The sequence below is a fragment of the Capnocytophaga sp. ARDL2 genome (genome assembly GCF_041530365.1).
In the GTDB taxonomy this organism is placed as follows: domain Bacteria; phylum Bacteroidota; class Bacteroidia; order Flavobacteriales; family Flavobacteriaceae; genus Flavobacterium.
Map to the genome: position 1 here is coordinate 922,743 of NZ_CP168034.1, position 57,671 is coordinate 980,413.

Here is a 57,671-nt window from a genome sequence, read left to right on the forward strand (position 1 = left end):
AATCTGTTCAATAGAAGGTATTGTACAAAGTTTAGATATGACTCCAGCATCTGTTCACGATGTTCATTATTTAAAAGATGTTAGTTCTCAAATTCAAAATTGCGTTTTGATTGGTGATAGAGGTTATATATCGTCACAATATCAATTAGATTTGTTTAACACTGCTACTATTCAGTTAGATACACCTAAAAGAATAAATCAAAAAGATTACAAACCTCAATTTTATTTATTCAAAAAGAAGAGAAAAAGAATCGAAACTCTATTTTCTCAACTTTGTGATCAATTTATGATTAAAAGGAATTATGCTAAATCATTCAACGGTTTTAAAACACGAATTATCAGTAAAATAACTGCTTTAACCTTAATTCAATACATTAACAAATTTGTATTAAAAAAGGAAATAAATAAAATTAAAGCAAGTATAATTTAAAATGCACAACGGGTTTATATTTTTTAATAAAAAAGGAGAATTTTCTACTGAAACTTTATACAATAACAGTAATAAGGATTCTTCTTTTCTATTTTACTATTATACAAAAAATAACGTAGTTTATAAATATGCTCCAGGTAGTTTTAAAGAAAGTAGTCAAAAATTCAATTTTCCTTATCAAATAAATAATGATACATTAAAATTATTCTATTCAAATGAACCCAATATTTATTTAAGAGTTAATGAATAATTGTTGGCTTGATAAAGTAATTTAAAGGCTGTCCCAAACATTGGGCAGTCTTTTTTTATATGGATGTCATTTTATAATAAATGAAAAATTTCTTTTATTTTTTTTAATTATAAAAAAAAATGTAATTTTGTCGCCTAATAAAACAAACAAATTATAGAATGAAAAAAATCTTTGTAATGCTTACAGCAATTGTAGCATTTGCGTCTTGTGAAAAATCAGGATATGCCGTTACTGGTGATGTAGAAAACTTTGCGGAAGGAGCGAAAGTATATTTAGCTGCTACAAGTGACGAAGGGTTTACAAAAATCGATTCGACTACTATTCAAAACAAATCATTTACTTTTAAAGGTGAGTCTAAAGGAGTTGAATATTCTTTGATTCAAATCGAGGAAGAAGCTGGCACTGTTCCTTTCCAAATTCAAATGGTTTTGGAAAATGGTAAGATTAAAGTTACTGCTGATAAAAATGATATAGAAAAAACGGTGGTTTCTGGTACTAAAAACAATGACGATTTGCAACGTTTTAATGAGTCATTGGCAACTACAAGAAAGGAGATTGAAAAACAACAAGAGGAGTTGGGAGCTAACGACGAAAACGAACAAGATTTTGGTAAAATCATCGAATTCCAACAAACAGCCCAGAAAAAAATGTTTGATGCTATCAATTCATTTATAGATCAAAATAAAGATTCGTATGTATCTTTGTTCTTGTTGGCAAACCTTTCTCAAGCCATCTCTACTGAAGAATTGAAAGAAAAATACAATGCTTTGTCAACTGAGGTTAAAGAGACTCGTATGGGGAAAGAAGTGGCTGATAAATTGAAAAAAATCGAAGCTACTACAGTGGGACAAAAGCTCCTGATTTCAAAATCTTAGGAACTGACAGAAAAACTGAAGTTTCTCTTTATGAAAATTTAGGAAAAGTTACCATCATTGATTTTTGGGCTTCTTGGTGTAAACCTTGTAGAGTAGAAAATCCTAATATGGTAAAATTGTACGAAAAATACAAAGACAAAGGATTGAAAATCATCGGAGTTTCTTTAGATACTGATGAAGAAAGATGGAAAGAAGCTATCGAAAAAGACGGTTTACCTTGGATACACGTTGCTTCATTGGTAAAAGACGATCCAACAGCAGATATGTACAACGTAGAGTATATTCCTACGATTTACATACTAAACGAAAAAGGTATCATCTTGGCTAAAAACGTTTATGGTGAAGAATTGGACGAAAATATAGGGAAATTGTTGAACTAATTGATATAAAAACTCTTTTTACACATTGTAGAAAGAGTTTTTTATTTTATTTTCGTAACAGAATTTAATATTAAAGTGATGGGCAAAAAAAATATAGCAGTAGTCATGGGAGGCTACTCAGATGAATATAAAGTTTCGTTGAAAAGTGGCGAATTGATTTACACTTCACTCGATAGAGATTTGTACAATGTTTATAATGTGGTGGTTTTGGCAGACGAATGGTATTGCCAGTACAACGATGAAAAATTGTCAATCGACAAATCTGATTTTTCTACTACACTTCCTACAGGTGAAAAAGTGATTTTTGATGCCTGTTTCAATACCATTCACGGAAAACCTGGAGAAAATGGAGTGCTTCAAGCCTATTGGGACACGATTGGTATGAGATACACAGGTTGTGATTTTTATCAAAGTGCCTTGACTTTCAATAAAAAAGATACTTTGGCAGTATTGGCAAAGTACAATATACCATCGGCAGATAGTGTGTATTTGAGAAAAGGAGATATTATCAACAAAGAAGAAATTGTAGAAAGATTGGGAATTCCGTTGTTTGTAAAGCCCAATCAATCGGGGTCTTCGTTGGGAATTACGATGGTTCAAGACATTTCTCAATTCGACAAAGCGATCGAAGATGCCTATGCACAAGACGATGAAATTCTTATCGAAGAATATTTAAAAGGAACAGAAGTTTCGGTTGGAGTAATAGATTACAAAGGCGAAATTATCGTTTTGGGAATTACAGAGATTGTTTCATTAAACGCATTCTTTGATTACGAAGCCAAATACGGAGGGAAGTCTAAAGAAATCACTCCAGCAAGATTGGACGATGCTACAAGAAAAACAGTAGAAGAAATTGCTATTCGTGCCTACAAATCATTAGGAATGAGTGGTTTTTCTCGTTCGGAATACATCATTTGCGACGGTATCCCCTATATGTTGGAAATGAATACCAATCCAGGGTTTTCACCAGCATCGATTTTGCCACAACAAGCAGCTCATTATGGTATTTCTATTAAAGATTTATGTGGAAATGAAGTAGAAAAAGCATTGGCAAAACCATTGAAAAATGTAAGAGAAACCAATGACTAATCATAATAATTGAGAAAAAAACATGAAAATAGCCGTTTTTCCAGGTTCGTTTGATCCGATTACCTTGGGGCATTTAGACATTATTGCTCGAGGTTCTCAATTGTTTGATAAAGTGATTGTTGCCATAGGCCATAATCATCAAAAAAAGTATATGTTTTCGTTGGAACAACGTATGGATTTTATCAAAAAAGCCTGTGCCGAATTTTCCAATGTTGAAATAGATTTTTACGAAGGTTTGACCCTTGAATATTGCAAAAACAAAGGATCCGATTACATTTTGAGAGGTTTGCGAAATCCAGTAGATTTTGAATTTGAAAAAGCCATAGCTCACGCCAATCGTAAAGTTTCGGGAATAGAAACCGTATTTTTGCTCACTTCTATCGAAACCTCATTTATCAGTTCAACCATCGTGAGAGATATTATGATAAACAAAGGAGATTTTTCGAGCATGGTGCCAGATTCTGTACAATTGGTATAGTTTTTAGTATAAAAATAGTCATAAAAATATTTAGAAAATGAAACATTTTATCCTAACTCTGTTGTTGATTTTTGGGATGTCTTTCGCCCAAGCTCAGACTTCACAAGCAAAAAAAGCGACACAGACAGAACAAACAACGAAAGCAAAAGATACTAAAAAATCTACGGCTAACAAAAAGTCAGAGAAAAAACAAGAAGCAACGAAAACCAATTCATCAGGTCAAAAGTTGAAAAAAGACGGTACACCAGACAAGCGTTACAAGCAAAACAAAAAGTTGAAAAAAGACGGTACGCCAGACAAACGTTACAAAGAAAATAGATAATAACAACAAAACTGTCCTTGAAAGAGGGCAGTTTTTTTATCTTCACTATTTACTTCTTACTACTCACTCATTACTATTTTTTATTTCCCTATCTTTGCATAATTTATTATTTCATTTGATATGTCTGAGGAAAAAATTGAGGTTTTTGGAGCTCGTGCTCACAATTTGAAAAATATAGATGTGGTCATTCCACGCGAAAAATTGGTAGTAATCACAGGACTTTCTGGTTCGGGAAAATCGTCATTGGCATTTGATACCATTTATGCCGAGGGGCAACGCCGATATATTGAGACTTTTTCCTCTTATGCTCGTCAGTTTTTGGGTGGACTCGAACGCCCCGATGTGGACAAAATAGAGGGACTTTCCCCAGTAATTGCCATAGAGCAAAAAACCACCAACAAAAGTCCGCGTTCGACCGTGGGAACTATTACCGAAATCTACGATTTTTTACGACTATTATTCGCTCGTGCCTCAGATGCATATAGTTACGAAACCAACGAAAAAATGGTCAGCTATTCCGACCAACAAATTTTATCGTTGATTACCGAAAGTTATACCAACAAACGCATCAATATCCTCGCACCAGTGATTCGTTCTCGCAAAGGACATTACCGCGAATTGTTTGAACAAATTGCAAAAATGGGTTTTGTAAAAGTGCGTGTCGATGGCGAAATCCTTAATATTACTAAAGGAATGATGGTCGATCGTTACAAAACACACGATATAGAAATTGTGATAGACCGTTTGGCTGTCGATACCTCAGAAGCTACCCAAAAACGATTGATGGACAGCATACAAACTGCTATGCTTCACGGAGATGGAATCTTGATGGTAGTGCCACATTTGGAAGAAGGTGTGCGATTTTTTAGCCGTCATTTGATGTGTCCTACTTCGGGAGTTTCGTATCCACTGCCAGAACCCAATACTTTTTCGTTCAATTCTCCAAAAGGTGCGTGCGAACATTGTGCAGGATTGGGAACTGTGAATGAAATCAACTTGAAAAAAATCATTCCCGATGATAATTTGTCTATCAAAAAAGGAGGAATTGTTCCGATTGGAGAACAAAAAGCTACATGGATTTTCAAACAATTGGAAACCATTGGCTTGAAATACAATTTTTCGCTTGCTACATCTATAAAAGAAATTCCAAAAGAAGCGATGCAAATCATTTTGCACGGTGGAAAAGACAAATTTTCTATCAAACACGATACCTTGGGAATTACCAAGGATTATGAAATCAATTTTGAGGGAATATCTCAATTTATCAAAAATCAATACGACGATGCGGCTACCTCGAGTATCAAACGATGGGCTGCCGATTTTATGGACGAAATTTCGTGTCCTTGGTGTAAGGGTAGTCGATTGAAAAAGGAGTCTTTGTACTTTAGAATCAATGATAAAAACATAGGCGAACTCGCCGCAATGGACATACAAGAACTCAGCGAATGGTTTGTCGATTTGCCTAATCATTTGTCTGAAAAACAACAGACTATTGTCAAAGAAATTTTGAAGGAAATCAATGCACGATTGAGTTTTTTGCTCGATGTGGGGTTGAATTATTTGTCGTTGCATCGCAGTTCAAAATCGCTTTCGGGTGGTGAAGCTCAGCGTATCAGATTGGCTACACAAATCGGTTCACAGTTGGTAGGAGTGTTGTATATTTTAGACGAGCCAAGTATCGGTTTGCATCAACGCGACAACGAACGACTTATCAATTCGTTGAAACAATTACGAGATATTGGAAACTCGGTTTTGGTGGTAGAACACGATAAAGAAATGATAGAAGAGGCAGATTATGTACTTGATATTGGGGCAAAAGCAGGTGTCAATGGAGGGCAAGTCATCAATCAAGGAACGCCTAAAGAAATACTGAAAACACCGACACTTACCACACAATATTTGAAAGGCGAATTGCAAATTACCGTTCCCAACGAAAGAAGAAAAGGCAACGGAAAAACACTTTCGTTAAAAGGAGCAATGGGAAATAATTTGAAAAATGTTTCCATTGATTTGCCTTTGGGTACATTGATTTGTGTAACAGGAGTTTCGGGAAGTGGAAAATCTACTTTGATAAATGAAACTTTGTACCCAATTTTGAATCAACATTTTTTCAATGCTGTAAAAAATCCGATGCCTTATCAATCGATTAAAGGTTTGGAACATATAGACAAAGTGATTGGTATCGATCAATCGCCAATTGGTCGCACACCAAGGTCAAATCCAGCAACTTATACCGAAGTTTTTTCAGAAATTCGCAATTTGTTTACTAAAACACCAGAAGCGAGTATTCGTGGATACAAACCTGGAAGATTTAGTTTCAATGTAAAAGGAGGCCGTTGCGAAACCTGTGAAGGTGGAGGTTTGAAGGCGATTGATATGGGATTTTTACCAGATATTTATGTAGAATGTGAGGAATGTCAGGGGAAAAGATTCAACAGAGAAACCTTGGAAATTCGCTACAAAGGAAAATCAATTGCCGATGTATTGGCAATGACGATAGACGAAGCGGTTGAATTTTTTGAACCTATACCAAAGATTTATAAAAAAATCAAAACAATACAAGAAGTAGGTTTAGGATACATCACTTTGGGACAGCAAAGTACAACATTGTCAGGAGGTGAAGCTCAACGCATAAAATTGGCAGCCGAATTGTCTAAAAAAGACACAGGAAATACCTTTTATATATTAGACGAACCCACCACAGGATTGCATTTTGAAGACATACGAGTGTTGATGGATGTATTGCAAAAATTGGTGGATAAAGGAAACACTGTTTTGATTATCGAACATAATCTCGATGTCATCAAAACAGCAGATTACATTATAGACATAGGTCCAGAAGGTGGAAAAAGCGGCGGAACATTAGTCGTAAAAGGTACACCAGAGGAAGTAGCAGCATCCAAAAAATCAATAACAGGAAAGTTTTTGAAGAAGGAGTTGGAGTAGGGAGGATTAAATTTTAATAACTAAATTTAGTTTATTTTAAGAAATTCATAATATATTTGGGATTTGTAATACGAATTGCATGAAGAAAATCATTTGTCAATTTTTAGTTGTTGCTTTATGTGTAGGTACACAGCAGGTCTACTCACAAACATATAAAGAAAAAGATACTGGTAAGGAAAAAGCCAAAGGTTCAATAGTAGTAGATTTGGATTCTCAAGTTTTTTATACAGCAGATGGAAAAGTTTTAACACGCGAAATCGCAGAAGCTCGTGCTAAAGAGAAAAAAGAAATGGAAGTTGTCGCTGATCATTCAATCAATATGGAAGAATTGTCAGCTTTTGACAAAACTGCTTTATCTGTTTTTATGGATTTAGAACCAGCAAAATATACTAAACCTTCGTTTCAAGCCTATAAAACAGCTTTGAAGGGTTATAGCAAATTGCGTGAACAAGGAAAAATTAAAAGAGAAATTTTGACTATCATCGATTATACCTTGTCTTCTACTCAAAGAAGAATGTGGGTGATTGATATGAAAAATAATAAAGTGTTGTTTCAAACAGTTGTGGCTCACGGTAAAAACAGTGGATTGGAATATGCTACATCGTTTTCAAATACCCATGAATCTTTTAAGAGTAGTCTTGGATTTTTCAAAACTGCTGAAATTTATATAGGAGAAAACGGTTTGTCGTTGCGTTTGGATGGATTAGAACATGGAATTAACCACAATGCACGTGATCGTGCGATTGTTATGCATGGTTCAATCTATTGTAATGAAAAATCAGGTAAAAAACAAGGTTATTTGGGGAGAAGTTTAGGGTGTCCTGCTTTACCTATGGAGGTTTCAAAATCTGTTATTCACATGATAAAAAACGAATCTTGTCTTTTTATTTATTCAGAAAAGCAAAAAGATTATTTCAAAAAAAGCAAATTGGTTTAAAGTATAATCAAATGTTTTAGGTACAAAAAAAGAGGCTTTAGCCTCTTTTTTTTATTCTGTAATTACTTTGTGATTATAAGCACCTAAATCAGCAGGACTTGTTCTTGTATTTCCTTCTATATCAAACGGTACGAGATATTGCGGAGCGGCGTAACCGATGAGAGAACTTGCCTTCTGAGTGATTGCCATTTTGTTTTTATGTGTATTTTCAAAATGTGGAGCAAATTCGTTTTGTGTTCGTGCGATTAAGCATTGTGAAAATCGTTGATTGTTGTCAAAATTATAAGGATATTGATTGAAAACCCTGTTGAATGTATCCGTAAATTTGATTATGCAATGGTCAAAAATAAAATTGAAATTTTGTTGATTGTCCGATGCTCTCAACAACAACGATTCGGAAGTATTGCTGTAAATAATCGAATTGTAAAACCTTGCATTCAACGCAAATTCTGCACTACCATCGCCATTGTCCATTGCGACACTTGTATGTCCTGAACGTCCCCAAAAATTGGCAAAAGTACAATGTGTAAAGGTGTAATCTCCACCGTACGACAATGCCAATGCCGCTTGTCCCAAATTGTTGGTTACGATGTTTTTTCCATTAATTTTTGCTGCCTGACCTACCAATCCATAGGACGAACAATTGTAAATTTGTAAGTTTTCCAATTGTACTACATCGGTTTGAGTATTAGCAAACAAACCAATGTTGGCATTTTTGATTATTGCATTTTTGATAGTTCCTTTGCTGTTGGGAGCCAATAAAATAGTATTCCATTGACCAGGGATTTCTTTGTACGCAGGTTCCAATCTATCGCCTTGAAAAACCACAGGATTGGCAACTGTTCCATTGACTTCGATTTCTGATGTTGGAAATGCCAACAAGCCCGAATTGTTGTGAAAATGGATTTGAGTTCCTGCGTCTATCGTCAGTTGTTTTGCTGGGGGAATGGCAGCATATCCATAGACAACATACGGTTTTTCGTCAGTCCAGTGGAGTTCGTTTCCGTTGATAGCATCGTTTTCGTCGAGGAAAAAACCGTAGATTTCCTCATCGTTTACCGTGATGGTTTCGTATTGATTGATATTGTATTTTTGAGGGTACAAAAACACAGCATCTTTGATGAGCGAAACCAAATGTACTTCTTGTTGATTGCTTCCCGATTGAAATATCAATTCGTCGGTGTATAAAAATTCGTTGCCAGAAGTATGTTGATTGATATCTACCGTGGTTTCGATAAAGATAAACGCACTGTCTTTTGCCAGCAATTCAAAATTGTTGAACGATTTACCACTCAGTCCATCCAAACTGATTCTGTATTTTGAGGCAGCCCCTTTTTTGAGATAAACCGATGGAATAATGATATCTTTGTTGCTGTTGTTATAAACTTTTAGCGTGTAAGTGCTCGAACTCGTATTTGAAAAAATAGTGTCCATATACACCGTATCACGCGAAAAACGCAATTCTGTACCTTTTGAAATTTCCATGTCAAAATCTTCTCGACAGGAGAAAAAACAAATGGTCAATAATGAACAAAAAATAAAAAATAATTGTTTCATAGTTAGATGTTTAAAAGGGTTTTTAACCAGTTTTTAATATAATATTTTTCATACATTTCTATAGGTAAATCCTCATATGGTGTATCCAAAAACGACTCAAGAATACTAATATTATTTACATCGTTGATAATCAAAATATTGTTTGGGTTGTAAAATTCATAATTTGCAATATCTGGATTGGTAGTTATGATTTTTCGTTTGAGTCCTATAGCTTCATATACTCGCATCGATAGTCCTTTCTGGTTTTCATGATTGATTTCGAGTACAATTTTAGTATTCTCAGAAAATTTGTAACTTTCAAAAAATGGATATCCTATGTATTCTCTCTCGATATTTTGATGGGTTGATGATGATTTTTTTCCACCTATCAAAAGAGCTTTAACCTTCCATTTTTTTTCCGAAAGGTGTTGAATGATTTTTTCAACAATTGGCAATCTTTTATCAAATGCTCCAAAGAAAAATGCGTCGTATTCGGGGACTTTTTTACTTTCTTTTGCGATATAAAAATTTGAAATGTATTGCAATTCATATTGTTTACAATCGTTTTTTTCAAAAGAAAAATGTTGATTGAAATACGGAATAGTATCCTTAAATCCTTTTATTTTTTCAAAACTATCCCAATACAAGGTAGTTCTTTTAGGGATTTCATGTTGTATTTTTTTCAATAAACGATTGTCAATCAAGTCAGGTCTGATTATTAAGCATTCATCAAACGGTAGATTGTCATTAAATATTTTCAATTGTTTTTGATATACCCATTCATTTTTCAATTTTTTTTGGAGAAATAGTTTTCCAAAGAAATTAGCGATTTTTTCAAAGATATTTTTGTAGAAATGTCTTTGAGGTAGTGCAGTTATTTCATATTCGGGTAATTGTTCCAAATAATATTGAATCACCTTGTCTATCTCGTAATCAAAAGGTGCATAAAACAATAATTTTTTCTTTTTGATCATTCTAAATATTACAAATTAAAAATGTTTTTTGTCCACTGTGATAAGGTATATTTTTGATAAATCTCTTCTGGTAATTCTTCGTAGGGGGAAGATAGAAATTCTTCAGAAATCGCTATGTTGTTTTCATCTATTATGCAAATATTGTTTGGATTGTAAAAATCGTACAATTTTACAGACGGATTGTTTGTAATAATTTTTTTTCCAAGCGCCATTGCTTCAAACACTCGGAAACTCACACCTGTTTGATTGTTGTGTACTATATCAATGAGGATTTTAGCACGTTTCATTTTGTTAAAAACTTCATTGAGAGGGATATTGTGTTGTAAATAATTAAAATTAGGATGTTTTTTAGTTTGTTTGGAATTTACAACAACAAAATCGAAATTATTACATTTTTTTTGGATTAGTACATCAGCTAATTTATGTAAAATTTGCTCTCGAAAAGCATCTCCCAAAATTACGATAAAAGCATCCTTTTCATTAGAATAATTTTTATGTTTATCTAAATAATTAAAATTAGTTGTTGGATACAAAAACGAATGATTTTCAACGTCTTTAGGGTCAAACGAAAAGATTTTATCAAACAGCAGAATGATTTCTTTTACAATAGGCGAACGTTCTAAAGAATCATAATTTAAACAATAAAAATGATTTGTTTTTTTTCTTAAAACATTTATTACCTTAGTTGAAAAATGACTAGGATTGACAACTAAAATGTAATCTTGTAGGTCAAGTGAATGGCACTTTTTTAGAGTTTGATCATTTCTAAATGTTTTTTTTACATTCTTTTTCAAAAAAGTTTTTGAAAAAAAATTGTATATTTTATCCCAGATAGATTTATAATTATACGTAAAATCAACACTATTGATATATGTAGTTTCTATACCTTTTTTTTGTAAATCTTGAGAAATTTTTTCCACAAATCCCCACAAATCAAAGGCAATTACAGTAATTTTCATTTGATACTTTTATAAAATTGATAGTAATTTTCTTCTAAATTTTTCAAATCAAATTGCTTGTTTACCAATTCAAAACTCTTTTCTTGAAATTGACGTTTCAAATCATCATTATTTAGTATCGACAAGCAATGATTTGCCAATTGGTCAACAGCTTTTAGTGGTGTTACAAATCCGTTTTCGCCAGAGATGACTACTTCTGCAATCCCACCAGCGTTGGTAGAAACGATAGGAACTCTCGAGGCAAAGGCTTCGTAAATTACCAACGGCAAGCCCTCGCTGATAGAGGTCATCAACAATATATCGAACTCGTTTAGGTAATCGGCTACATTTTTTTTGAATCCTAAAAAAATAATGTATTCCGTAAGATTTTTTGATGCTACCAACGTTTTTAAATCGGCTTCCTTTTCGCCTTTTCCAATGATAACGAATCGAACATTATTTTCTTGTTCAACGATTTTTTCGGCAGTTTCTATAAAAGTAATCAAATCTTTTTGGTCGGTTAGAGAAGCCACATTTCCAATGATTTTTGTGGAAACATCCCATCCCATTTCTTTGTGAATCAGATGTGTTTTAGGGTTGTTGGCAAATTGTTTTACATCAATTGCGTCGTAAATCGTTTGTAATTTGCTATCGGGGGTATCGATGTCTCTATATATTTGTTCTACTGCTTTAGAAACTGAAACAATCTTATAAATCCAAGGACTATTGTATTTCCATTTTTTAGACAATCCGCTTTTTATAGGGTTATTTCGTTTACGGCTATATATGATTTTACAATTTTTTGGCAAAAATGGCTTGGCCAATAATGCTGCAGACAAGGCACTGGAATCGTGAATGTGTAAAACCGTAATGTTTAATGATTTTACCAATTCTATGATAGGTTTTACCAAAGAAAAAACTTTGTTTTTTCTTTGGTAACCTATTATATTCTCGCCTTCGTTAGTACCCTTTTCAAACAATACAGAACTGTTTGGACAAAGTATATATTGATTAAATTCAGGATATTTTTTCAGCAAATGATAGATGGTGTACATTTGAGCATCACCACCACGCCATTCTACGATTGAGGTTACATTTAGTATGTTCATATATATTTTTTCCAAAAAGTTTTTACTTGTTTTTTGTTAAATCCATGACAGGCAAAAGGTAATGTGCCATTTGTGAATTTCATTGCCATTTTTGGGTTGATGTCCCATGCAAAATAAACAGCTTCGGTATATTTAGGGATTTTTATATTGTGTTTTGTAGGAGTATACAACGACCAAAACACATCTTCGATATGATAATTGTCCTTGGTTTTATTTGTTTGGAAATCTTGTATTTGCTGTTGTTCTTTTTTGCAAATGTCTATAAAAGCTTGATTTTTTCTCAATGAAAAACCTCCATTTCCTACTTTGTTTATATGTGGATACAGTTTTTCTCTGCCTGTGATGAGTTTTTTTAGCGTATTAAAAAATCTTCTATAAGACAAATACAAAGGGTTGTAACTACTATCCAACCAAGGAGCTCCGATGTAATCATAGTTTTTTGTAGTCCAATGTTCCAATTGATTTTCGAAAACAAATACATCGGTCTGACAAATCAATGTATAAGTGTAATCTGCAAATCTTTGGTAAAAATCTGTTGAAAGCATCAATAAATTGTAATTATCGATAGATTTAAAAAAATGGTCGTCAAAACGTTCAATACTGTAGTTTGATATAAAATTGTATGATTGTAAAAAATCTGTATTCAACGATTGAGGCACTACAAAGGCTATAGGAAAACTGCCCAAATGTTTGAAAATGCTCTTTAGTGAAACAATTTCAAACGATTTGAATGTGTTTTTATACAACGGTATTGCAATAATTACATTTTTTGACGGTTGCATTTTTACTTGAAATTTAGTACAAATATACTATTTTTTCTAAGTTGAAGCCAATCCCTTTTCTACTTAAAATCATATTTTTAAAACAACAAAAAAAGTAGTCAATAACGACTACTTTTTTTTATAATTTGTACCAATACAAAACCTGAAATAACTCCGAGGCTATTTGCTATAATGTCATGCCATTCAAAGCTGCGGTATCCTGTGTATTGTTGAGCGATTTCTATTATTACACCAAATGCTATAGCGAAAAAAATAAACGCCCAATTTTTTGTTTTACCTGTATCTATTGCCATACGCCATAGAAATGCAAAAATCACATAGATTGTAAAGTGCATCCATTTGTCGATGTAGGGAATAGAGACTTTTGGAGTACGGCTCGCAATGACCGAAAGGTCTATCAAGCAAAAGACAATGATTGCAAAAGTCCAGAGTAGAGCAAGTATTGCAAAGGTTTTACGCACCGATCAATGCTTTATAATCCTCAGCAGACAACAAGTTGTCAAACTCAGATGGATTAGAAACTTTTACTTTTACCATCCATCCCGCTCCGTAAGGAGCTGTGTTTACCAATTCTGGTTCACTCTCTAATTCTTCGTTGAATTCGATGATTTCTCCAGACAAAGGCAAGAACAAATCAGATACTGTTTTTACAGCCTCTACTGTACCGAAAACTTCGTCTTGAGCCAACGTTTGATCTACTGTTTCTACTTCTACATAAACAATGTCTCCTAATTCTTTTTGAGCAAAATCAGTAATTCCTACTGTAGCTACATCTCCATCTACACTTACCCACTCGTGGTCTTTAGTGTATTTTAAATTTGCTGGTATGTTCATATTTTATATGTGTTTTTTAATTTTTTTACAAAGATAGAAATATAATGATAGGAATAAAATTTTTATTAAAGAATTTAAGGACTATGAATAAAAAACACCCCAGAAGAATTCGTCTTCGGGGTGTAGTTTAGTTTATATTTTCCCCTTTTGGGGTTAGGGGCTTTAATTCAAAGAATACCTCAATGTAAACCCTGAACGAATGTTGGTTACAGGGAACATCGTCGAAATCACTGCTTTTGAGAAATTGTGTTCGTAATAGAAAATTCCTGTAAAGTTTTTACTAAAACGATAATCTGCCATTGCATTGATTGTCCATATATCTTGTCCTGCTCCTACTTGATTGTTTTCATAATCCAAGAAGCGTATCAAAGTATGGTTGCGTTGCCAGTTTACTCCCAATTTTACATTGATATCACTCACGATGCGTCCGTTGTTGTCCACGCCTTCAAAGTCGGTCTGAATCGCTACATCTTTGATTCTAAATCCTACTTCAAAACGGTAGTCCATTCCGCTGGTTTCAGACAATAAATTGTTGTCAAAACTCATTGAAAGCATACGATGTTTGTTGAGTGTTGCTATGAATTTGAAATCATTTTTGGTTTCAAATTCCAACTTCATCAACGGATTGAATCGCTCTACCATATTGATATTGTTTACTACGATTTTTGAAGGGAAATTTCCCGAAGCATTGAGCTGGTTTGGATTTTCCAAAAAGTCGTAGTTGGTCTGATAGTTTCCAATTGTATAACTCGACATATATCCGTGTTGCAATGAAACGCGTTTGAAACGATTTCTAAAGAAAGCCAAATCGGTCAATCCTCTATAGTTGAGTGTCCATCCTGGTATTGGGATTTTTCTAAAGAATCCGTTGGGCGTTTTGTTTACATCTTGACCTTGGTAAGCTGCCAAAAACGCTGGAATCAACACTTCTTGACTGGTGCGTCCATATCCTATAGGATAGCCGTATTGGTCTCTGTTTGCAGGATTGTTGATATCGATTCCTGCTTCGGTTGCCAATCGTTCGGCTACTATCATACGGTTGTTTCTAAAGCGGTCAAACGCTACTGATGAATGTACATCACTTGGCAAAAATGCCGTGCGTAGCATATTAGTGCTGATTTCAAAATATCCGTATTCAAATGACGAACGCGAATTGTAAGCTCCATCAGTTACATCGTATTGTTCCGACATATTGTAGCTTTCCATTCTGTTGGCTCTAAAATCTACCGTTAGATTTTTGATAGGTTTGTAATCTGCGGTAAAATCCAATCGTTGGGTGTGAACTTGTTGATACACTTGGTTAAATTCTGGATAGGTAGTAAGCCATCCTCGTTTTGCCGCTTCGTATCGTATATCCCTTTGCTCTCCGAGTACAAATCCCAAGGTAGGTTTTGCTGAACCAAAAAATCCTAATCCTGGCAAAAATCCTGGTAAAACGGTTCCGTTGGTTTCGTTGTAGTTGATTCCTACATTCTTCACTCCGGTTACCACTTTAACTATTCCATCTACAAAAGGAGAATTTTCTTTTTCTTCTTTCTCTTTAGAATCTTTGTCAGATTTTTGGTTTTTGTTTTCAATTTTCTGACCTGGTTTTGGAGCCGTAGTTACAGTTTTCTTTTTAGGTTTATTGGTATTGGGTACCAATCCTAAGAAACTGTACAATTTGTCCATAGACAATGTGGTGTTCAATCTGTGGGTGTTTGCATTTTGAATGGTATTACCCAAGTTGTACGAAACTCCATTGTAATCGATTTCCGACATTGCCAATGAGGCTCTTGTCCAGCTGTAATCTCCAGTGTATGAATAGTTGGATTTGATAAATGCTAAGAACGGAAATTTGCTAAACGGCAATTCGTAATTTAGGGTAAATTGTTGCATGCGGTTGTTTGGATTTCCTATGTCGAAATATCCATCCCAAATACCCAATTCGTTGTTTACTCTTCCATCGTTTAGGAAATAGTTTCTTACTATATTTACATTCGAAACTCTATAATCCACTTTGATAGATTTGGTCAAATCCATATTGAATCCATACGCATAGTTAAAGAAATAATTTCGTCTAAACAACGGTTGAATTTCTATGCCTTGTACATCGACCATTCTATATTTTTGTTGATTGAATTGACGGATGATGTTTGTATTGAAATTTACTGCCGAAGGCAATGGATTTATGTTTACATCGGTCAACCATTTCAAATAACGATTGTTTGATACTTTTTTAAATGGTTCTACTGAAAACGGCTTAAAAGCAAACGCATAATCAACTGTAGTACGAGCTTGTTGGTCGAGATAACTTTCGATTTCAAAATTTCTTTGTTCTACTTGGTTGAAACTTTGAGATACGGTAAAGTTTTCTATGTCGTAAAATCTCGCTTTTTGTTCAGGTGCTCGATCTTTTCTTACACCGATAAAGTTGATTGATGAGCGTTTGGTATATTCGATAGCACGGTCTAAAATAGCATCTTTTTCGGCTTTAGTTCCTGCAAAATCTCTCACATCTTTCAATCGCAAATCAGGGTTGTTTGGATCGTATTCTGGAGTGATTTTTTCCTCCGAAACCGAATACGACATTGGGATGTTCAACCTCCAATTTTTAGGTAATAATTGATGTGTGTTTACAGCCGTAGTTACATTGTACGAAAAGACATCTTCACGACTTCTCTCTTGTGGCATTTGCTCGAGCGAACCAAAACCAATTGTCGATTTGTTTACACTAGCGGTTACTAAAGCAAAATCGGCAATTTGAGCATCCATTACTGCCTGTGCAGCCCATCCACCTTTTTCGTCCAAATCAGACATACGCAATTCGTTGAACCAAACTTCGCCTCGTATATCTCGTGGTTGCTGAGCCGTGTTTGCATACAATACATCGGTGTTGTTTTTTATACCCAACATTACGGTACGCACTCGTCCAAAATTTGGATTTCCTTTGATACCAATCGTCAATGGATTTAACGAAAGGGTAGAAGGGTCGAGTTCGGTTTCCGTTTTGAAATAAATTGCATTCGGATCTTGGTTTGGATCGGTATTTCTTTGCAATTTTATTTTGTTTAGCAATTCCAAACGTAATTCCATTTCATTGGCTTCTGGCCAAATCAAATCAGGTAAATTAGTTCCCCAATCAGTGGTTTTTAATGGATATTCAATTTGATAATAATTGCTTGTAAAGTCATTACCAAATCGTATAAACGCTACCATTTCATTGTCTTGCAATCTGTCGGAATGATTGACATCTTCCAAAGCTTCGGCGTGAACAAACATTCTCATTTTTTTGTATTCACGCATATCAAAATCAAAGTTTTTAAATACCGCACGAGAATCTCCCGGTTGTAAACCATTGTTTCCTCCAGCTGTTTCGCTTTGACGATATACTCTCAACGACAAGGCTTGTTCGTTTTGATTGATGAGCGTATTGTTTTGGTTGATTACTTCTCTTCTCAACCCTGGTGGCAATACATAAGGAATCGGTTGACGAGTGGCATTGTTGATAATGTTGAGCGTCGTAACATCAAACCCTGTATTGGTGTCAATTGGTTGATTGATTGGGTTGTCTGCCAATGATTGTGTATAGCGTCTCCAGTCACTTCGTATTAAATTTAACGATCCAAAACGCAAAGTCACTTCGTCAGAAAATCCAGTCAAAAACATACGCATAAAGCGTACAGATTGCAAGTCTGATATAGCACCCACGGCGTACTGACTTTCTGTAGAAATAGGAATTTTGTACTGAATCCATTTTACTGGTACTGTTTCTCCGGTGTTGAGAGTCTGCGTAGTAGTTTGAATATCTACTACATAGTTTTGACCTATAATCGGATTGCTGTGGATAGGCACCTCGTATTGAAAATACGCATTGATGGTATTCATCGTATTATCATTGTCAATGTCTTCAACATCTGGATAGGTGTTGTTTCCACGATTGGTATCAGAAAATTCGATTGGATTGTTTCCTTCCAATCCGTTGTAATTTTTATATCTGGTAACGATATCTCCCGAAGTATTCAAGAAATATTCGTAGTTGTCTGCGGCTGGGTCGCTCAAATGGGCGAATTCTGGAAATTTTGTTCCCTCTTCGTTGTCAAGGATTCCATCCAAACCTGCATCTTGAAATACACGATTGGCTCCGTCGTTGTCAAACGCATAAATCAAAGCAGTTGATGCCGGAACTTTCCCCCAAATAGTAGAAATAGTTGGACTGTTGGTATTTGCTCCTGGTAATCCGTTTTCGTATTGTTTGAAACCATCTTGTAAAATATCTTCAGAAATGTATCCCAAGTTGAAGAATAATTTACCTGTGTTGTTTGGCGAAATATGATCTCCTTCGTTTCCTGTATAAGGATCCATTAACCAAAATTCGATGTATTCTATATTGGCATTTTCAAAATTGGTCGTTGACACACTGCGCATAATACCTCCCCAATTGTTTTCAGGATTTGGTAATTCGTTGTTTGCCAAAAATGCTGGGTTGTAATTGTACATACCTCTTTCTTTTGGAAAATAAGATAAGTTGAGTGTATGTACTACCAAGCTTTCTCCTTGTGCCACATCCATATTTGGATACAGTTCGGATTTGTATATTCTACGCGTACGGTTTGATGCCAAATGTGTTTCATTGATTCCATTAGGTCTCAAAGTAGGTGAGTAAAATACATTGTCGATGCTGTACCATGCCAATTTTGCTCTTCTATATCCGGATTGGTTGGTAGAAAAATGTTCGCCATATCCTACAGGCACACTCGTATGTTTCCATGATAAAGGTGACAACATATCAATATTGACTTGAGTGGTTTCAAAATTGTCGATATAAACCGTTGGTTCGTTATTTAGTTGGTCATATTTTGAAGCACCAGGTTTCAAATAAGCAAATTCCCCTTTCAATGAAATACGCGAAGGAGCATCAGTGTCGATATTTGGTAATTTGTTTACCCAACGAGTCAAAAACGGAGCTTCTTTGCTAAAGTTGAAATTGAACCCATAAATCGAGTTGTTTACCGATGTTTGATCATACATTGATTTATTGGTAAAAGGAACTTCGTTTAATGTTAAATATGTTGCTCCAATGATAAAATCGTCAGAAAATTTATGATCGACATGTACTCCATAGAAATTGCGTCTTTGCATACTAAACGATTGGTTGCTTTCCACTGAAATTTCCACAGGAGTATCCGAATTTTGCAACGAAGGGTCAATAATTGTTACAAATCCTCGTTGATAATCCACAGTATAATCCATACCTTCTGCCAAAGTACGACCACCTGCTGTAACAATCACAGAGCCTGGTTGAAGATTGGAACTTCCTACATAGATTCCATCACCACGTGAACTTCTATATTTTCCTTTCAATTGGAATTTGTTTTTTTCTGTATCTTGAAGAGCTTTTGCATACGACTGACGGTACAAACTCTTGTAAACATATTTCAATTGGTTTTCGTTGTAGGTAGCTTCGCTTTCGTAATCTTCTGTACCATTTACAGACAATTTTTTAAACAAATATTCACCAAAAGGCTCAACAGTCGTAAAGATGATGCGACCGTTTTGTTCGTCGATAGTGATTCCTTCAAAACGGTTGTTGTTACGCTGTTGTTGATTGTCGAAATAGGCGTTTCCTTGTCCTTGATTGTTAAAGTTGTTGTCTAACCCTCCGTTTGTATTGGTTTGAGCATTGGCGATGTAGTCAAAATATCCATCACCATCAATTTGAGGGTCGTTGGTGTTGTTCAATCTATCCAAGTGAAACACTCGCAAAAGAGTTGTTTCTTTTACATCGTCAGGTAGTGGAGTACCACCCACTGGTTCAATATAATTCAGCGGTTGAGGATCGGTATAAAGGATGTTGAATCTAAATCCTTCTTGCGAAATTTGATTTCCATTGATTTTATAGATGTTTTTCATCATCAAATTCCACACGGGTTCCTCAGTTGCAGTAAGTGAACTCTTCAACATTTTCAATACCAAACCTTGCGTAGTAGGGATGTCCATATTGTTTTGATCCTGACCAACAACAGTAGCATCTACACCATCGGTACCAAATTCTCCGACTTTGTAGATTTTGTCTCCGATGGTATATTCAAAAGCCACGGCGAGTACTTCGTCGTTTGCCAATGGTTGTTGCAAAGAGATATATCCCAATTGCGGGTGAAATTTAAACTCAGATTCCGTCAATTTTCTCGCGTTTTCGAGTTTTGCAAAATCACGCCCTTCGGTTACAGGGATATTAAATCCTGCGATAGCACTGTTGATTTGACGCACCTGTTCGTTAAGGTAATTCGTCCCCATTTCTTCTGGGTTGAATTTATTGTTTGTGTTGTCCGCAGGAGCATCCAATGTCTTATTTACAAAGAAATCGGGATGATTGTTTAGGTCAACACCCACCAATTTTTCTGCATCGATGGTACTACTTCTACCTTCTCCCAAATCTTGGATTGCGATGATGTTTCGCATATTGTTGTTGGTCGTAGCGATGCGGTTTTGACGATTGGTCACCCAAACTTCCACACGGTTGATACGCACTCTACTGTCGATATATGGATAGCGACGCAATGCCTTGTCGTAATTATTTCTAAAGTATTGCGAAAGAAAGAAGTGGCGGTCTCGTTCGTAATCCAATGCAAATAATTCAAAGTTTTGCACCAATCCACCACCTTCGGTTACGATGGTATTTCTTTGTGATTGTTGTCGAGCCATAACTCCTGTAATGTGCGTACGACCAAACTGCAATTGAGATTTGATACCAAATAGATTTTGAGCACCTCGAACCAAAGAGTTGTTTACCGGCATACTCACATTACCCACTTCAAGGGCTTGTAAAATATCGTCTTCACCTGGTTTGTATTGCAATTTTGCCAACTGTTGTTGAAACCCAAACATAGCTTGTGTATCATAGTTGATATTTACATCCATATTGGTTCCAACTTTACCTTTCAACCCCATGCTGATACGAGGTTTGAAATCCAAAGCAAACACTCGTCGGTTACGAGGAGAAATAATCGGATTGTCTTGCTTGGTATAGCGAATACCCAAATCCGTTTCTACCTGTCCCATAGGTTTGATGTCTATGGTATTGCTACCAAAGATGGTTTCAAACAACTTGGAGTTTACATAATATTGAGGAAGTAAATCTTTTTGCTCTTCTTCACTGAGTTTTCCTTCTACGGCTGCAACTTTTTTGCTGTAATAATCACGCATAGTGATTTTTAGTAACAAGTCTTCGTATTCTTTTCGCGTAAGAACCAGAGGATGTTGCATATCAAATTCGTCGATTTGAACCGTATAGATATAACGGTCAGTTTCGGCATCATAGCGATACAATTTGATGATTTTGTCAATATCATCAAGCTGTAAGTTTCCCTTTTTTACCCATTGAACCGAATCTTGAACGGTTTCTTGAGCAAATGAATGCTGACTCACAAAAAATAGGAAAGCATTGAGTAGGATTATAAGTTGTATTGAAAAGTTATTCTTTTTCATTAAATATTTTTCAAAGACCATTTAATAATTTCTTCTACAGTAGCTTCAGGGTTTTGTTTTAGTGCGTTTTTCACAGCACTTTCAGCTGCTTTTCTAGCAAAACCTAAAACTTCGAGTGCAGCAATTGCTTCTTCCGATTGATGAGCAACGGAAGGAGTAGAACTTTCCTGAATATCGTACATTTTCAGTACCTTTTCTTTTAGTTCGATGACCATTCGTTGAGCCGTTTTCAAACCAATGCCTTTGATTGCTTGAATAGTTTTTGTCTCTTCATTGGCGATGGCATTCAATAAATCTTTTGGATGAATGTACGATAAAATATTTCGAGCGGTGTTTGCACCAATACCCGAAACGGACATTAGTAATTTAAAGATTTCTCGTTCCAATTTGTCTTTAAAGCCAAATAGAATATGAGCATCTTCTCTCACATGCAAATAAGTATAGAGTGAAATATTCTCTTCATTTCCGATTTGAGAATAGGTATGTAGTGATATATGTAGTTGATAGCCAATGCCATTTATATCAATGATGAGTTCGGTAGGCGATTTTTCTATCAATCTTCCTTTTATAAAAGCAATCATTTCAAAATTTTTTTCAAAAGTATGAAAAAAAAATGGAAAGTTGAGGACGTTTATACCTTTTGAATATTCATCCTACTATAGTTTAATTTTTTTTCTAAGGTATTAATTCTCTATCTTTGCGAAAATTTTTTTATGAAAACTATCGTAATCACAGGTACAAGTAGAGGAATTGGGGCTGAATTGACTTTACAATTGGCAAAAGAAGGTCATACCGTTATTGCTCTTTCGAGAAAAAACAATCCAGATTTTGATGCATTTAAAAATATTCATTTTTTGTCGGTAGATTTGTCTGAGGTTCAATCAATAGAACAATTAAAAAACAATATTCAATCGATAACTACTTCTGTAGATGTAATTATTCACAATGCGGGTGCAATTGTAAATAGACCATTTGAAGAGATTACAAACGAAGATTTTCTATTCTTATATCGTGTAAATGTAATCGGTGTGGCTCAACTCAATCAAGTCGTCTTGCCGATGATGAATGCAGGTGGTCATGTGGTAACCATCAGTAGTATGGGAGGAGTTCATGGTACAATGAAATTTCCAGGATTAGCAGCATATAGTTCTAGTAAAGCCGCTGCAATTACCCTTTCGGAATTGTTGGCAGAGGAATATAAAGAACAAAAGATTTCTTTTAATGTTTTGGCATTAGGTGCAGTGCAAACTGAAATGTTAGAAGAGGCGTTTCCTGGGTATCAAGCACCGATTCAGCCTTATGAAATGGCTGTTTATATCAAAGATTTTGCGTTGACTGCAAACAAGTATTTTAACGGAAAAGTATTGCAAGTTTCTTCGACTACACCATAATAAATGAAGTCTATTTTAGAAAAATATCTCCCCGAAGCTGCTGTTGATCGTGTTTTTACATTGATTCAGATCTATCATGTGCATTTGAAAATTGTAAACGAACGCAAAACACGCCACGGAGATTATCAAAAGGTGGCTAATAGATTTCATCAAATTACTATAAATGCAAATCTGAATAAATATAAATTTTTAATTACCACTATTCATGAAATCGCTCATTTGGTGGCTTTTGAAAAATATGGCAGAAACATCAAACCACATGGAGTAGAGTGGAAACTCACTTTTCAACATTTGATGTTGCCTTTTATCAATCCCATAGTTTTTCCGAATGAGTTGTTGCCTTTATTGGCAAATCATTTTAAAAATCCATCTGCAAGTAGTGATACAGATGCAATCTTGTCTATGGCATTGAAAAAATACGATGCTGTTTCTTCGAAAGTTTTTGTAGATGAATTGCCTATCGGAACTTATTTTCACATTGGTGATGGGAGAGTGTTTAAAAAAGGAAAATTGAGAGTAAAACTCTTTGAATGTGTAGAAATAAAAACTAGAAAAACATATTTATTTCGTCCTAATTCTCAAGTTGAATTGATATAAAAAAGACTGTCTATAAATGACAGTCTTTTTTATGTAGACTATTTCTTCAACCAGTTGCTCGAAAACTCACAGTTTTTGTAGTCGTCCACGATATAGATATAGGTGTCTTCTACTTTTTCGTTGATCCATTTTTGGATTTGTTTCTGTTGTTTTGCAAGCAAAGCTTGTTCTTTTATTTCCATATAGTCGGTAGAAAAATCGGCGGTATGGCGAGGAATTTTTCGTGTCATTTCGATGATTTTATAAACCTTTTCTTGGCGCCCCAATTCCGAAGCATAGTACGGCTGTGAGATTTCTTTTTCTTGCAATTTGTTTACCGCATAAAACAAATTTGAGTCTTCTACCAAGGCTTGTGCAGGAATACGCGTTTCACCTTCTGCTGAAAAACTAATCAATCCACCGCTGGATTTAGTATCTTTTGATTCTGAATACATACGAGCAGCATCCGAAAAAGTGATTTCTTTGTTGAGGATACGCACACGCAAATCTTCTATTTTCTTCTGAGCTTCAGTTATGGCTTCTTCTGTTGGTTTCGGAGAAATCAAAATGTGTCTGATGTCCAAATCTCCACCATCGATTTTCTCCAAATAGATGATATGATATCCATATTCTGTAAGGAATGGGTCGGAAATTTCTCCTTCTTTTAGTGAAAATGCCACATCTTTAAATTCTTTTACAAATGGTGTTTTTTTGTTCATTTTGTAAAATCCACCTGTACGAATAGACCCAGGATCTTCTGTGTAAAGCGTCGCCTGCATCTGAAAGCTATAGCCGTCCAATACTCTTTGTTTGATTTCATTCAATTGGTCGATAACTTTTTGTTTTTCCTCTTGAGATACGACTGGTTTAATTACAATTTCAGACAATTCGTAAGCCTCTTCTATTATCGGTAATTTGTCAGCAGGAAACGAATTGAAATACTGTCTTACTTCCTCTGGTGTGATTTGTACTTTATCTACAATGGCATATTGTTTTGCAGATGCCAATCGATTGGTTTTTACGATGTCGTGTAATGCTGTTTTAATCTCTTCGAAGTTTTTCTTCTTTTGCATTTTTACTGCATTCTCTACTGAACCGTAGTACTCTATCATTCTATCCAATTGATTGTCAACAATGCTATTGATTTCGGCGTCAGATACAACTATAGAATCTTGCACCGCATGATGGGCAAACATTTTGTTTTCGAGTAAACTACCCAAAACTTGGCAACGAGTAAAATTACTCATATCTGATTGTTTTACCTCGGCTTCGAGAAACATTTTATCGATGTCTGACTCTAAAATTACATGACTTCCCACTACTGCAACGACACCGTCAATCGTTTTTTTCGATGGTTGTGCAAAGACAAAAATGTTTCCTAAAACGAAACTACAAAGTAAAAATAATATGTTTGATTTTTTCATTTTCTAAAAAATTTGCTACAAAGGTAATTTCTACAATTTTGTTTATGAAATATTTTGATGATTAATTGTTTTTATATTTTGAATATTTTTCATCCAAAAGCGTTCGTTCTTCTGTTGAATATTGAATTTTAGCTTTTTGTTTTAAATTTTCCAAATATTCTTTTTCAAATTGAATGGCATATTCCTCTTGGATTTTTGATTTCAATTCTTCAAAAGGCGGAAAAGTTTCCCAAGTGGTTTCATTTTGAAAAACATAATAGTTTCCATTTTTAGAAATGATACCTTTTTGAATGTCATCTATTGTCAGCTGATTAGGCAATTTTTGATGATTTATGCCAAATGTTCCTTTGTAAATACTTATGTCTTTTTCAGAGAAACGATTTGTTTTCAAAAATTTAGAAGCTGATTTTTTGTTGTTGAATTTGTAAATTTCTCCTTTGTAAATTTTATTGGGTTTAAAAGATTTTTTCTCCTTTTCATATATTTCCAAAAGAGCTTGTTCGTTGTTTCGTGCTTTTTCCCAAACTTCGCTTTGCATCAAATCAAAAAGTAAAATCCCTTCTTTGTATTCGTTGAGAACATACACATATTCTGGATGTTTTAAAGGTAATTGCTTTTCGTGGTATTCCTTCAAAACATGTAGTGTATAGGCTTCGATGGCTTTTTGGGCGATGGTATCGTCCTCGTCATACATATCAAACGAATATTTATTGTCGTACACCCATTTTAGCATCTGTTCGTTGGTTTGCGACCATTTGCCGTTTTCTATGGTAAAGGCGTTGTTTTGATAGATTTTACCTTTTAGTGGTTTGTATGAAGGTTGCTGTAAAAAAGCTAAATTGATTTTGCTTTTTACCTCTTGAAAACTGGGTTTGAAATGGTATTCTTTTGTGAGAAATTCTACCAAATCATCTTCCAAAACCTTTGCTCGTTGGTCATTTTTTACCTTTCTTTCCATGATAAAAAAGGCTTCATCATCGCTGATATACGGATGAATTTTTTCTACTTTAAAAAGATGGTATCCAAAATCGCTTTTTATCGGTTGAGAAAATTCTTGTTCTTGCAAGTCATACACCGTTTCGCCTACATGTGGAATATTGAAATTTTTCTCCACAAATCGCCCAAAATATCCTCTTTGCTGTCTTCCAGCCCAATCGTCGCTATCTGTGGATGCCAATTCTGCAAAATCTGCTCCCAATTGCAGTTGATTGTACAAAGTATAGGCTTTTGTTTGGGCATTTTCAAATGAATTATCTTCTGATTTTTTGACAAAAATGTGCGAAATTTCTCTTACTTGAGGTTTGCGTTTTTTGTCGGTAACATACACCAAATGATACCCAAATTCCGAACGAATAGGTAGTGAAACTTCGCCAACCGGCGTGTTGTAAGCCGCACTTTCAAACGGGTATACCATTTTCAAAACACTGAAATACCCCAAATCGCCTTTGTTTTTTTGAGCCGAAGGGTCTTCGGAATAAGCAAGAACTGCCTCTGAAAAATCCATGCCGTTGATGATTTTTTCTCTGATTTCCAACGCTTTGTTGTAGGCTTTTTGATTTTCTTGGGGTGATTTTATCAAGATATGCGAGGCTCTTACTTCGTATTTGTCTCGTTCTACCGCCTCTTTTACTAAGTCGTGCAATACCTTTTCATTGATAAAAAACTTTTCTTTCAACTGTTCTTGAAAGATACTTACCTCGTCTTTGTACGATTCTTTTTCATGCAATCCCAAACGATAAGCCTCTTGCAATTTTAGTTTGTAAAGCACATACAAATCAAAGTATTTGTTTACATCTTTTTGATGGACATCTGCCACCATATCGAGGTTTTTGGTATATAATCGTTCAAAATCTTGCTTGTAATAGATTGAATCATTGATTGTAAGGAACGGAGTTTTATCATTCGAATTTTGAGCTGTTGTCAGCTGAAAAAACGAAAGACCTATTCCTAAATATAACCATTTTTTTATCATTTTCAATTTTTTTTATTTTACCACATTGACACAAAGGTTCTTCACGGCGGAGAATCAGAGATGCTTCGCTTTTAGAGAAAACATAGTTTTTATTTTGGTAATTTTCTACTGCCAACTTGCGTATAAAACATAATTATTGCTGATGCGTTCGATTTCGCCTGCAAAATCCGATGCGTTGAGTTCTTTAACTCTTTTTGCAGGGATACCCGCATAAATACCATTAGGTAACAATTTCATATTTTGAGTTACCACCGCACCAGCTGCAATGATCACATTGCTATGTACCACCACATTGTCCATCACAATAGCTCCCATTCCTACCAATACATTGTCGTGAATAGTGCATCCGTGTACAATGGCATTATGACCAATCGATACATTGTTTCCGATTTTTGTTGGGTGTTTTTTGTAGGTGCAATGTACCACGGCATTGTCTTGCACATTTACTCTATTTCCCATTTCGATAGAGTGTACATCTCCACGCAACACAGCGTTGTACCAAATACTACATTCAGTTCCCATAGTTACATCACCAACAATCGTTGCGTTTTCGGCAACGAAACAATTGTTGGGAATTATAGGGCTTTTTCCGTTTATTTCTTTTATCAGTGGCATTTTTAGTCAGTTTAAAACAAAATTTCTCAAAAATACGCATTTCATAGTAAGTATAGGGAAAATAAATGTAAAAATTGGGTTAAAATAAAACGACTGCAAGAAAACTTCTCACAGTCGCATACAGGTTTATTATTTTTCTTTCACTACCAATCTAAATCCTTCTCCGTGTACATTCAAGATTTCTACATTCGGATCAAGTTTTAGATATTTTCTCAATTTTGCGATGTAAACATCCATACTACGAGAAGTAAAATAGTTGTCATCTCTCCAGATTTTTGTCAATGCCAATTCTCTCGGCATCAAATCATTTTCGTGAAGAATCAACATTTTCAACAACTCGTTTTCTTTTGGTGATAATTTGATAGGTTCTTCACCTTCGATTGTCAAGAATCTCAATTTGGAATTCAAATGGAATTTACCAATTTGGAATTCAAATTTTGTTGATTCGTTGTTGTTTTCAAAATGCTTTCTTTGGATAATCGCTTTTACCTTTAGCATCAATACTTCCGAATCAAACGGTTTGTTTAGGTAGTCGTCAGCACCTACTTTATACCCTTTCAACACATCTTCTCTCATGTTTTTTGCCGTAAGGAAAATAATAGGCACTTGCTTGTTTTTTTCGCGTATTTCTTTTGCTAATGTAAATCCGTCTTTGTAAGGCATCATTACATCAAGAATACAAAGGTCGAAATTTTCTTTTCTAAATTTCTCAAAACCTTCCATTCCGTTTTTTGCCAATACGACATCAAAATCACCCATTAAAAGGTAGTCTCTCAAAATAGCTCCAAAATTTGGATCGTCTTCTACTAATAAAATTTTCTTTTTTGTTATCTCTTCCATGATATTTAATTGGTTTTTAAATTATTAATTATTCGTTTTATCGGGCAAATATTTTAATTTTATTGGGCAAATAGCTATTCGCCCCTACGGAACGCAACGAATTAATTTATCAATGGCAATTTGATAAAAAATGTGGTTCCTTTGCCTTTTTCACTTTCTACAAATACCTGACCATTGTGGTCTTCGATGATTTGTTTTAAATAGGACAATCCCAATCCGTGTCCTTTTACATTGTGCAAATCTCCTGTGTTTTCGCGATAGAATTTTTCAAATATTCGCTTTTGTGCTTGTTTTGAAATACCTTGTCCGTAATCTTTTATTTTTATTAAAATAAAATCTTTGATGTTTTCCGTACTCATTTCGATTTTCAATTCGTCCGGTGAATATTTTATGGCGTTGTCTAACACATTTGTTATAACATTGGTAAAATGTGTTGGATTTACCAAAACGGTATCTCTACTTGCATTAAACTCAAAGGACAAATCTCCGTTTCTGTCTTCGATTTGCAGGGCAACTCTCGCCATAGCATCTTCGATCAACTCGTGAATTTCCATCTTTTCTTTCGGAATGTCCAATTCTTTTCGCTCGAGTTTAGACATACGCAAAATGTTTTCAATCTGTGCGTGCATGCGTTTGTTTTCTTCCTTGATCATTGCCGCATATTTTAGAATTTTTTCTTGATCGGTGATGATTTTCGGATTTTTTATTGCATCCAATGCCAAGTTGATTGTAGCAATTGGTGTTTTGAATTCGTGCGTCATATTGTTGATGAAATCGTTTTTTATTTCAGAAACCTGACGCAAATTGTTGAGTTGTGAAATTGCTGAATAATAAGCAACCATAATCACAGCGATAAACAACATCGATATCAAGACAAAAGGCAACAAATCTGCATATAAATAGGTAGATTTGTTTGGAAAACTTACAAACAATTTATGTTTTGAAAAATTGTCCATATCGGGAAATAGCAATACCGAATAGGTGTTTTTTTCGTTATAAGCATAATTTTTAGAGGCGATAGAGGTAGAAAGTCCATTGCTAAAAATAGCAAATTCGTATGGTGTTTCAATTCCTTGTTGTTTCAATTCTATTTGCAATGCCTCGTTTAAATCGTGTGTATTGATACGCTTTTCGATAGGATAAACGCCTACGACATCATAATACGCCAATTCCAATCCGATATCTAAATCGGTTTCTTTTTCTATGACTTCATCGGGAATTTTTCTCGAGGAAATTGTTGTTCCTTGATCGAGTTTTTGGTCTTCTTTATACACCTCAGTACGACTATGCGAACTGTAATTGCTTACTTTACTCGAGCGGTTGTTGTCTATGAACGGCTGGTTAATTTCGTAGTTTTCGAGCGAAATTTTGTTTGAATAAATTATTTGGTCATTGGTTATCAAATCTCGTTCGATGTAAAAAATCTCCTTTATATCGGTTTTGTTTGGAGTTTTTCCTGTCGCTTTTTTATAGGCTTCGATGTTTTTGTAAAAATCGTATTTTTCCTTTGCTTGCGACTTTTTGGATAGGTTGTTTAGCACTTGACTAATCGTATATTGAAACTGTTTTTCCTTGTTTACATACGAAGTTTTAATCCAAAAAGCCTGTACTAAAATGATTCCTAAAAAGGAAATACTCATCAGTAGTACCAGTGATTGATATCTATATTTATTCATAAATCCTTACAAATTTAATTATTTACTATTGAAATTACTTTATGTTTAGTGAAAATTTAACATAAATAATTACATACTTTTCAAAATTTTTAAAATTTCTTCGATTTGTTTGAAAGTTTCGGATTTTTCTTGATTAACAATTTCAAAATCAATAAATTTTCTTTTTTCTTCATCTGAAAGTTGATTGGCAATTCGTTTTTCAATTTCTTTTTTAGACAAGGAATCGCGTTGCATCACTCGTTGAATGCGTGTTTCTAAAGGAGCTGTAACCAGAATTACTTTATCAAACTGTTGATAATTTCCTGTTTCAATCATCAAGGCACTTTCGTAAAACACAAAGTCTTTATCCTGATGTGTTTGACAAAATTCCATAAAATCTCGTTCAACCGCTGGATGTACAATGTTATTGAGTTGTTGTAATTTTTCTGGATTTTGAAATACTATCGAAGCAATTTTTTTTCGGTCTAATTGATGGTTTTCAATTACATTTTCATCAAATATTTGTTGAATTTCTTGAATAATAGTTGGTTGTAGCATCAATTCTTTGGCTCTTATGTCACTACAATACACGGGATACCCTTGCGATGAAATATAATCCATCACAGTCGATTTTCCACTTCCGATGCCTCCTGTAATTCCTATTTTTTTCATGTCTTTTGATTATTCAAATTCAAAGATACTACAATTGAAATAGAAAATGAATTGAATATTAAAATTCGAATGAGTTTATCTTATAATTTTGTATAGAAAAAATAAGAAAGCGTTAATTTTTAGTAAAAATAAATAGGAAATGGAAAAATTAAATAGTTATTCTTAGAATTTTTGATATAAAAATCTTTATTTTGCATAAAGAAGAATGTTTAACTAATATAAAAAAATAATAGATTTATGAAAAAGATTGTTTTGTCATTGACTGCATTAGCTACTATATCATTTACATCATGTAAAAAAGAAGTGACAGCTCAAGAACAAGTTGAAAATTTGACTCAAGATGTACAAGAGGTTGCAAATGATGTTGTAGAACAAGTACAAGAAACTACTGAGTCATTGGAAGCTAAAATCAAAGAAGCAGAACAAGAGTTGAGAAATGCAAAAACAGAAGAGGCAAAAAATGCAGCTACTGAGAAGTTGAACAACGCTAAAGCTGTTTTGCAAACTTTGAATGGTAATGTAGTTGAGACTGTAGAAGAAGTTAAAGCAGAAACGAAAGAGGCTGTAAACAATGTAGCTGCAGCAGCAAAATCTACAGCTACTAAAACTGTAGAAAAAACTAAAGCAGTAGCAAACGAAACAGCAAAAAAGGCTGAAGAAGTAAAGACTGACGCTCAGTTGAAAGTAGAATCTGTTGCAAATTCAGCTAAAAAAAAATTAGAAAATGTAACAATCAAAACAGAGAAAACGATTGATAAGGCTTCTGATAAAGCTTTAGAAAAAGTTAATTCTGGTTTAAGACTTAACAACGACTAAACTTAAAAATGCTGTCCGTTAGGACAGCTTTTTTATTCTATTGTCAATTCTCCACAAACTGCTGTTTCGAAGGCTTGTTGAAATTCGATATTAGAAAGATTTTGTGGTAAAAGCACCATCAATTTGGTTATGGCGGCTTCGGTCGTGATGTCGTGTCCTGAAACTACGCCAATTTTTTGTAGCGTTGTTCCTGTTTCGTATTTACCCATATCTACGCTACCTCCCCAACACTGTGTTACATTGACTACTTTTACTCCTCTCTTGATAGCGTTTTCTAAAGTGTCTAAAAACCAAGGCTCTGTAGGTGCATTGCCAGATCCAAATGTTTCTAAGACGATACCTCTTAGATTAGGCATTTCCAATATATTCTTCAATATTTCAGGATTGATTCCAGGAAAAATTTTCAATACAAATACTCTTGTATCTAATTCTTCTACAATTTCAAGTGGTAATTTGTTTTTTGGCAACAACAAATGATTTTCTATTTTCAAATGCACCCCCGATTCTGCCAAATGTGGTAAATTGGGTGAAGTAAACGCATTGAAATGTTCTGCACTGATTTTTGTACAACGGTTTCCACGATACAATTTATATTCAAAATACAATCCTACTTCTTGGATTACTGGTTGATTTTGTTTGTCTTGCAGTGCGGCAATCTGAATTGCTGTAATCAAATTTTCTTTTGCATCGGTACGCAAATCACCAATAGGCAATTGCGAACCTGTAAAAATCACTGGCTTAGACAAGTTTTTTAGCATAAAACTCAGCGCAGACGAACTATACGCCATAGTATCCGAACCGTGCAGTACTACAAATCCGTCATAGGTTTCATAATTTTCTTGAATCACTTGGGTAATGCTTTTCCAATGTGTTGGATTCATATCCGAAGAATCTATCGGATTTTCAAATGAATATGTATTGATTTTACAATCCAATAGATGCAATTCGGGAATTCGTTCCAAGAGCTGGTCAAAATTGAACGGTTTTAAAGCACCTGTTTCAAAATCTTTTACCATTCCGATGGTTCCACCAGTGTAAATCAGTAATATATTTGGTTTCATAAGGCGTTTTTATTGATTACAGGATTTGCATACATTTCCAAAAATTTCTGAACAATCAACGGATTGGATTTATCTACACGCATTTCCAATCGACGCAAAAACAATTGTTTTTCTTGTTCGTCGTATTGATTTTGATAGGTTTTGGTGTTGTGTAACAAATCATGGGCGATATAATTGGTAGGCCATAATTTGTAATTTGCTATAATCTGTTTATCGATACATTTTGTGATTAATTGGATTTGCTTGGTTGTATTATCAGTTTCCTGAGCTACTTCGTCAAATTCTGTATCGAGTGGCGTACCAATGTGTATGTGAATGCGTTTTTTTTGACCAATCACACCACTCATCAAATTGATAAAATCCTCGTTTTTCTCTTTAATGTATTCCAAATCTTGCATTTGTGCCAACAATTGAGGCATCTTCAATTTGTCGGTTGGGTCGTATTCATAAGACATCGATACAGGCACTATGCGAAGATTTTTCAAATGGGCAATCATTTCGTTTTTAGGAGCTGCCATAGCAATCATTTTCAACACTCCCGAATGTGTAGCATCGTTTCCGTCTTTGGTGCGACCTTCTCTTTGTGCAATCCACACCGAGCGATTTTCTTTTTGTATCAAATCGGAAATGTATTCAGATAGCAACTGAGAATTGAGTAACAATTCTCTCGGTGATGCTTTTCTTTTTACGATAAAATTTCGGTTGAGTTTTGCCAAATCCATCAAAAACGACTTTTGTACTAAATTGTCTCCAATGGCTGAAGCCGTCATGATTTGCCCGTGTTTCATTAGATTGACATTGAGTAAAGACGAATCTAATAAAATATCGCGATGATTGGATATATAAAGATAAGATTTTGAGTTGTCTAAATGTTCAAATCCCAAAAGACTCACCCCATCTGAAGTAGTAGCAACTATGCGTTCCATTGTTTTGGTGATGAATTTTTCGTGAAATTCTTGAATAGAATGTATGGAAGACAACAATTGTTTTGTTTCTTCTTCGGTGATTTCAGGAAAAGTGAATCGTAACAAAGATTTAAACATCGGATGAGGTGCAATGTTTTGTATTTGAGCGTTGACCTCTTCGTCGTTGAAAAATCTTATGGAATCGTATTTAGACATCATTTTTTCTTTCGAGTGTTTTTTTTATTTTTCACAAATCTCAGGCAATTGATACACCTCGGCTGCATTTTTTGTGGTTTGTAGAGCAATGGCTTCCAGTGAAATACCGTAAATTTCACTCAATTTTTCAGCTACCAAACGCAAGAATGCTGGTTCGTTTCGTTTGCCTCGATGAGGAGCAGGTGCCAAATAAGGACCGTCGGTTTCTAAAACAATGTGTTCCAACGGAATGTCCTTTAAAAATTGATCAATTTTTCCATTCTTAAAAGTAGCTACACCTCCAATTCCTAATTTCAATCCTAAATCAATGGCTCTTTGAGCATTTTCTTTTGTGCCTGTGAAACAATGAAAAATCCCAGAAATCGGTCGGTTGAAACTTTCCAATACTTCAAATACTTCATTGAAAGCATCTCTGCAATGTATATTTATCGGCAATTGAAATTCCTCCGCCCAACGGATTTGCTGTGCAAAGGCTTCTTGTTGGATAGCCAAAGTGGTTTTGTCCCAATAGAGGTCAATACCGATTTCGCCTACGGCTACATATTTTTTGCTTTGCAATAGCTGATAGACAAAAGCCAATTCTTCTTTATAAGATTCTGGTTTTACATAACAAGGATGCAATCCCATCATCATTGAACTTTCCTGTGGGAATCGGTCGTTTACTTTGTGCATTTTTTCAAAGTACGAACGATCAATTGCTGGTAAAAAGAAATGAGAAACTTGAGCTTCTTTGGCTTTTTTTACCAATTCGTCTAGATCTTCGGCAAATTGTGAACTGTATAAATGTAAATGTGTATCGACTAATTGCATTTTTATTATTTTTTTGATTGTTTGCTCCATTCCGTTGCAACGGTTTCCAATTCCGAGTACCAATCCTCTCCGTATTTTCTAATCAGTGGAGCTTTTAGAAACTTATAAACAGGTACTTGCAATTCTTTACCCAACGAACACGCATCTTCGCAAATATGCCATTTGTGGTAATTTACCGCCGAAAATTGCGAATATTCCTTGATGCGAATCGGATACAAATGACATGAAATTGGTTTTTTATATTCCAATTTTCCTTCATTGTATGCTTGTTCTATGGCACAAAGAGCCGTTTTACCATCAAAAATCACATACGCACATTCGCTGCCGTTGATGAGAGGAGTTTCGTATTCGCCATCGGTACCTACTACCCATTTCCCTAGATTTTCGATTGCATCAATACCTTCTGGTCTCAAATAAGGTTTTACTGTATCGTAGATTTCGTCCAAAATAGCAATTTCCTCTTCAAGTAAAGGAGCACCAGCATCGCCATCAATGCAACATTGTCCTTTACAAGCCGACAAATTGCATACAAATTCGTTTTCTAAAATTTCGTCCGAAACAATCGTATTTTCTATTTGAAACATAATCAATCAAAATTAATTTGCAAAGGTAATAATAAATATAGTAGAGTGAAAGGTGTAAAGCTAAAAATACTTACAATAAATAAGAAAATCTTAGTATTTTTGCGGTTTATTTATAGGAAAAATGAAACAAATAATTAGGTTAAACGAATTAGCCGTTTTACTGTACAGAATCCTATTGGTTTATGTGTTTTATCAAATAGCCAGAGGATTGTTTTGGAGGTATAATAGAGAGTTATTGGATGTAGCCGATTTTTCAGAATATTTGCATTTAGCTTATCGAGGATTTGCGTTTGATACTACAGCTATTTTATATGTAAATGGATTGTTTATTTTGTTGAGCCTACTCCCGTTAGTTGTCAATACTCGTCTTTTTTTTCAAAAAATATTGTTTTGGATTTATTTTATTTTCAACGGAATAGCTTTTAGTTTAAACTTTGGGGATTTTATATATTTTCCTTTTTCGCAATCTCGTCTTACTACTGCTGCTTGGGCAGTTGCAGGAAATGAAAACAATTTAGGTAAAGTTGCTTTTGTTTCGCTGAAAGAACATCCGATGGTGCTGATTTCTTTTGTGTTATTGATGAGTTTGTGGGTGTTTTTATACAAAAAAGTAAAAGTTGAACAGCAAATTCCAAAGGTCAATTTTGTATATTTTTTGAGTTCGATTTTACTTTTGGGAATGGTAGCAACATTGGCAGTAGGAGGTATTCGTGGTGATTTTAAACACAGTACTCGACCGATAAATATCGTAGATGCCAACAAACATGTGCGTTTGCCAATTCAGGGAAATTTGGTATTGAACAGTCCCTTTTCATTGATTCGAACTTTTGGGAAAAATCATTTCAAAGAAGTACATTTTGTTGATGAGGATTTTATAGCTCAGCAGTTGCAACCGATTAAACAATATCAAAAAACGTCCGAACATCAACCCAATATTGTGATTTTGATTGTAGAATCGTTTGGTAGAGAATATTCTGGAGCGTTTAATCAATACACAAATATTCCTCAATACGAAAGTTTTACGCCATTTATCGATAGTTTAGCAACACAGAGTTTGATTTTTCCAAATTCGTTTGCTAATGGACGCCAATCGATACATGCGATGAGTAGTATATTGGCAGGAATTCCATCGTTGAAAGCCGCATTTACGAGTTCGCCGTATGCCAATCAAAACATTCAATCCTTAGTGTCGATTGCCAACGAATTGGGATATGATACTTCCTTTTATCACGGAGCTCCGAACGGTTCGATGGGGTTTCAAGGATTTGGAAATATTTTAGGTTTTCAGCATTATTTTGGAAAAGATGAATATAACAACGATGCAGATTTTGATGGAATGTGGGCAATTTGGGACGAACCATTTTTACAGTATTTTGCTAAAAATATAGGACAACAACAACCGTTTTTTACCACGATGTTTACCGCATCGTCGCATCATCCGTATGTGATTCCAAACGAATATGAAGGCAAATTTAAAAAGGGATACAATGATATGCATGAACCGATACAATACACGGATTTGGCGTTGAAAAAATTTTTTGAAACAGCCAAAAAACAATCGTGGTATAAAAATACCATTTTTGTAATTACAGGCGATCATACCAACAAGTCTCATTTTGATTACTACAATCAAACGGTCAATCATTTTGCTGTGCCTATTTTGTTTTATTCACCCAATCCTGACTATCAATTGCAAGGGATAGACGAAAGATGGGCTCAACAAATGGATATTTATCCTACAGTTGCCTCTTTGATGAATTACGAAAAACCTATCCGAAGTTGGGGGGTGAATTTATTGAGCCAAGAGTCAAATGCACCCCATTATATTGTCAATTCGGACGGTATTACCATTCGATTTGCCTATAAAAATTACATTTATACCTTTGATGGAAATGAAATAATAGGATGGTATGAAAAAACTGATTATGCTATGGAACACAATCTGATTTCTAAGGAAAAAACAGCCGAAATTATCGAAGGAGAAAAATTGTGCAAAGCATGGTATCAAGATTTTATGGATAGAATAATTAATAAGAAATTGTAACTTTTATGTTGGAAATATTTAGAAATAAAGTGAAATTATTTGCCCTACTGTTAATTGTAAGTTGCAAAACTGTTGATAGTGTTTCAGTAGAAAAGAATTCGTATAGTGTAAAAGAAGAAGATGTAATAGAAACATTGCGATATCTCAGTTCGGATGAATTGCAAGGGCGTGATACTGGAACAGAAGGAATAGAAAAAGCAGCTGTTTTTCTCGAAAATCATTTGAAAAACAATAGTATTGCTCCTTATTTTGTGACATATAGAGATACATTGAGCAATTATAACCCTACAGCTTATAATATTGTAGGTTTAATAGAAGGGAAAGATTCTGAATTAAAACACGAAATAGTCATTTTAGGAGCTCATTATGATCATATTGGAATGAATGAAAATCTCAAAGGAGATAAAATCTACAATGGAGCAAATGACAATGCCTCAAGTGTAACCATAGTTTCAGAAATTGCAAAATATTTGGCGACACAAGAAAATAAACGCTCGGTTTTGATTTGCTATTTTTCAGCCGAAGAAAAAGGTTTGTTGGGAGCAAAACATTTGGCTACAAAACTCAAAGAACAAGGAATAAATCTGTATGTGATGCTCAATTTTGAAATGATGGGAGTACCTATGCAAAATCGAAATTTTGATATGTTTATTACTGGGCCAAAAATTTCAAATTTGTGGAAAAAAATGAATGAATATGCCGCAAGTAATTTAGTAGGCGAAATACCTCATTTTGCACAATTTTTTAAAGCATCGGATAATTATCCTTTTTATACAGAATTTAAAGTGCCATCTCATACAGTTTGTACATTTGATTTTGAGAATTTTCAATATTATCATCAACCACAAGATGAATTTGAATTGATGGATACACGTTTTATGACTCAGACTACTCAAAAATTACTGCCAGTAATTTCAAAAATTGTAAATTCTGATAAGGGGGAAATTAGATGTAATTGAAAGGGTTATATTGCTGATAATTAAATGAGAAAAGATCAAGATGAATTTAAGGATAAAAAAAACCGCCCCAAAAGGCAGTTTGATATAAAAGAATTAAAACCCTCTTTTCTTTGATTGGTTGTACCACATAGGTACTTTTTGACCTTTCATTTGTTTCATCTGAGCTTTCATCATATTGATTTGCTCTTTTAGCATACCTTTGCTGTCGAGTCGTTCTGCTTCTTCCAACAATTTTTTAGCTTCCAACGGACGATTTTTTGAAAGGGTAATTCCACTCATTTGCAATTTTGCAACTGCTAAATCCTCTTTTTGGTTCAATCCCAATTCGATGGCTTTTTTCATAAATTGCTCACCACCTTTGATGTCGTTTAATTGCAAAGAAACAATTCCTTTCAAATAGTGATAATACCCTTGTTGGTTAGGTACCAAATGAGTAATTGGGTTGATTTTGTCCAAAGTTTTATTTGCTGCTTCAAAGTCTTGTTTTCTAAATTTAAACAAGGTAACAATCAACATTTCGTTTTTGAAATAAAACAAAACGATAATTGCAACTAACAATAAAAGGAAAATACCATTTCCGATATAGTTTTCAGTAAATTGCCAAATGGCTACTGCAAAAAGCACTACGGCTAAAGCTAATTTGATGTTTTTATTGATCATAATTGTTTAGTTTTTTATTTTGTTGTACGCAGATTTTTAGATTAACCTCGTTGTGTTTATTTTATTCAAGTAGATAACGCAGATATTATAGACTGTGTTACTATTTTTTTGATTTATCAAAAAAATATCTGCGAAAATCAACAATTAAGAATTAAAATCTGTTATAATCAGCGTGAGAAAAAAAATGTTTTAGTTACTATTTTTAGTATAATCAGTTATACTATACAAATCCCATATTTTTTCGCTCTGCAAAGGTAGTAAAATAAAAGAAAGAACGAAAAGAATAAAAAAAAACATTTTTCATTATTGCGAAATAAAAAAAGGTTTGTATATTTGCACTCGGTTTTGAAGCGAAGGATTCAAAGCTGAAAAATTAGAGTAACAAAATATTTTTGATTTTTAAAGATAAAAGCAATGAGTAAAAGAACGTTTCAACCATCAAAAAGAAAAAGAAGAAACAAGCACGGTTTCATGGAAAGAATGGCTTCTGCTAACGGAAGAAAAGTATTGGCTCGTAGAAGAGCAAAAGGTCGTCATAAATTGACTGTATCTAGCGAACCAAGACATAAAAAATAATCAAATAATAAAGGTGTTACTTTAAGTGTAACGCCTTTTTTTTAGGTAAAAATTAAACATCCTAAAAATAAAATATTTTTTGTAATTTCACCAAGTTATCATATCTTTAAAAAATATAGACCATCATGCCTAAAGATTCATCAATAAAAACGGTTTTGATTATTGGTTCTGGGCCAATAATCATCGGTCAGGCTTGTGAATTTGACTATTCAGGTTCGCAATCTGCACGCTCACTTAGAGAAGAAGGTATCAAAGTGATTTTGATCAATTCAAATCCTGCTACCATCATGACAGATCCTTCAATGGCCGATCATGTGTATCTAAAACCGTTGACTACAAAATCAATCATCGAAATTCTAAAAGAACATCCTGAAATCGACGCTGTATTGCCTACTATGGGAGGTCAGACAGCTCTAAACCTCTGTTTGGAGGCTGACGAAAAAGGTATCTGGCAAGACTTTGGAGTAAAATTAATAGGTGTAGATATCAATGCTATCAATATTACGGAAGACCGTGAGCAATTCAAACAATTGTTGAACAAAATCAATGTGCCGTATGCTCCTGCCAAAACAGCTACTTCTTTCCTCGAAGGTAAAGAAATTGCTCAGGAATTTGGTTTTCCATTGGTGATTCGTCCTTCGTTTACTTTGGGAGGTACAGGTGCTGCTTTCGTACACAAAGAAGAGGATTTCGACGCTTTATTGACAAGAGGTTTGGAAGCTTCGCCTATTCACGAAGTCTTGATTGACAAGGCTCTTTTGGGATGGAAAGAATACGAATTGGAGTTGTTGCGTGACAAAAACGACAATGTTGTAATCATCTGTACTATCGAAAATATGGATCCTATGGGTATCCATACGGGAGATTCTATTACAGTAGCACCCGCAATGACGCTTTCTGACCGTACTTTTCAAAAAATGAGAGATATGGCGATTTTGATGATGCGTTCTATCGGAAACTTTGCTGGTGGATGTAATGTGCAGTTTGCCGTTTCACCTGATGATAAAGAAGATATCGTGGCTATCGAAATCAATCCACGTGTTTCTCGTTCGTCTGCTTTGGCATCAAAAGCAACGGGGTATCCAATTGCGAAAATTGCTACAAAATTGGCTTTGGGATACACTTTGGACGAATTGCAAAACCAAATTACCAAATCTACCTCGGCTTTGTTTGAGCCTACCTTGGATTATGTAATCGTAAAAATCCCTCGATGGAACTTCGATAAATTTGAAGGTGCTGAACGAACTTTAGGTTTGCAAATGAAATCGGTAGGAGAGGTAATGGGTATTGGTCGTTCTTTCCAAGAAGCCTTACAAAAAGCAACACAATCGTTGGAAATCAAACGCAACGGAATTGGAGCAGACGGAAAAGGATATACCAATTACGAGCAAATCATCGACAAATTGAAAAATCCTTCGTGGGATCGCGTATTTGTAATTTACGATGCCATTGCATTGGGAATTCCATTGAGTACTATCCATGAAATCACGAAAATAGATATGTGGTTCTTGAAACAATATGAAGAAATGTATGCTTTGGAACAAGAAGTACGTAAATACAACTTGAACTCTCTTCCAAAAGAATTGTTGTTGGAAACCAAACAAAGAGGTTTTGCCGACAGACAAATCGCTCACATGTTGGGTTGTTTGGAAAGCGAAGTGTATAAATTACGCCAAACGATGAATATCAATCGTGTATATAAATTGGTTGATACATGTGCGGCTGAATTCGTAGCTCAAACCCCTTATTATTATTCAACATTCGAAGCTGATATTCAAAAAGCAGACGGAACAGTATATTCAGCCAACGAATCGGTACGTTCGGATAAAAAGAAAATTATCGTTTTGGGGTCTGGTCCAAACCGTATCGGACAAGGTATCGAGTTTGATTACTCTTGTGTACACGGTGTATTGGCTGCAGCAGAATGTGGTTATGAAACTATTATGATCAACTGTAATCCAGAAACAGTTTCTACAGATTTTGATACGGCAGATAAATTGTATTTCGAGCCAGTATATTGGGAACATATTTACGATATTATCCAACACGAAAAACCAGAAGGAGTTATCGTACAGTTGGGAGGTCAGACTGCATTGAAATTGGCTGAAAAATTAGACAAATACGGTGTAAATATCATAGGAACGAGCTATGAGGCCTTGGATTTGGCAGAAGACCGTGGTCGTTTCTCAGATTTATTGACAGAGTTGAACATTCCATTCCCTAAATTTGGTGTAGCAACTACCGCAGAAGAAGCGAGTAAATTGGCAGACGAGTTAGATTTCCCATTGTTGGTAAGACCATCGTATGTATTGGGAGGACAAGGAATGAAAATTGTAATCAACAAGAAAGAATTGGAAAGTCATGTTATCGATTTATTGAAGTCAATTCCAGGAAATAAATTGTTGCTCGATCATTATTTAGCAGGTGCTATCGAAGCTGAAGCTGATGCAATTTGCGATGGAGAAAATGTATATATTATCGGAATTATGGAGCATATTGAGCCATGTGGAGTTCACTCAGGAGATTCGAATGCAACATTACCACCGTTTAACCTTGGTGAATATGTGATGCAACAAATCAAAGATCACACGAAAAAAATCGCTGTGGCATTGAAAACAAAAGGTTTGATCAATATTCAGTTTGCAGTAAAAGACGATACAGTATATATCATCGAGGCAAATCCAAGAGCGTCGCGTACGGTACCTTTTATCGCAAAAGCTTACGGAGAGCCGTATGTAAACTATGCAACCAAAGTGATGTTGGGAGACAAAAAAGTAACAGATTTTGATTTTAACCCACAATTGAACGGATACGCAATCAAACAACCTGTATTCTCATTCAATAAATTCCCTAAAGTAAACAAAGCCTTAGGTCCAGAAATGAAATCAACAGGAGAAAGTATCTTGTTTATCGAAAACTTGAAAGACGATACATTCTACGACTTGTATGCAAGAAGAAAAATGTATTTGAGTAAGTAATAGATAGTAAATAGTTACATATTACAAGTTTTTATTACGAAATATATAAAAGCCAGTCGAAAGATTGGCTTTTTTTTACATACTATAGTGGAAAAATGGATGACAAAAATAAAAGGTTGCCCTTTTTGGGCAACCTCTACTTTTATGTTATGTATAAGCTCTAATTATTTTTTTACTAATACATAAGCTGCAGCATTTTCACCTTCAGCTTCTTTTCCATCAGCATCTAACATAGTGATTTTGTTTTCTCCAATTTTGTATTTAACCTCTCCCAAAGTTACGATTACTTTGTCATCAGACCATACGATTTCTCCTTTAGATTCTTTTTTAGAATTTTCAGTTTGCTCTAAATATTCTTCGTCGATTTCGTAAGTATTGTCAGCATTCAATTTTACTTCAGTTTTGATACCTGGACAAGAAGCACATGGAACAGTCCCTTCGTACTCACCAACCCAAGTTGCTACTGTTACATCATTTTGCTCAACAGTTACTTCTTCAACTGGAGTTTCTGTAGTAGTTTTAGGCTTGTTATCACATGATACTAAGAATGCTGCTACTGCTGCAAACGCTGCTGTGTTTCTCAAAATTTGTTTCATTTTTAAATTTAATTTATTAAGTTATTAATTTGATTTTTTCACTATTCACCAAACTACTGCTTCTTTAACAATCTTTTTGCACAATCTACGGCTACAATCCATCCGCCTCCCATCATGATGATATCTTTTAGTACCAATCTTCCTGCTCCTGAAAGGTAAGGAAATCCATAATTTGGCGTAGGTAAATCTCCACCTAAATTGGGTACCCATGTTTCGGGAGTGGTAATTAAGAATGATAGAGTTACAATAGCCATGCCGAAAGTAAGGATTCCACCAATGAGTCCGATTTTTGGTGACCAAATTCCGGCTAATGTCAAGGTTCCTATGATACAAATCACTGCTCCTAATCCGTATGAAAATGGATACGTACCATTTTCTTTATGCCAGTCGATGTTTTTTTGCACCATTTTTCCTTCTGGGTTTTTGTGCAGGGTGTATTCTGCTACTTCTTTTCCGTTTTCGTTCAAGGCTGTTTTTCCTGAATTATTGTAGAAAAAATTCATAAACGGACTGTTAGTTACAAAGGGTACGATACCGTCTGCCTCGTATTGGAATACTTTTAACCCTCCAATCCATGCCATTACTATAAAGATGGCAATTCTTATGAAATTTAGGGCGTTTTTTTGTGTGTTTGCAATTGTTTCAATCATTGTTTATGTAAAAAATTAATTATACTATGGTTACCTTTCTTGGAGTAAAGTACTCGTCTTTTTCTTTTGCTTGAGCGGTTTTCCACTGTTGTTGTATTTCTTTCTCTTTCTTTTTCTTTTCTTCGATGATTGCATCTGGATTTGAAACAGGTTTATCGCCTTTTTGAAACGGTTGCGTAGGAATCAAACCTAAAATATCAAACATTTCTTTATCTTCGTTAAACTCTGGATTGGGCGTTGTCAATAATTTATCTCCTGCAAAAATTGAGCCAGCACCTGCCATAAAACACAAGGCTTGTGCTTCCAAATTCATTTTGCTACGACCTGCCGACAGTCTTACTACCGATTGAGGGAATACAATTCTCGTAGTCGCTACCATACGGATCAATTCCCATTGTTCGATTGGTTTTTGCTCTGCCAATGGTGTTCCTTCGACTGCTACTAAGGCATTGATTGGTATAGATTCAGGCGGATTCTCCATATTCATATAGCTCATCAACAAGCCGATACGGTCCTCTACGGCTTCTCCCATACCAATAATTCCCCCCGAGCAAACAGAAATTCCAGCTTTACGAGCATTTTCTATGGTATTTAAACGATCTTCGTATTCGCGAGTAGAAATTACATCTCCGTAAAATTCTGGCGAAGTATCCAAATTGTGGTTGTAGGCAAACAAACCTGCATTTTTCAATCTTCGTGCTTGTTCTTCGTTCATCATTCCCAAGGTACAGCAAACTTCCATATCGAGTTTGTTTACTTCTTGTACCATTTCGATTACTTTGTCAAAATCTCGGTTGTCGCGAACTTCTCTCCATGCTGCTCCCATACATAAACGAGATGAACCGTTGGCTTTGGCGTTTTTTGCCTGTTCTACTACCGATTCTACAGTCATTAATTTGTGAGGTTCTACCGTAGTGTGATAGCGAGCTGCTTGAGGGCAATAGCCACAATCTTCGGCACATCCCCCCGTTTTGATACTCAATAATGATGACATTTGTACCTCTCGCGGATTGTGGTATTGACGGTGTATAGTTGCAGCTTCAAAAATTAATTCCAACAAAGGTTTGTTGTACAATTCTAATAATTGCTCCTTGGTTGTATAATTAGGATTTACTTTCATAAACTATAGTGTTTATATTTTTTATGAAACGCAAAGATAATTGAAATAAATTAAAAGAGAAGATAAATTTTTGAGAAAAGGCAATTTGTTTTTCAGCATCTCACAACTCTTAAATTCAACTTTACATAAACTCAAAACTAAACTTTTAGAGAGTAATAAAAAGGCTATTTTTTTTAAAAAAAACTCTACTTGTAGCATTATCATTTATTTTATATATTTGTAACACTTTTTAAAACTACAAAAAAAAATGAAAGAAAATTTGTGTAATTTACTGATTTTTCGTATCTTTGATGAACTGATAGCGTTCAGCGTTCAGCGTTCAGCGTTCAGCGTTCAGCGTTCAGCGTTCAGCGTAATTTAATCATAAATTTTCGAAAATTTCAAATCCCTTTTGGAAAGGCTTTGCCTTTCCAAAAGGGATTTTTTGTGCCTTGTTCTCACCTAAAACTTGTGCATTATGAGTAGTCAGCAGGTGAAATCTAAACAAAGAGTGGCTGACCACGGCGAAGTCTTTACCAACGAACGCGAAGTAAAGGCAATGGTAGATTTGGTATGGGAAAACTTTACCAACGATGCACAGAAAATTGAAGCCACATTCCTCGAACCCGCTTGTGGTTCGGGTAACTTTCTCGTGGAAATACTCAACAGAAAACTCGCCTTTGTAAAAAAAGAAAAAAGCCGTATAGAATACGAAAAAAGCTTGATAAAAGCCGTGTGTTCTATCTATGGCGTAGAACTTTTGGAAGACAACGCCCAAGAATGCCGTGAGCGTTTGTTTCAACTCATCAAAAAAGCCTATCTCAAAAAATACCAAGACGAAGACCGATACCCCAAAATGCTCCAAAGCATGCAATACATTCTGCACACCAATATCATCTGCGGAAATGCTATGGACTATACCACCACAGATGGCGAAGCCATAGAATTTACCGATTGGAAACTACAATCCGATGGTATGGTCATCAGAAATTTCTTTGATTTCCGAAAACTCAATAATAAAAAAGGCGGTATGGAATCCCTTTTCAGCGAATTGATGAAACCCGACCCACCACCACCGATGCATTATTTAGAAATAGGTGTGACCGCACCGTAGGGGCAAATCGCAATTTGCCCAAAATAGCAAAATAATATTGCCATAAAAATGAAAAACAGGCGAATTTCAATTCGCCCCTACAAATAAAATAACCCTTATGAACACCACCCACAACCCCGATGTACTCTCGTGTTTGGCAAATCTCAGTAACGATGAGGTATTTACGCCGCCGCACATAGCCAATAAAATGTTGGACACGCTACCTGACACGCTTTGGAGCAATCCCAACGCAAAATTTTTAGACCCATTTTCAAAATCTGGCGTCTTCCTACGAGAGATAGCCAAGCGTTTGCTCAAAGGATTAAAAAACCAAATCCCCGATTTACAAACCCGTATCGATCATATAATGAAAGAGCAACTCTATGGCATAGGCATTACCGAGCTCACCGCCTTGCTCACCCGCCGTACGCTCTATTGCACCAAAACCGCCAATGGCGAGTATAGTGTAGCCAAAATATTTGATACCCCAGACGGCAACATCTATTTCAAAGAAACAGCCCACAGTTGGAAAAACGGCAAATGCACCTATTGCGGAGCCAGCGAAAACGAGTTAGGCGATGACCAACGCACAGGACTCTCACAACACGCCTACGCATTTATTCACAACAAAAACCCTTTTGAAAATATGAAATTTGATGTAATCATCGGAAATCCACCCTATCAGTTGAGTGATGGTGGTGCAGGAGCAAGTGCAAAACCAATTTATCATAAATTTATAGAACAAGCAAAGAAATTAGAGCCTAATTATTTGAGTATGATTGTCCCGAGCCGTTGGTTTGCTGGAGGGAAAGGTTTAGATATTTTTAGAGAAAATATGCTGAATGATAACAGATTAAAAGAAATTCACGATTTTCCAAATGCTTCTGATGTTTTCCCTGGGGTTGAAATAAAAGGTGGAGTTAATTATTTTTTATGGGAAAATAAATACAAAGGGGATTGTTTGATAAAAACTTATGAAGAAGGACAGATAATTTCTGAAATGAAAAGACCTTTAAAAGAAGAAGGAATGGATATTTTTATCAGAAATAATGAAGGAATTTCTATTTTGAGAAAAGTTCTATCATTTAAAGAAGATTCTTTTTCAAATATTATAAGTTCAAGAAAACCTTTCGGATTAGCAACAACTGTCAAAGGGAAATTAACACCTTATGATAAAGAAGATAATGTGTTTTTATTTCAAACTAAGGGAACGGCTTATTATAAAAGAAGTGAAATCACATTAAATCAGTCTTGGATTGATGCTCATAAAATATTTGTCCCTAAAGCAATTGGTTCTGGAGAAATTGGAGAAGATAAAATTAATCCTATCTATGCAAAACCGAAATCTGCCTGTACAGAGACTTATTTGGTCATCGGTCCTTTCAGAGATAAACAAAGATGTGAAAATGTAATGTCGTATATAAATACCAAATTTTTTCATTTCATTTTTGGATTGAAGAAAATTACTCAAGATGCAACTAAAAAAGTTTATGAATTTGTTCCAATGCAAGATTTTTCAAAACCTTGGACAGACGCAGAGCTATACCAAAAGTATAACCTAACCGAAGAAGAAATCACTTATATAGAAAATAGGGTTAGACCAATGGAGTAAGTCCTACTGCAAAGCACTTTGTCAAAGTCTCAAAACTTTGACAAAGTACCAAAGGATAAAAAATACTATTGTCACCTGACAAAACCCAAAAACGAGTACCAAAAATCCAAAAAGCACTTGACGAAACGCAAAAATGAATGAAAAAAAACCAAAAAGCACCTGACAAAACCCAAAAACGAGTACCCAAAAACCAAAAAACACCTGACGAAATGCGAAAATGAGTAGAAGAAAACAAAAACAAGTAAAACCAAATCAATAATCATTTAAAATATATCAATTATGGCAAAAAGACTCTATTTCACCAACGAAGAAATACTTCAAAACAGCAAAGTATTGTTCGAAACATTAGAAAAACACCAGCAAATCGCTGAAAAATTACAAGACTACGGCTACGGCTCAGAAGAAATCCAAAAAGGAAAACAACTCTACGCCCAAGCAAGAAAAAGCTATACGACCAACAAGCAAGAAACAGAAGATGAAAAAATAGCCTATGCTACCTTCAAAGCCCTGATGGATACCGCTACAGAAGCCTATCGTACCCATCGAGGCAAAGCCAAACTCATCTTCAAAAACAACCCTACAGCACAGATCAGTCTGGCACTCAAAGGAAGCCCAGCCGTAGCCATATTGCTACTCATAGAGGAGATGTACAGCTTTTATACCAAGCTAAAAGCAGACACCAACCTCCTCACCCCACTGGCAAGACTAAAAATCGCAACAGACGATGTAGAAAAACAACTCAGCAATATCGCTCAAATACGCGATGCCTATGCCAACTATTCGCAAGAAAAAAACGAAAACCAACAAGCCACCAAAGACAAAAACAAAGCCTTTGACGCCCTCCAAGAGTGGATGAGAGACCTATACGGCTACGCCAAATACGCCCTCGAAGAAGAAGAACAATTCTTGCAAATATTTGGAAAAATCATCCGATAAGGCCCCTCCCTTAGTCAATACCGAAACAATACCTAATGAAAAGTCATTAGGTATTGTTTCGGTATTGCAAATCTGGCTCTTTTCATCAAAGGAAAAGAACCAAGAGAAAACCAAGAGAAAAAAAAGTTAGTTTATGTTTAAAACCAAAAATACGCCCAAAATCTACGCCTACACCGATACTCGTTTTCCGGGGTATATCAAGGTGGGCTATACTACCAAAGACACAGCCGAGCAACGAGTAAGGCAGCAAATGGAAAATGTGAAATTGCCCAAACAATCGTGGGAAATTATCTTGGAAGAAATCGCCATTAGAGAAGATGGCTCTTTCTTTACCGATGGTGCTGTGCATCGCCAACTTCAAAAAATGGGCATCATCAACAAAAAAGAAGAAGGCGAATGGTTTCAATGTACGCTCAACGAGGTAAAAGCTGCTATCCTTGCCGAAAAAAGACAAGAATTCAACAAAGAAAAACGCTCCTTGGACTTCGGTATGCGACCAGAACAACAGGAAGCTGTAACCAAAACCGCCAAATATTTCCGCTCTTTTGAAAAGGAAAAAGGCATCATTCCGCACTTTCTTTGGAATGCCAAAATGCGTTTTGGAAAAACCTTTGCCAGTTATCAGTTGGCTCTGGAAATGGGTTGGACAAAAATCTTGGTACTCACCTTCAAACCTGCCGTACTTTCGGCTTGGCGTGAAGACCTTTTGAGTCATATAGACTTTAAAAATTGGCAATTTGTTTCCAAAAAAGAAGAGGATATTTCCGAAGATGAAATCAATCACAATCAGCCTTTTGTGTATTTTGCTTCCTTGCAAGATGTTTTGGGTAGGGACAAAAAATCGGGCGGTATCAAAATTTCTAACGAATGGGTGCATAACACCGATTGGGATTGCGTAATCTTTGACGAATACCACTTTGGAGCATGGCAAGACAACACCAAAGACCTTTTTGACGCCAAAAAAAACAAGGAGGAAAAAGAAGAATACGAACAAACCTTGAAAGAACAAAAAGAGATAGAAACAGAAAACGATGGCAAAGCATTGGATTTTCAGTTTGAAGAAGATGAATTGCCTATCACCACCAAGCATTATCTCTACCTTTCGGGTACGCCATTCCGTGCCATTGCCAATGGTGAATTTATTGAAGAACAAATATTTAACTGGACTTATACCGACGAGCAAAAAGCCAAAACTGAATGGAACGAGAAAAACGGAGCCAATCCTTATGCTTCGTTGCCAAGATTGGTCATGCTCACTTATCAGTTGCCCGAAGATATACGAAATATTGCCCTAAAAGGCGAGTTCAACGAGTTTGATTTGAATGAATTTTTCTCAACCACAGACACAGGCAAAAATGCAACATTCAAATACGAAGAAGAAGTGCAAAATTGGTTGGAATTTGTGCGTGGTCAGTACAAAGAAAAAAACGAAGATGCCCTAAAAGACCCTAAAAACAAAGCACCAATGCCCTTTAAAGATGTGCGATTGAAAGATGCTTTGCAACATTCGTTTTGGTTTTTGCCCAATGTAGCTTCGTGTTTTGCAATGGCTAATTTGCTAAAAAAAGCTACCAACAAGTTTTTCCACGATTACGAAGTGGTAGTCTGTGCCGGTACTCAAGCAGGAATAGGTGTAGAAGCCCTAAAACCTCTTGAAGCCGCTATGACGCGTGAGCCACTCAAGACCAAAACCATTACATTGTCGTGCGGAAAACTGACGACGGGTGTTTCTGTAAAACCTTGGACTGGAATTTTTATATTGAGAAATACCCAAAGTCCTGAGACTTATTTTCAAACCGTATTTCGAGTGCAAACTCCGTGGGTGCTGAAAAATCCAGATAAAAACAGCCCCAATCGTGAAGAAATCATCAAACACGAATGTTATGTCTTTGACTTTGCCCCAAATAGAGCGTTGAGTCAGATTGTATCGTATAGCAACAGACTTAATGTAGATTCAAATGAAAGCCCAGAGAAAAAAGTAGCCGATTTGTTGAGTTTCTTGCCAGTATTGTCGTACGATGGCAGTGTGATGAAGGAAATCAATGCATCGGAATTGTTGGACATTGCCACGAGCGGAACTACGGGAACGCTTTTGGCTCGTAGGTGGGAATCTGCCTTGTTGGTGAATGTAGATAACATCACTTTGCAACGACTTTTAAACAACGAAGAAGCGATGAAAGCCCTGATGAGTATAGAAGGATTTCGTTCGCTGAATCAAGACATTGAGTCGATAGTTAATAAATCGGAAGAAATCAAGCAAACCAAAAAAGAAGCGGCTGAAAAAGACGAAGAATTGAGCAAAACCGAGAAAAAAGAACTCACCGACAAAGAAAAAGAGGTAAAGAGTATGCGAAAGCAAATTCAAGAAAAACTCATCAAATTTGCCACGAGACTACCTGTTTTCATGTATCTATCTGAGTTAAGAGAGCATACCCTAAAAGATGTGATTCAGTACATTGAACCTGAATTATTCAAAAAAGTAACGGGACTTTCCATTGAAGATTTTTCGTTGTTGGAAAGTTTGGGCGTATTCAACGGTGAACTGATGAACGATGCAGTTTTCAAATTCAAACGCTACGAAGATTCCAGCCTTGAATACACGGGTATCAATAAACATAGCGAAGATGCCTACATCGGTGGTTATGACACCGTTACCCAAAATAGAGTGATCGGAGCGGTGGAGTAGATTAACTATTTTCAACCCTCTGCCAAAGTTTTACCAATAAAACTTTGGCGGAGGGTTTTTGTTTTTTTGATTATCGTATGGGTACAATAGAATATATTATAGAGGAGTAATAAGAAGAGGCTGTTCAAATAAATGTACAGCCTTTGTTTTTTTATTATATGTATTCTTTCTTCAAAACTTCAAACCTCAAACATTTTAAACTTCAAACAAAAAAACTATCTTTGCAAATTGAAAAAACAACAAAATGGCATTGACACCACTATTTACAGAATTCAAAACCATAACCAAGGCTCGTTTGGCAATGAGTGTAGTGTTTTCTACATTGGCGGGCTATATGTTGGCAATCGACAGTTGGTCGGATTTGGATTATAAAATCATATTATTGGCAATCGGAGGGTATTGTATGGTAGGAGCATCGAATGCTTTCAATCAAATCATCGAAAAAGATACCGATTTGTTGATGAAACGCACCGCGAATAGACCAATAGCAGCAGGACGAGTTTCCAAACAACAAGCCTTTGCTTTGGCGTCGCTACTCACGATAGCAGGTATAGTGATTTTGTACATCATCAGTCCCAAAACAGCAATGTTTGGTGCAATATCGATTTTTTTATATACGAGTGTTTACACACCATTAAAACCCATCACCCCTTTGTCGGTATTTGTTGGAGCCTTTCCTGGAGCCATTCCGTTTATGTTGGGGTGGGTAGCTCATACCAACGAATTTGGAATCGAAGCGGGGACATTGTTTTTGATACAATTTTTCTGGCAGTTTCCACATTTTTGGGCGTTGGGTTGGTTTTTACATGACGATTATCAAAAAGGAGGATTTGCTATGTTGCCCTCGGGTAAAAAAGATAAAAAGACTTCGATGCAAATCATTATGTACACTTTTTGGTTGATATTGGTGTCGATTATACCTTATTTTGGAGTAACAGGTCAGTTGAAATTGAGTTTGGTTGCAACAATTTTGGTATTTGTAAGTGGGTTATGGATGTTGTGGGCAGCTTTTCAATTGCACAAAACACAAACGGATAACGCAGCGAGAAGTTTGATGTTGGTGAGTGTAACATACATCAGTTTGATACAAATACTATTTGTAGTGGATAAATTTTTAAGATAGTAAAATGGAATCATCTATTCGTTTTTTTACGCTGATGAGAATAGATTTTTTTTGATTTTCTTTCTTTTAATTCGATTATCACAGATATTTTTTTGATTTATTAAAAAAATAATCAACGCAATCAATATATCTGCACATAAAGTTAGCGAAACGATGGTTAAATAAAAAATCTGCGTTAAACCCACTTCGTTCCGATAATTATTGGGATTCGAGCCAAGGGAAATGCGAGAAAAATAAATAAAAAAATATAATAAAAAATGGAACAAATAACTTTAACAGAAGAACAACAAAGGAGTAACAAGGCAAAAAAGACCATGTTGTACTTGGCAATGGCGAGTTTTACAATGATGTTTGCCGGATTGACCAGTGCGTATGTGGTGAGTGAAAGTCGTCCGGATTGGTTGAGAGATTTTACATTGCCATCGGCATTTACGATTTCTACAGTAATCATTTTATTGTCGAGTGTTTCGTTTCATTTGGCATTGAAAGCTATTAAAAATAATGAACGCTCAAAGACCACTTCGTTATTGTTGGTAACATTGGCATTGGGAATCGCCTTTATCGTATGTCAATTTGTAGGCTTTGGACAGATTATCGATCAGGGATATTACTTTACAGGAAGTGAAAGTACCATTACGACCTCTTTCCTATATGTAGTAGTAATTGTACACATCGGACACTTGATTGGAGGTTTGATAGCATTGTTAACAGTAATTTATAACCATTTCAAACAGAAATATTTCAAAGGTCAAACGTTTGGAATTGAGTTAGCTACGATTTTTTGGCATTTCTTAGATTTCTTATGGTTGTATCTGTTTTTGTTTTTTACATTTTATAAATAAGAAAATACTTTTTGAAAAGCGAAAAAAGTATTAATTTTGAAAACTTTTTTAACATTAAATCTTTATATGGGAGCGACAGTTAACACAGCAGCGACTAAAGAACAAGTATGGAGTGGAGGAGAAGACATCCAACCATTAGGAGCAAGTTATGGAAAGATGATGATGTGGTTTTTCATCTTATCAGATTCTTTAACATTTGCAGGATTTCTTGCAGCGTATGGTTTCACGAGATTCAAATTTATGGATTCATGGCCAATTGCTGATGAGGTATTCAACCACTTTCCATTCCTACACGGAGTAGAAGCTCCGATGTACTATGTTGCATTGATGACTTTTATTTTGATTTTCTCTTCAGTAACAATGGTATTGGCAGTAGATGCTGGACACCAAATGAAGCAGAAAAAAGTAGCTACTTACTTATTTTTGACAATTGTAGGTGGTTTTGTATTCTTAGGTTCACAAGCGTGGGAGTGGAAAAACTTCATCAACGGAACTTACGGAGCAATCGAAACTAAAGGTGGAGAAATTTTACAATTCGTTGACAAAGACGGAAAGCGTGTAGCTTTGGCAGACTTTGCTGATACTACCGTTGCAAGAGAAGATCTACAGTTTTCTCGTAGCCGTGGTACTTGGTTTATGAGTGGAGATGCTCAGACATCTGTATCTTTGGAGCAAGTAAAAGCTGGATTGGAAAAAAATCAAGACATCTTGGTTCGTACACAATTTACAAACCCTGAAAACAAACACGAAAAAATCGTTTTATCTCGTGAGGAATCATTAAACAGAATCAATGATTTCAACATTGTAGTAGAAGGTGCAAACCTTGTACGCAACGAATACGGACATAAAACATTTGGAGATTTGTTCTTCTTTATCACAGGTTTCCACGGATTCCACGTTACAGCTGGGGTGATTTTGAATATCATCATCTTCTTCAATGTGTTGTTGGGAACTTACGAAAAGAGACGCTCTTATGAAATGGTAGAAAAAGTAGGATTGTACTGGCACTTTGTAGATTTGGTATGGGTGTTTGTATTTACATTCTTCTATTTGGTATAATTATAATAAAATATTTTTAGTAAAATGGGAGCACACGCATCTAATACAAAAAGAATTTGGCAGGTATTTGCTTACCTGTCTATATTGACAATCATCGAAGTTGTTTTAGGTATCTTCAAACCAGATTCATTATTCCACAATGGAGTATTTGGTTTGTCTTTCCTAAACTGGATTTTCATCTTGATGACTATATGGAAAGCCTACTACATCATGTGGGCATTTATGCACCTTGAAGGTGAAAAAGCATCTTTTAGATGGTCTATCGTAGCACCAATGTTCTTCTTGATTATTTACATCACTTGTTTGGTGTTGATCGAAGGAGATTATGTGTATGAAGTATTCCAACACAGCACAATGAAATGGATATTCTAATTGAATTTCATTCATACTTATTAAAATTACAATTCAACTTGGCTTAAAGGTTTCACAATTTGTGAAGCCTTTTTGTTTTGATTATATTTGTAGGAGGAAAAAAAGATAGAATTGTGGGTCAGAAAAGTAAGAATGAGAAAAAAATGATGAAACAAAAAATCTATTGCATACCTGGGTTGGGAGCCAAAGCTCAAATTTTTGATTATTTACAACTTGATGAAAACAAATATGAATTAGTAAAAATAGACTGGATAGAGCCCAAAAAAGACGAACCTTTAGAAAAATATATTCAACGATTGATTCAGCCTATTCAAGAGGAACAGCCTATTTTGATGGGCGTTTCTTTTGGTGGAATTGTTGTACAGGAAATTGCTAAGCAATTGCCGTGTAAAAAAGTTTTTGTAGTGTCGAGTATTAAATCAAAAGAAGAGTTTCCCAATGCATTGAGATACATTTATCAATGGAATTTATACAAAGCCTTTCCATCCAATTATTTAAAAACTATGATGGATTGGGCAGATAAATATTTGTTTGTCGATGCTGCGAAAAAGAAAGTGAAATTGTATAGAAAATATTTGGTCAAATTGAGTCCGTATTATTTCGATTGGAGTATTCGTCAAGCGTTGGAATGGGAAGGACAACCGAGCGATGCAAATGTGGTGCATATTCATGGAACGGATGATCATATTTTTCCCTCGAAATATATTTGTGAAAATGTTCGCCTAATTCAAGGTGGCACTCACGCTATGATTTTGACACATGCTCGAGAATTGACAAAAATTGTTGAACAAGAGTTAGAAAAATAAATATAAATTGCAAAATGAAAAAGAAATAATTGATTGACTTTGTTGCATTGGGAATGATGACTTTGCAAACTATTCCTTTGCATGGAAATAATTTGCCTACAATTGAAACGAATATCGAAAAAGATATTTATGATTTTTGTGACGAACAAGTACCTATGCACAATTTTGAAGTTCGAGAAAGATTAGACCGCGAGTTGGTAGTAAATACGAATTTACATTCAGCCACTACTTTGATTATAAAAAGAGCACACAAGGTTTTTCCGATTATAGAGCCTATATTAAAAAAGAACAACATTCCCGATGATTTTAAATATTTGTGTGTGATAGAAAGTGCTTTGACCAACGCCACTTCTTCGGCTGGTGCAAAAGGATATTGGCAATTTATGGCAAATACAGCTCGCGAATACAATTTAGAAATATCAGATACGATAGACGAACGAAATCATTTGGTAAATCTACTGAAGCCGCTTGTAAATTTTTGAGAAATGCGTACAATGAATTTGGCAATTGGACATTAGTAGCAGCTGTCTATAACAGAGGAATGGGTGGAATCGAAAAACAATTGGATTTGCAAGGAGTAACTTCTTATTACGATTTGTATTTAAACGAAGAAACTTCTTGATATGTGTTTAGGATATTGGCTTTGAAAACCATTATGCAATCTCCTGAAAAATATGGATATCATATTTCAAATTCTTCAAAATATTCAATGCCAAAAACCACAAAAGTAGTAGTAGATTCATCTATTGATGATTTGTGTCAATGGGCTAAAGAACAGAAAAATACTTATAAAATGGTTTGATATCTCAATCCATGGATTACAGATTCTCGATTGGTGGTAACGCCTGGGAAAATCTATCAAATTGAACTTTTGGCTGAATATTTTTTTTCAAAAATCCAAATTGTATTCCCACTAATATTTTCATTATTTTGCAAAAAAAGTAATTATGAATTTAAATCTAAATGTTTCTTGGTCGGAAAAATTGCAATCAGAATTTCAACAACCGTATTTTCTGCAATTGACAGATTTTTTAACCCAAGAATATCAAGATAAAAATACGCGTATTTTACCACCCAAAGAACAAATTTTCAATGCATTGAATGCCTGTGATTTTGAAGATATAAAAGTAGTGATTGTAGGTCAAGATCCCTATCCTACTTTGGGGCATGCCAATGGTTTAGCGTTTTCGCTCAATCCTCAAGTGTATCCTTTAGCAAAAAGTTTGGTCAATATTTTTAAAGAAGTGATGACCGATACTGGTGCAGAAGCTTCCCATAAATGGTGATTTGACACGCTGGGCAAATCAAGGAGTTTTGTTGCTAAACGATGTACTAACAGTAAGAGAAGGGCAGGCGGGAAGTCATACTCGCAAAGGTTGGGAATCGTTTACTCAACAAATTATTGAGATGATAAGTCGAGAGAAAAAGGGAGTAGTTTTTATGTTATGGGGAGGCAATGCTCATAAAAAAGAACAATGGATTGACGGTACAAATCATTTGATTTTGAAATCGGGACATCCATCACCATTGAGTGCCAATCAAGGAAAATGGTTTGGAAATAGACATTTTTCTCAAGCAAATGAATATTTAGTACAAAATGGAAAAACACCTATTAATTGGTAATGTTAAATTTTTAAACGGAAAAAGCCTTAGATACAAATGGGAACTTTAGTCATAAGTCAAAGAGAAAATGGAACCTATAAATATACTTACAATAATCGAAAGGGAAATGTGATTTTTACGAGTAATTCGCACCAACATAAAACACAATGTATGAGTGAAATCACTGTGTTGAAACGTAATTTTGACAGAATTGATTTTTTAAAGTACAAAACACCCTCAGGAAAAATGTATTTTCGTATTGTGGTCAACGAATTTGTTTTGGGCAGTAGTCGCAAGTTTACCACCCCTTTATTAATGGAAAAGGGGATGGACGATTTGAAGAAAAATTTTTTAAATTCTGAAGTACTCGATTTTACAGAAGATATTTTTGGTACAATTAATGAGTTAGAAACAGTAGAAGGATTAAAAACAGTAGCAATATGAAGAAAATAGTTTTAGCAATAATGCTCCTTTGTACTACAGTTTCTTTTGCACAAGAAAGAAAAGTAAAAGGAAATAAAAATGTTGTAACAAAAGAAAAAAAGGTTCAGAAATACAACAAAGTAATCCTGGGGGGAGGAATCGATTTGATGATAATGGCAAATAGTTTACAACCTGTTGTGAATATAACTGCCGATGCCAATTTGCACCAATTGTTTGACATTTCGGTAGCAGATGAAATTTTGACTATAAAATTAAAACCTGGATTTGTAATTGTAGATCAAACTGAAAATTTCAAGGTGTCTATTACCAATAAAGATTTGGATAAAATTTTAGTTTTGGGCAATTCTACTGTCGAATCTATGGGTATTTTGGAAACCAATGAACTTGAAATCGAAGTGATAGGAAATGGCGTTGTAAAAACTCAGGTGAAAACCGAAGATTTAAAAATTACGAATAAAGGAAATGCAGAGATAAAATTGTCAGGAAAAACCAACAGTGCATTTATTGAAAACAATGGAAATGGAGTCATCGATTTGTCGGAAGTACCGTCGTTTTTTACAGAGGTTTATCAATATGGAGATGGTGTGATTTATACCAATGCCATCAACGGATTGGACGGAAAACTTACTGGTTTAGGAACCATTTATTAT

At 35.1% G+C, this 57,671-nt stretch carries 54 protein-coding genes (2 of these 54 cut by a window edge); 31 read left to right on the forward strand and 23 right to left on the reverse strand.

All coding sequences use genetic code 11. From position 1 onward, the window contains the following. The 8 genes from AB4865_RS04555 to AB4865_RS04590 form a co-directional block, all read left to right on the forward strand. Positions 1–430, forward strand: the 3' portion of a protein-coding gene (locus tag AB4865_RS04555; RefSeq protein WP_372472445.1) for an IS982 family transposase. The gene continues 449 nt to the left of window position 1, outside the view; 430 of the gene's 879 nt are visible here — the last part of the coding sequence; the start codon falls outside the window, past its left edge; its stop codon occupies positions 428–430. A 408-nt stretch (positions 431–838) separates the two neighbouring features. Further along, positions 839–1,555, forward strand: a complete 717-nt coding sequence (locus AB4865_RS04560) for a DUF4369 domain-containing protein (protein ID WP_372474551.1) — start codon at positions 839–841, stop codon at positions 1,553–1,555. Next, complete coding sequence (locus tag AB4865_RS04565) at positions 1,549–1,935, forward strand: peroxiredoxin family protein (protein WP_372474881.1); 387 nt, start codon at positions 1,549–1,551, stop codon at positions 1,933–1,935. The genes AB4865_RS04560 and AB4865_RS04565 overlap by 7 nt, the downstream gene beginning before the upstream one ends. A 78-nt stretch (positions 1,936–2,013) precedes the next feature. Further along, positions 2,014–3,024 carry a D-alanine--D-alanine ligase gene (locus tag AB4865_RS04570; RefSeq protein WP_372474552.1) on the forward strand — a complete coding sequence of 337 codons (1,011 nt, stop codon included), beginning with the start codon at positions 2,014–2,016 and terminating at the stop codon, positions 3,022–3,024. Between the two features lie 22 nt (positions 3,025–3,046). Continuing rightward, positions 3,047–3,502 carry a pantetheine-phosphate adenylyltransferase gene (gene coaD / locus AB4865_RS04575; protein WP_372474553.1) on the forward strand — a complete coding sequence of 152 codons (456 nt, stop codon included), beginning with the start codon at positions 3,047–3,049 and terminating at the stop codon, positions 3,500–3,502. 37 nt (positions 3,503–3,539) lie between these two features. Beyond that, the gene (locus AB4865_RS04580) at positions 3,540–3,824 is read left to right on the forward strand and encodes a hypothetical protein (RefSeq protein ID WP_372474554.1); all 285 of its coding nucleotides are present in this window, start codon (positions 3,540–3,542) and stop codon (positions 3,822–3,824) included. Between the two features lie 120 nt (positions 3,825–3,944). Next, the gene (uvrA, locus tag AB4865_RS04585) at positions 3,945–6,770 is read left to right on the forward strand and encodes an excinuclease ABC subunit UvrA (RefSeq protein WP_372474555.1); all 2,826 of its coding nucleotides are present in this window, start codon (positions 3,945–3,947) and stop codon (positions 6,768–6,770) included. A 79-nt stretch (positions 6,771–6,849) separates the two neighbouring features. After that, a complete protein-coding gene (locus AB4865_RS04590; protein WP_372474556.1) occupies positions 6,850–7,707 on the forward strand; it encodes a murein L,D-transpeptidase catalytic domain family protein in 858 nt (285 codons plus the stop codon). Between the two features lie 51 nt (positions 7,708–7,758). Here the strand turns inward: AB4865_RS04590 and AB4865_RS04595 are convergent, their stop codons facing one another. The 9 genes from AB4865_RS04595 to ruvA all read right to left on the reverse strand — a co-directional run bounded on the left by AB4865_RS04595 (position 7,759) and on the right by ruvA (position 21,928). Next, positions 7,759–9,192, reverse strand: coding sequence for a hypothetical protein (locus AB4865_RS04595; RefSeq protein ID WP_372474557.1), 1,434 nt, complete (start codon positions 9,190–9,192; stop codon positions 7,759–7,761). Between the two features lie 74 nt (positions 9,193–9,266). Next, positions 9,267–10,217, reverse strand: a complete 951-nt coding sequence (locus AB4865_RS04600) for a lipopolysaccharide core biosynthesis protein rfaS (protein WP_372474558.1) — start codon at positions 10,215–10,217, stop codon at positions 9,267–9,269. 8 nt (positions 10,218–10,225) lie between these two features. Then, entirely contained in the window at positions 10,226–11,137 is a 912-nt protein-coding gene (locus AB4865_RS04605; RefSeq protein ID WP_372474559.1) for a hypothetical protein, read from the reverse strand. Between the two features lie 35 nt (positions 11,138–11,172). Continuing rightward, a complete protein-coding gene (locus AB4865_RS04610; protein WP_372474560.1) occupies positions 11,173–12,264 on the reverse strand; it encodes a glycosyltransferase in 1,092 nt (363 codons plus the stop codon). Then, a complete protein-coding gene (locus AB4865_RS04615; RefSeq protein ID WP_372474561.1) occupies positions 12,261–13,046 on the reverse strand; it encodes a DUF5672 family protein in 786 nt (261 codons plus the stop codon). The genes AB4865_RS04610 and AB4865_RS04615 overlap by 4 nt, the downstream gene beginning before the upstream one ends. Positions 13,047–13,144: 98 nt before the next feature. Continuing rightward, positions 13,145–13,507, reverse strand: a complete 363-nt coding sequence (locus AB4865_RS04620) for a VanZ family protein (protein ID WP_372474562.1) — start codon at positions 13,505–13,507, stop codon at positions 13,145–13,147. Continuing rightward, the gene (gene gcvH, locus AB4865_RS04625; RefSeq protein ID WP_372474563.1) at positions 13,500–13,880 is read right to left on the reverse strand and encodes a glycine cleavage system protein GcvH; all 381 of its coding nucleotides are present in this window, start codon (positions 13,878–13,880) and stop codon (positions 13,500–13,502) included. The genes AB4865_RS04620 and gcvH overlap by 8 nt, the downstream gene beginning before the upstream one ends. A gap of 162 nt (positions 13,881–14,042) precedes the next feature. After that, positions 14,043–21,347 carry a cell surface protein SprA gene (sprA, locus tag AB4865_RS04630; RefSeq protein WP_372474565.1) on the reverse strand — a complete coding sequence of 2,435 codons (7,305 nt, stop codon included), beginning with the start codon at positions 21,345–21,347 and terminating at the stop codon, positions 14,043–14,045. Beyond that, positions 21,347–21,928, reverse strand: coding sequence for a Holliday junction branch migration protein RuvA (ruvA, locus tag AB4865_RS04635; protein WP_372474566.1), 582 nt, complete (start codon positions 21,926–21,928; stop codon positions 21,347–21,349). Before ruvA ends, sprA begins: the two co-directional genes overlap by 1 nt. A gap of 132 nt (positions 21,929–22,060) precedes the next feature. Between ruvA and AB4865_RS04640 the strand changes: the two genes are divergently transcribed. Next, positions 22,061–22,738 carry an SDR family NAD(P)-dependent oxidoreductase gene (locus tag AB4865_RS04640; protein WP_372474567.1) on the forward strand — a complete coding sequence of 226 codons (678 nt, stop codon included), beginning with the start codon at positions 22,061–22,063 and terminating at the stop codon, positions 22,736–22,738. 3 nt (positions 22,739–22,741) lie between these two features. Next, complete coding sequence (locus tag AB4865_RS04645; RefSeq protein WP_372474568.1) at positions 22,742–23,335, forward strand: SprT-like domain-containing protein; 594 nt, start codon at positions 22,742–22,744, stop codon at positions 23,333–23,335. A 38-nt stretch (positions 23,336–23,373) separates the two neighbouring features. Here AB4865_RS04645 and AB4865_RS04650 read toward each other — a convergent pair whose 3' ends face one another. From AB4865_RS04650 to coaE, 6 genes are all read right to left on the reverse strand, one after another. After that, positions 23,374–24,738 (reverse strand): peptidylprolyl isomerase, encoded by a 1,365-nt coding sequence (locus tag AB4865_RS04650; protein ID WP_372474569.1) that lies wholly within the window; start codon positions 24,736–24,738, stop codon positions 23,374–23,376. Between the two features lie 61 nt (positions 24,739–24,799). After that, on the reverse strand, positions 24,800–26,710 hold the full coding sequence (locus AB4865_RS04655; RefSeq protein ID WP_372474570.1) for a peptidylprolyl isomerase: 1,911 nt from the start codon (positions 26,708–26,710) through the stop codon (positions 24,800–24,802). A 105-nt stretch (positions 26,711–26,815) separates the two neighbouring features. Continuing rightward, positions 26,816–27,325: a gamma carbonic anhydrase family protein gene (locus AB4865_RS04660; protein ID WP_372474571.1), complete on the reverse strand. Its 510-nt coding sequence runs from the start codon at positions 27,323–27,325 to the stop codon at positions 26,816–26,818. Between the two features lie 129 nt (positions 27,326–27,454). Further along, positions 27,455–28,165 carry a response regulator transcription factor gene (locus AB4865_RS04665; protein ID WP_372474572.1) on the reverse strand — a complete coding sequence of 237 codons (711 nt, stop codon included), beginning with the start codon at positions 28,163–28,165 and terminating at the stop codon, positions 27,455–27,457. 101 nt (positions 28,166–28,266) lie between these two features. Beyond that, on the reverse strand, positions 28,267–29,841 hold the full coding sequence (locus AB4865_RS04670) for a sensor histidine kinase (protein WP_372474573.1): 1,575 nt from the start codon (positions 29,839–29,841) through the stop codon (positions 28,267–28,269). Between the two features lie 69 nt (positions 29,842–29,910). Beyond that, on the reverse strand, positions 29,911–30,492 hold the full coding sequence (coaE, locus tag AB4865_RS04675; protein ID WP_372474574.1) for a dephospho-CoA kinase: 582 nt from the start codon (positions 30,490–30,492) through the stop codon (positions 29,911–29,913). A 237-nt stretch (positions 30,493–30,729) separates the two neighbouring features. Between coaE and AB4865_RS04680 the strand changes: the two genes are divergently transcribed. Continuing rightward, entirely contained in the window at positions 30,730–31,308 is a 579-nt protein-coding gene (locus AB4865_RS04680; RefSeq protein WP_372474575.1) for a hypothetical protein, read from the forward strand. Between the two features lie 32 nt (positions 31,309–31,340). On the opposite strand, the gene AB4865_RS04685 is transcribed toward AB4865_RS04680, so the two are convergent. Genes AB4865_RS04685 through AB4865_RS04700 form a run of 4 tightly spaced genes read right to left on the reverse strand, consistent with a single transcriptional unit; the run spans position 31,341 to position 34,884 of the window. Continuing rightward, a complete protein-coding gene (locus AB4865_RS04685) occupies positions 31,341–32,369 on the reverse strand; it encodes an asparaginase (RefSeq protein WP_372474576.1) in 1,029 nt (342 codons plus the stop codon). Beyond that, the gene (locus AB4865_RS04690) at positions 32,366–33,490 is read right to left on the reverse strand and encodes a 1-acyl-sn-glycerol-3-phosphate acyltransferase (protein WP_372474882.1); all 1,125 of its coding nucleotides are present in this window, start codon (positions 33,488–33,490) and stop codon (positions 32,366–32,368) included. The genes AB4865_RS04685 and AB4865_RS04690 overlap by 4 nt, the downstream gene beginning before the upstream one ends. 24 nt (positions 33,491–33,514) lie before the next feature. After that, the gene (locus AB4865_RS04695; RefSeq protein WP_372474577.1) at positions 33,515–34,300 is read right to left on the reverse strand and encodes a TatD family hydrolase; all 786 of its coding nucleotides are present in this window, start codon (positions 34,298–34,300) and stop codon (positions 33,515–33,517) included. A gap of 5 nt (positions 34,301–34,305) precedes the next feature. After that, positions 34,306–34,884, reverse strand: a complete 579-nt coding sequence (locus AB4865_RS04700; protein WP_372474578.1) for a DUF3109 family protein — start codon at positions 34,882–34,884, stop codon at positions 34,306–34,308. 121 nt (positions 34,885–35,005) lie between these two features. On the opposite strand from AB4865_RS04700, the gene AB4865_RS04705 reads away from it, so the two are divergent. Both AB4865_RS04705 and AB4865_RS04710 read left to right on the forward strand, forming a co-directional pair. After that, positions 35,006–36,928 (forward strand): LTA synthase family protein, encoded by a 1,923-nt coding sequence (locus AB4865_RS04705; protein WP_372474579.1) that lies wholly within the window; start codon positions 35,006–35,008, stop codon positions 36,926–36,928. Between the two features lie 5 nt (positions 36,929–36,933). After that, positions 36,934–37,887 carry a M28 family peptidase gene (locus AB4865_RS04710; protein WP_372474580.1) on the forward strand — a complete coding sequence of 318 codons (954 nt, stop codon included), beginning with the start codon at positions 36,934–36,936 and terminating at the stop codon, positions 37,885–37,887. A 93-nt stretch (positions 37,888–37,980) separates the two neighbouring features. On the opposite strand, the gene AB4865_RS04715 is transcribed toward AB4865_RS04710, so the two are convergent. Beyond that, the gene (locus tag AB4865_RS04715) at positions 37,981–38,547 is read right to left on the reverse strand and encodes a DUF2892 domain-containing protein (RefSeq protein ID WP_372474581.1); all 567 of its coding nucleotides are present in this window, start codon (positions 38,545–38,547) and stop codon (positions 37,981–37,983) included. 414 nt (positions 38,548–38,961) lie between these two features. Here AB4865_RS04715 and rpmH point away from each other — a divergent pair, with 414 nt between their 5' ends. After that, entirely contained in the window at positions 38,962–39,123 is a 162-nt protein-coding gene (rpmH, locus tag AB4865_RS04720; protein WP_026979292.1) for a 50S ribosomal protein L34, read from the forward strand. 125 nt (positions 39,124–39,248) lie between these two features. Continuing rightward, on the forward strand, positions 39,249–42,101 hold the full coding sequence (carB, locus tag AB4865_RS04725; RefSeq protein ID WP_372474582.1) for a carbamoyl-phosphate synthase large subunit: 2,853 nt from the start codon (positions 39,249–39,251) through the stop codon (positions 42,099–42,101). A 164-nt stretch (positions 42,102–42,265) separates the two neighbouring features. Here carB and AB4865_RS04730 read toward each other — a convergent pair whose 3' ends face one another. Genes AB4865_RS04730 through bioB form a run of 3 tightly spaced genes read right to left on the reverse strand, consistent with a single transcriptional unit; the run spans position 42,266 to position 44,467 of the window. Further along, the gene (locus AB4865_RS04730; RefSeq protein ID WP_372474583.1) at positions 42,266–42,697 is read right to left on the reverse strand and encodes a copper resistance protein NlpE; all 432 of its coding nucleotides are present in this window, start codon (positions 42,695–42,697) and stop codon (positions 42,266–42,268) included. 53 nt (positions 42,698–42,750) lie between these two features. Further along, a complete protein-coding gene (locus AB4865_RS04735) occupies positions 42,751–43,347 on the reverse strand; it encodes a DUF417 family protein (RefSeq protein ID WP_372474584.1) in 597 nt (198 codons plus the stop codon). Between the two features lie 19 nt (positions 43,348–43,366). Beyond that, the gene (bioB, locus tag AB4865_RS04740) at positions 43,367–44,467 is read right to left on the reverse strand and encodes a biotin synthase BioB (RefSeq protein WP_372474585.1); all 1,101 of its coding nucleotides are present in this window, start codon (positions 44,465–44,467) and stop codon (positions 43,367–43,369) included. 457 nt (positions 44,468–44,924) lie between these two features. Between bioB and AB4865_RS04745 the strand changes: the two genes are divergently transcribed. The 16 genes from AB4865_RS04745 to AB4865_RS04820 form a co-directional block, all read left to right on the forward strand. Further along, positions 44,925–45,560, forward strand: a complete 636-nt coding sequence (locus AB4865_RS04745) for a hypothetical protein (protein ID WP_372474586.1) — start codon at positions 44,925–44,927, stop codon at positions 45,558–45,560. Between the two features lie 97 nt (positions 45,561–45,657). Further along, the gene (locus AB4865_RS04750) at positions 45,658–47,151 is read left to right on the forward strand and encodes an Eco57I restriction-modification methylase domain-containing protein (protein ID WP_372474587.1); all 1,494 of its coding nucleotides are present in this window, start codon (positions 45,658–45,660) and stop codon (positions 47,149–47,151) included. A 279-nt stretch (positions 47,152–47,430) separates the two neighbouring features. Continuing rightward, positions 47,431–48,087, forward strand: a complete 657-nt coding sequence (locus tag AB4865_RS04755; protein WP_372474588.1) for a hypothetical protein — start codon at positions 47,431–47,433, stop codon at positions 48,085–48,087. A gap of 133 nt (positions 48,088–48,220) precedes the next feature. Further along, positions 48,221–50,773: a GIY-YIG nuclease family protein gene (locus tag AB4865_RS04760; protein ID WP_372474589.1), complete on the forward strand. Its 2,553-nt coding sequence runs from the start codon at positions 48,221–48,223 to the stop codon at positions 50,771–50,773. 244 nt (positions 50,774–51,017) lie between these two features. After that, entirely contained in the window at positions 51,018–51,896 is an 879-nt protein-coding gene (gene cyoE, locus AB4865_RS04765) for a heme o synthase (RefSeq protein ID WP_372474590.1), read from the forward strand. Between the two features lie 257 nt (positions 51,897–52,153). Continuing rightward, on the forward strand, positions 52,154–52,738 hold the full coding sequence (locus tag AB4865_RS04770) for a heme-copper oxidase subunit III (RefSeq protein WP_372474591.1): 585 nt from the start codon (positions 52,154–52,156) through the stop codon (positions 52,736–52,738). A 66-nt stretch (positions 52,739–52,804) separates the two neighbouring features. After that, entirely contained in the window at positions 52,805–53,797 is a 993-nt protein-coding gene (locus AB4865_RS04775; protein ID WP_372474883.1) for a cytochrome c oxidase subunit 3, read from the forward strand. A gap of 24 nt (positions 53,798–53,821) precedes the next feature. Further along, complete coding sequence (locus tag AB4865_RS04780) at positions 53,822–54,169, forward strand: cytochrome C oxidase subunit IV family protein (protein WP_372474592.1); 348 nt, start codon at positions 53,822–53,824, stop codon at positions 54,167–54,169. Between the two features lie 143 nt (positions 54,170–54,312). Further along, positions 54,313–54,975, forward strand: coding sequence for an alpha/beta fold hydrolase (locus tag AB4865_RS04785; protein ID WP_372474593.1), 663 nt, complete (start codon positions 54,313–54,315; stop codon positions 54,973–54,975). 29 nt (positions 54,976–55,004) lie between these two features. After that, a complete protein-coding gene (locus AB4865_RS04790; RefSeq protein WP_372474594.1) occupies positions 55,005–55,457 on the forward strand; it encodes a transglycosylase SLT domain-containing protein in 453 nt (150 codons plus the stop codon). After that, on the forward strand, positions 55,454–55,597 hold the full coding sequence (locus tag AB4865_RS04795) for a hypothetical protein (protein WP_372474595.1): 144 nt from the start codon (positions 55,454–55,456) through the stop codon (positions 55,595–55,597). The genes AB4865_RS04790 and AB4865_RS04795 overlap by 4 nt, the downstream gene beginning before the upstream one ends. Positions 55,598–55,600: 3 nt before the next feature. Then, positions 55,601–55,777 carry a hypothetical protein gene (locus tag AB4865_RS04800; protein ID WP_372474596.1) on the forward strand — a complete coding sequence of 59 codons (177 nt, stop codon included), beginning with the start codon at positions 55,601–55,603 and terminating at the stop codon, positions 55,775–55,777. Between the two features lie 145 nt (positions 55,778–55,922). Then, the gene (locus AB4865_RS04805) at positions 55,923–56,261 is read left to right on the forward strand and encodes a hypothetical protein (RefSeq protein WP_372474597.1); all 339 of its coding nucleotides are present in this window, start codon (positions 55,923–55,925) and stop codon (positions 56,259–56,261) included. After that, positions 56,236–56,598, forward strand: a complete 363-nt coding sequence (locus AB4865_RS04810; protein ID WP_372474598.1) for a uracil-DNA glycosylase — start codon at positions 56,236–56,238, stop codon at positions 56,596–56,598. Before AB4865_RS04805 ends, AB4865_RS04810 begins: the two co-directional genes overlap by 26 nt. A 36-nt stretch (positions 56,599–56,634) precedes the next feature. Then, entirely contained in the window at positions 56,635–57,021 is a 387-nt protein-coding gene (locus tag AB4865_RS04815) for a hypothetical protein (RefSeq protein WP_372474599.1), read from the forward strand. Beyond that, positions 57,018–57,671, forward strand: partial view of a GIN domain-containing protein gene (locus AB4865_RS04820; protein ID WP_372474600.1) — the 5' portion only. 60 nt of this gene lie beyond the right edge of the window; only the first 654 of its 714 coding nucleotides appear in the window; it begins with the start codon at positions 57,018–57,020; the stop codon falls past the right edge of the window. The genes AB4865_RS04815 and AB4865_RS04820 overlap by 4 nt, the downstream gene beginning before the upstream one ends.

Bases quoted from the DNA above. Each gene is read 5' to 3' on its own strand.
- AB4865_RS04775 (WP_372474883.1), top strand. From the start codon at position 52,805: ATGGGAGCGACAGTTAACACAGCAGCGACTAAAGAACAAGTATGGAGT.
- uvrA (WP_372474555.1), top strand. From the start codon at position 3,945: ATGTCTGAGGAAAAAATTGAGGTTTTTGGAGCTCGTGCTCACAATTTG.
- AB4865_RS04560 (WP_372474551.1), top strand. From the start codon at position 839: ATGAAAAAAATCTTTGTAATGCTTACAGCAATTGTAGCATTTGCGTCT.
- AB4865_RS04685 (WP_372474576.1), bottom strand. From the start codon at position 32,369: ATGAAACCAAATATATTACTGATTTACACTGGTGGAACCATCGGAATG.
- coaE (WP_372474574.1), bottom strand. From the start codon at position 30,492: ATGAAAAAAATAGGAATTACAGGAGGCATCGGAAGTGGAAAATCGACT.
- AB4865_RS04710 (WP_372474580.1), top strand. From the start codon at position 36,934: ATGTTGGAAATATTTAGAAATAAAGTGAAATTATTTGCCCTACTGTTA.
- AB4865_RS04615 (WP_372474561.1), bottom strand. From the start codon at position 13,046: ATGCAACCGTCAAAAAATGTAATTATTGCAATACCGTTGTATAAAAAC.
- AB4865_RS04645 (WP_372474568.1), top strand. From the start codon at position 22,742: ATGAAGTCTATTTTAGAAAAATATCTCCCCGAAGCTGCTGTTGATCGT.
- AB4865_RS04680 (WP_372474575.1), top strand. From the start codon at position 30,730: ATGAAAAAGATTGTTTTGTCATTGACTGCATTAGCTACTATATCATTT.
- AB4865_RS04600 (WP_372474558.1), bottom strand. From the start codon at position 10,217: ATGATCAAAAAGAAAAAATTATTGTTTTATGCACCTTTTGATTACGAG.
- AB4865_RS04595 (WP_372474557.1), bottom strand. From the start codon at position 9,192: ATGGAAATTTCAAAAGGTACAGAATTGCGTTTTTCGCGTGATACGGTG.
- AB4865_RS04650 (WP_372474569.1), bottom strand. From the start codon at position 24,738: ATGAAAAAATCAAACATATTATTTTTACTTTGTAGTTTCGTTTTAGGA.
- AB4865_RS04590 (WP_372474556.1), top strand. From the start codon at position 6,850: ATGAAGAAAATCATTTGTCAATTTTTAGTTGTTGCTTTATGTGTAGGT.
- cyoE (WP_372474590.1), top strand. From the start codon at position 51,018: ATGGCATTGACACCACTATTTACAGAATTCAAAACCATAACCAAGGCT.
- sprA (WP_372474565.1), bottom strand. From the start codon at position 21,347: ATGAAAAAGAATAACTTTTCAATACAACTTATAATCCTACTCAATGCT.
- AB4865_RS04805 (WP_372474597.1), top strand. From the start codon at position 55,923: ATGAATTTAAATCTAAATGTTTCTTGGTCGGAAAAATTGCAATCAGAA.
- AB4865_RS04705 (WP_372474579.1), top strand. From the start codon at position 35,006: ATGAAACAAATAATTAGGTTAAACGAATTAGCCGTTTTACTGTACAGA.
- AB4865_RS04745 (WP_372474586.1), top strand. From the start codon at position 44,925: ATGAGTAGTCAGCAGGTGAAATCTAAACAAAGAGTGGCTGACCACGGC.
- coaD (WP_372474553.1), top strand. From the start codon at position 3,047: ATGAAAATAGCCGTTTTTCCAGGTTCGTTTGATCCGATTACCTTGGGG.
- AB4865_RS04750 (WP_372474587.1), top strand. From the start codon at position 45,658: ATGAACACCACCCACAACCCCGATGTACTCTCGTGTTTGGCAAATCTC.
- gcvH (WP_372474563.1), bottom strand. From the start codon at position 13,880: ATGAACATACCAGCAAATTTAAAATACACTAAAGACCACGAGTGGGTA.
- AB4865_RS04815 (WP_372474599.1), top strand. From the start codon at position 56,635: ATGGGAACTTTAGTCATAAGTCAAAGAGAAAATGGAACCTATAAATAT.
- AB4865_RS04640 (WP_372474567.1), top strand. From the start codon at position 22,061: ATGAAAACTATCGTAATCACAGGTACAAGTAGAGGAATTGGGGCTGAA.
- bioB (WP_372474585.1), bottom strand. From the start codon at position 44,467: ATGAAAGTAAATCCTAATTATACAACCAAGGAGCAATTATTAGAATTG.
- AB4865_RS04785 (WP_372474593.1), top strand. From the start codon at position 54,313: ATGATGAAACAAAAAATCTATTGCATACCTGGGTTGGGAGCCAAAGCT.
- AB4865_RS04570 (WP_372474552.1), top strand. From the start codon at position 2,014: ATGGGCAAAAAAAATATAGCAGTAGTCATGGGAGGCTACTCAGATGAA.
- AB4865_RS04610 (WP_372474560.1), bottom strand. From the start codon at position 12,264: ATGAACATACTAAATGTAACCTCAATCGTAGAATGGCGTGGTGGTGAT.
- AB4865_RS04735 (WP_372474584.1), bottom strand. From the start codon at position 43,347: ATGATTGAAACAATTGCAAACACACAAAAAAACGCCCTAAATTTCATA.
- ruvA (WP_372474566.1), bottom strand. From the start codon at position 21,928: ATGATTGCTTTTATAAAAGGAAGATTGATAGAAAAATCGCCTACCGAA.
- AB4865_RS04715 (WP_372474581.1), bottom strand. From the start codon at position 38,547: ATGATCAATAAAAACATCAAATTAGCTTTAGCCGTAGTGCTTTTTGCA.
- AB4865_RS04690 (WP_372474882.1), bottom strand. From the start codon at position 33,490: ATGTCTAAATACGATTCCATAAGATTTTTCAACGACGAAGAGGTCAAC.
- carB (WP_372474582.1), top strand. From the start codon at position 39,249: ATGCCTAAAGATTCATCAATAAAAACGGTTTTGATTATTGGTTCTGGG.
- AB4865_RS04665 (WP_372474572.1), bottom strand. From the start codon at position 28,165: ATGGAAGAGATAACAAAAAAGAAAATTTTATTAGTAGAAGACGATCCA.
- AB4865_RS04660 (WP_372474571.1), bottom strand. From the start codon at position 27,325: ATGCCACTGATAAAAGAAATAAACGGAAAAAGCCCTATAATTCCCAAC.
- AB4865_RS04780 (WP_372474592.1), top strand. From the start codon at position 53,822: ATGGGAGCACACGCATCTAATACAAAAAGAATTTGGCAGGTATTTGCT.
- AB4865_RS04700 (WP_372474578.1), bottom strand. From the start codon at position 34,884: ATGTTTCAAATAGAAAATACGATTGTTTCGGACGAAATTTTAGAAAAC.
- AB4865_RS04760 (WP_372474589.1), top strand. From the start codon at position 48,221: ATGTTTAAAACCAAAAATACGCCCAAAATCTACGCCTACACCGATACT.
- AB4865_RS04770 (WP_372474591.1), top strand. From the start codon at position 52,154: ATGGAACAAATAACTTTAACAGAAGAACAACAAAGGAGTAACAAGGCA.
- AB4865_RS04670 (WP_372474573.1), bottom strand. From the start codon at position 29,841: ATGAATAAATATAGATATCAATCACTGGTACTACTGATGAGTATTTCC.
- rpmH (WP_026979292.1), top strand. From the start codon at position 38,962: ATGAGTAAAAGAACGTTTCAACCATCAAAAAGAAAAAGAAGAAACAAG.
- AB4865_RS04655 (WP_372474570.1), bottom strand. From the start codon at position 26,710: ATGATAAAAAAATGGTTATATTTAGGAATAGGTCTTTCGTTTTTTCAG.
- AB4865_RS04580 (WP_372474554.1), top strand. From the start codon at position 3,540: ATGAAACATTTTATCCTAACTCTGTTGTTGATTTTTGGGATGTCTTTC.
- AB4865_RS04695 (WP_372474577.1), bottom strand. From the start codon at position 34,300: ATGCAATTAGTCGATACACATTTACATTTATACAGTTCACAATTTGCC.
- AB4865_RS04730 (WP_372474583.1), bottom strand. From the start codon at position 42,697: ATGAAACAAATTTTGAGAAACACAGCAGCGTTTGCAGCAGTAGCAGCA.
- AB4865_RS04755 (WP_372474588.1), top strand. From the start codon at position 47,431: ATGGCAAAAAGACTCTATTTCACCAACGAAGAAATACTTCAAAACAGC.